General features: G+C 56.4%; 51 protein-coding genes and 1 tRNA gene (2 of these 52 cut by a window edge). 19 read left to right on the forward strand and 33 right to left on the reverse strand.

From position 1 onward, the window contains the following. A protein-coding gene (locus tag FE795_RS16745) for a TolC family outer membrane protein (protein WP_080584989.1) crosses the window boundary here: on the reverse strand, positions 1-1,480 show its 5' portion. Its footprint begins 62 nt before the window's first position; the window shows 1,480 of its 1,542 coding nt (coding positions 1-1,480); it begins with the start codon at positions 1,478-1,480; its stop codon lies off the left edge, out of view. A gap of 825 nt (positions 1,481-2,305) precedes the next feature. Here FE795_RS16745 and FE795_RS16750 point away from each other — a divergent pair. From FE795_RS16750 to cysG, 12 genes are all read left to right on the forward strand, one after another. Further along, positions 2,306-3,733 carry an NAD-dependent succinate-semialdehyde dehydrogenase gene (locus FE795_RS16750; protein WP_059318604.1) on the forward strand — a complete coding sequence of 476 codons (1,428 nt, stop codon included), beginning with the start codon at positions 2,306-2,308 and terminating at the stop codon, positions 3,731-3,733. Between the two features lie 106 nt (positions 3,734-3,839). Then, positions 3,840-4,493, forward strand: a complete 654-nt coding sequence (locus FE795_RS16755; RefSeq protein ID WP_003802995.1) for a TetR/AcrR family transcriptional regulator — start codon at positions 3,840-3,842, stop codon at positions 4,491-4,493. Between the two features lie 270 nt (positions 4,494-4,763). After that, positions 4,764-7,109: an acyl-CoA dehydrogenase gene (locus FE795_RS16760; protein WP_219235353.1), complete on the forward strand. Its 2,346-nt coding sequence runs from the start codon at positions 4,764-4,766 to the stop codon at positions 7,107-7,109. Beyond that, positions 7,106-8,401, forward strand: coding sequence for an acetyl-CoA C-acetyltransferase (locus FE795_RS16765; RefSeq protein WP_003802997.1), 1,296 nt, complete (start codon positions 7,106-7,108; stop codon positions 8,399-8,401). The genes FE795_RS16760 and FE795_RS16765 overlap by 4 nt, the downstream gene beginning before the upstream one ends. After that, positions 8,398-10,341, forward strand: coding sequence for a 3-hydroxyacyl-CoA dehydrogenase NAD-binding domain-containing protein (locus tag FE795_RS16770; protein WP_131071092.1), 1,944 nt, complete (start codon positions 8,398-8,400; stop codon positions 10,339-10,341). Before FE795_RS16765 ends, FE795_RS16770 begins: the two co-directional genes overlap by 4 nt. Before the next feature lie 125 nt (positions 10,342-10,466). Continuing rightward, entirely contained in the window at positions 10,467-11,792 is a 1,326-nt protein-coding gene (locus FE795_RS16775; RefSeq protein WP_003802999.1) for an OmpP1/FadL family transporter, read from the forward strand. A gap of 9 nt (positions 11,793-11,801) precedes the next feature. Further along, positions 11,802-12,320: a DUF4442 domain-containing protein gene (locus FE795_RS16780; RefSeq protein WP_003803000.1), complete on the forward strand. Its 519-nt coding sequence runs from the start codon at positions 11,802-11,804 to the stop codon at positions 12,318-12,320. 19 nt (positions 12,321-12,339) lie between these two features. Continuing rightward, positions 12,340-12,912: a chalcone isomerase family protein gene (locus FE795_RS16785; RefSeq protein WP_003803002.1), complete on the forward strand. Its 573-nt coding sequence runs from the start codon at positions 12,340-12,342 to the stop codon at positions 12,910-12,912. Positions 12,913-12,935: 23 nt separating this feature from the next. Then, positions 12,936-14,600, forward strand: coding sequence for an AMP-binding protein (locus tag FE795_RS16790; RefSeq protein WP_003803003.1), 1,665 nt, complete (start codon positions 12,936-12,938; stop codon positions 14,598-14,600). 154 nt (positions 14,601-14,754) lie between these two features. Then, on the forward strand, positions 14,755-16,587 hold the full coding sequence (locus FE795_RS16795; RefSeq protein ID WP_219235355.1) for an assimilatory sulfite reductase (NADPH) flavoprotein subunit: 1,833 nt from the start codon (positions 14,755-14,757) through the stop codon (positions 16,585-16,587). An 11-nt stretch (positions 16,588-16,598) separates the two neighbouring features. Continuing rightward, on the forward strand, positions 16,599-18,308 hold the full coding sequence (gene cysI / locus FE795_RS16800) for an assimilatory sulfite reductase (NADPH) hemoprotein subunit (protein ID WP_003803008.1): 1,710 nt from the start codon (positions 16,599-16,601) through the stop codon (positions 18,306-18,308). A 1-nt stretch (position 18,309) separates the two neighbouring features. Then, positions 18,310-19,764, forward strand: a complete 1,455-nt coding sequence (cysG, locus tag FE795_RS16805) for a siroheme synthase CysG (RefSeq protein ID WP_131071094.1) — start codon at positions 18,310-18,312, stop codon at positions 19,762-19,764. A gap of 375 nt (positions 19,765-20,139) precedes the next feature. Here the strand turns inward: cysG and FE795_RS16810 are convergent, their stop codons facing one another. From FE795_RS16810 to FE795_RS16830, 5 genes are all read right to left on the reverse strand, one after another. Next, the gene (locus tag FE795_RS16810; RefSeq protein WP_219235356.1) at positions 20,140-20,889 is read right to left on the reverse strand and encodes an ABC transporter permease; all 750 of its coding nucleotides are present in this window, start codon (positions 20,887-20,889) and stop codon (positions 20,140-20,142) included. A gap of 77 nt (positions 20,890-20,966) precedes the next feature. Beyond that, the gene (locus FE795_RS16815) at positions 20,967-22,163 is read right to left on the reverse strand and encodes an ABC transporter substrate-binding protein (protein ID WP_131071095.1); all 1,197 of its coding nucleotides are present in this window, start codon (positions 22,161-22,163) and stop codon (positions 20,967-20,969) included. A 10-nt stretch (positions 22,164-22,173) separates the two neighbouring features. Next, a complete protein-coding gene (locus FE795_RS16820) occupies positions 22,174-22,983 on the reverse strand; it encodes an ABC transporter ATP-binding protein (RefSeq protein WP_059318601.1) in 810 nt (269 codons plus the stop codon). Beyond that, positions 22,980-24,071 (reverse strand): acyl-CoA dehydrogenase family protein, encoded by a 1,092-nt coding sequence (locus FE795_RS16825; protein WP_219235358.1) that lies wholly within the window; start codon positions 24,069-24,071, stop codon positions 22,980-22,982. Before FE795_RS16825 ends, FE795_RS16820 begins: the two co-directional genes overlap by 4 nt. Continuing rightward, on the reverse strand, positions 24,056-24,616 hold the full coding sequence (locus tag FE795_RS16830; RefSeq protein WP_003803023.1) for a carboxymuconolactone decarboxylase family protein: 561 nt from the start codon (positions 24,614-24,616) through the stop codon (positions 24,056-24,058). The genes FE795_RS16825 and FE795_RS16830 overlap by 16 nt, the downstream gene beginning before the upstream one ends. Before the next feature lie 129 nt (positions 24,617-24,745). Between FE795_RS16830 and FE795_RS16835 the strand changes: the two genes are divergently transcribed. Further along, positions 24,746-25,714 (forward strand): AraC family transcriptional regulator, encoded by a 969-nt coding sequence (locus FE795_RS16835; RefSeq protein WP_003803025.1) that lies wholly within the window; start codon positions 24,746-24,748, stop codon positions 25,712-25,714. 329 nt (positions 25,715-26,043) lie between these two features. Here FE795_RS16835 and rpsQ read toward each other — a convergent pair whose 3' ends face one another. The 17 genes from rpsQ to rpsL all read right to left on the reverse strand — a co-directional run bounded on the left by rpsQ (position 26,044) and on the right by rpsL (position 38,879). Continuing rightward, complete coding sequence (gene rpsQ, locus FE795_RS16840) at positions 26,044-26,319, reverse strand: 30S ribosomal protein S17 (protein ID WP_003803027.1); 276 nt, start codon at positions 26,317-26,319, stop codon at positions 26,044-26,046. Position 26,320: 1 nt separating this feature from the next. Then, positions 26,321-26,512, reverse strand: a complete 192-nt coding sequence (rpmC, locus tag FE795_RS16845; RefSeq protein ID WP_003803032.1) for a 50S ribosomal protein L29 — start codon at positions 26,510-26,512, stop codon at positions 26,321-26,323. 9 nt (positions 26,513-26,521) lie between these two features. After that, positions 26,522-26,938 carry a 50S ribosomal protein L16 gene (gene rplP, locus FE795_RS16850; protein WP_003803033.1) on the reverse strand — a complete coding sequence of 139 codons (417 nt, stop codon included), beginning with the start codon at positions 26,936-26,938 and terminating at the stop codon, positions 26,522-26,524. A gap of 2 nt (positions 26,939-26,940) precedes the next feature. Beyond that, positions 26,941-27,714, reverse strand: coding sequence for a 30S ribosomal protein S3 (rpsC, locus tag FE795_RS16855; protein WP_003803035.1), 774 nt, complete (start codon positions 27,712-27,714; stop codon positions 26,941-26,943). A 9-nt stretch (positions 27,715-27,723) separates the two neighbouring features. Then, entirely contained in the window at positions 27,724-28,053 is a 330-nt protein-coding gene (gene rplV, locus FE795_RS16860; protein WP_003803038.1) for a 50S ribosomal protein L22, read from the reverse strand. Positions 28,054-28,056: 3 nt separating this feature from the next. Then, entirely contained in the window at positions 28,057-28,332 is a 276-nt protein-coding gene (gene rpsS / locus FE795_RS16865; RefSeq protein WP_003803039.1) for a 30S ribosomal protein S19, read from the reverse strand. Positions 28,333-28,344: 12 nt separating this feature from the next. Further along, complete coding sequence (gene rplB, locus FE795_RS16870; RefSeq protein ID WP_003803041.1) at positions 28,345-29,172, reverse strand: 50S ribosomal protein L2; 828 nt, start codon at positions 29,170-29,172, stop codon at positions 28,345-28,347. Position 29,173: 1 nt separating this feature from the next. Further along, positions 29,174-29,470 (reverse strand): 50S ribosomal protein L23, encoded by a 297-nt coding sequence (rplW, locus tag FE795_RS16875; RefSeq protein WP_003803043.1) that lies wholly within the window; start codon positions 29,468-29,470, stop codon positions 29,174-29,176. Continuing rightward, positions 29,467-30,087 (reverse strand): 50S ribosomal protein L4, encoded by a 621-nt coding sequence (gene rplD / locus FE795_RS16880; RefSeq protein ID WP_059318600.1) that lies wholly within the window; start codon positions 30,085-30,087, stop codon positions 29,467-29,469. The genes rplW and rplD overlap by 4 nt, the downstream gene beginning before the upstream one ends. A gap of 3 nt (positions 30,088-30,090) precedes the next feature. After that, positions 30,091-30,765 (reverse strand): 50S ribosomal protein L3, encoded by a 675-nt coding sequence (gene rplC, locus FE795_RS16885; protein ID WP_003803046.1) that lies wholly within the window; start codon positions 30,763-30,765, stop codon positions 30,091-30,093. A gap of 240 nt (positions 30,766-31,005) precedes the next feature. Beyond that, positions 31,006-31,848 (reverse strand): quaternary amine ABC transporter ATP-binding protein, encoded by an 843-nt coding sequence (locus tag FE795_RS16890; protein ID WP_003803048.1) that lies wholly within the window; start codon positions 31,846-31,848, stop codon positions 31,006-31,008. Continuing rightward, a complete protein-coding gene (locus tag FE795_RS17460; RefSeq protein WP_219235360.1) occupies positions 31,845-33,779 on the reverse strand; it encodes a glycine betaine ABC transporter substrate-binding protein in 1,935 nt (644 codons plus the stop codon). The genes FE795_RS16890 and FE795_RS17460 overlap by 4 nt, the downstream gene beginning before the upstream one ends. A gap of 272 nt (positions 33,780-34,051) precedes the next feature. After that, positions 34,052-34,363, reverse strand: a complete 312-nt coding sequence (gene rpsJ, locus FE795_RS16900; protein WP_003803053.1) for a 30S ribosomal protein S10 — start codon at positions 34,361-34,363, stop codon at positions 34,052-34,054. A gap of 146 nt (positions 34,364-34,509) precedes the next feature. After that, positions 34,510-35,700: an elongation factor Tu gene (tuf, locus tag FE795_RS16905; RefSeq protein WP_059318443.1), complete on the reverse strand. Its 1,191-nt coding sequence runs from the start codon at positions 35,698-35,700 to the stop codon at positions 34,510-34,512. Between the two features lie 77 nt (positions 35,701-35,777). Next, positions 35,778-37,880: an elongation factor G gene (gene fusA, locus FE795_RS16910; protein ID WP_003800876.1), complete on the reverse strand. Its 2,103-nt coding sequence runs from the start codon at positions 37,878-37,880 to the stop codon at positions 35,778-35,780. A gap of 17 nt (positions 37,881-37,897) precedes the next feature. Next, on the reverse strand, positions 37,898-38,368 hold the full coding sequence (gene rpsG / locus FE795_RS16915; protein WP_003800875.1) for a 30S ribosomal protein S7: 471 nt from the start codon (positions 38,366-38,368) through the stop codon (positions 37,898-37,900). A 139-nt stretch (positions 38,369-38,507) separates the two neighbouring features. Next, positions 38,508-38,879, reverse strand: a complete 372-nt coding sequence (gene rpsL / locus FE795_RS16920; RefSeq protein ID WP_003800872.1) for a 30S ribosomal protein S12 — start codon at positions 38,877-38,879, stop codon at positions 38,508-38,510. Between the two features lie 420 nt (positions 38,880-39,299). Here rpsL and FE795_RS16925 point away from each other — a divergent pair, with 420 nt between their 5' ends. The 6 genes from FE795_RS16925 to azu all read left to right on the forward strand — a co-directional run bounded on the left by FE795_RS16925 (position 39,300) and on the right by azu (position 45,322). Continuing rightward, positions 39,300-40,004 (forward strand): response regulator transcription factor, encoded by a 705-nt coding sequence (locus FE795_RS16925; protein WP_131071099.1) that lies wholly within the window; start codon positions 39,300-39,302, stop codon positions 40,002-40,004. Between the two features lie 10 nt (positions 40,005-40,014). Continuing rightward, the gene (locus FE795_RS16930) at positions 40,015-41,106 is read left to right on the forward strand and encodes a FecR family protein (RefSeq protein WP_219235362.1); all 1,092 of its coding nucleotides are present in this window, start codon (positions 40,015-40,017) and stop codon (positions 41,104-41,106) included. A gap of 19 nt (positions 41,107-41,125) precedes the next feature. Beyond that, positions 41,126-43,093 (forward strand): CHASE2 domain-containing protein, encoded by a 1,968-nt coding sequence (locus tag FE795_RS16935; RefSeq protein ID WP_219235364.1) that lies wholly within the window; start codon positions 41,126-41,128, stop codon positions 43,091-43,093. Then, the gene (locus FE795_RS16940) at positions 43,083-43,877 is read left to right on the forward strand and encodes a helix-turn-helix transcriptional regulator (RefSeq protein ID WP_003800862.1); all 795 of its coding nucleotides are present in this window, start codon (positions 43,083-43,085) and stop codon (positions 43,875-43,877) included. Before FE795_RS16935 ends, FE795_RS16940 begins: the two co-directional genes overlap by 11 nt. 103 nt (positions 43,878-43,980) lie before the next feature. After that, complete coding sequence (locus FE795_RS16945) at positions 43,981-44,619, forward strand: LysE family translocator (protein WP_003800860.1); 639 nt, start codon at positions 43,981-43,983, stop codon at positions 44,617-44,619. A 256-nt stretch (positions 44,620-44,875) separates the two neighbouring features. Further along, the gene (gene azu / locus FE795_RS16950; RefSeq protein ID WP_003800857.1) at positions 44,876-45,322 is read left to right on the forward strand and encodes an azurin; all 447 of its coding nucleotides are present in this window, start codon (positions 44,876-44,878) and stop codon (positions 45,320-45,322) included. A gap of 149 nt (positions 45,323-45,471) precedes the next feature. On the opposite strand, the gene rpoC is transcribed toward azu, so the two are convergent. From rpoC to tuf (FE795_RS17000), 10 genes are all read right to left on the reverse strand, one after another. Then, positions 45,472-49,734 carry a DNA-directed RNA polymerase subunit beta' gene (gene rpoC / locus FE795_RS16955; protein ID WP_003800854.1) on the reverse strand — a complete coding sequence of 1,421 codons (4,263 nt, stop codon included), beginning with the start codon at positions 49,732-49,734 and terminating at the stop codon, positions 45,472-45,474. Next, a complete protein-coding gene (rpoB, locus tag FE795_RS16960; protein ID WP_003800853.1) occupies positions 49,734-53,846 on the reverse strand; it encodes a DNA-directed RNA polymerase subunit beta in 4,113 nt (1,370 codons plus the stop codon). The genes rpoC and rpoB overlap by 1 nt, the downstream gene beginning before the upstream one ends. A 162-nt stretch (positions 53,847-54,008) precedes the next feature. After that, entirely contained in the window at positions 54,009-54,386 is a 378-nt protein-coding gene (rplL, locus tag FE795_RS16965; protein WP_003800851.1) for a 50S ribosomal protein L7/L12, read from the reverse strand. A gap of 79 nt (positions 54,387-54,465) precedes the next feature. Then, the gene (rplJ, locus tag FE795_RS16970) at positions 54,466-54,990 is read right to left on the reverse strand and encodes a 50S ribosomal protein L10 (protein ID WP_003800845.1); all 525 of its coding nucleotides are present in this window, start codon (positions 54,988-54,990) and stop codon (positions 54,466-54,468) included. A 230-nt stretch (positions 54,991-55,220) separates the two neighbouring features. Further along, positions 55,221-55,916 (reverse strand): 50S ribosomal protein L1, encoded by a 696-nt coding sequence (gene rplA / locus FE795_RS16975; protein WP_003800844.1) that lies wholly within the window; start codon positions 55,914-55,916, stop codon positions 55,221-55,223. A 3-nt stretch (positions 55,917-55,919) separates the two neighbouring features. After that, on the reverse strand, positions 55,920-56,354 hold the full coding sequence (gene rplK, locus FE795_RS16980) for a 50S ribosomal protein L11 (RefSeq protein ID WP_003800842.1): 435 nt from the start codon (positions 56,352-56,354) through the stop codon (positions 55,920-55,922). Between the two features lie 67 nt (positions 56,355-56,421). Beyond that, positions 56,422-56,955: a transcription termination/antitermination protein NusG gene (gene nusG, locus FE795_RS16985; protein WP_003800839.1), complete on the reverse strand. Its 534-nt coding sequence runs from the start codon at positions 56,953-56,955 to the stop codon at positions 56,422-56,424. A gap of 9 nt (positions 56,956-56,964) precedes the next feature. Further along, on the reverse strand, positions 56,965-57,345 hold the full coding sequence (gene secE / locus FE795_RS16990) for a preprotein translocase subunit SecE (RefSeq protein WP_003800836.1): 381 nt from the start codon (positions 57,343-57,345) through the stop codon (positions 56,965-56,967). 45 nt (positions 57,346-57,390) lie between these two features. Continuing rightward, positions 57,391-57,466, reverse strand: a tRNA-Trp gene (locus tag FE795_RS16995). 95 nt (positions 57,467-57,561) lie between these two features. Further along, positions 57,562-57,671: the final stretch of an elongation factor Tu gene (gene tuf, locus FE795_RS17000; RefSeq protein ID WP_059318443.1), read on the reverse strand. 1,081 nt of this gene lie beyond the right edge of the window; only the last 110 of its 1,191 coding nucleotides appear in the window; the start codon falls outside the window, past its right edge; the stop codon is at positions 57,562-57,564.

Consider the following 57,671-nt stretch of genomic DNA (forward strand, 5'->3'; position numbering starts at 1 on the left):
AGACTGGCGTCAGGTTAGACGTATCTGGAACCGGTGTCATACATGCCTTGAACGCTTCTTCAGGAAAATCGAGCTTGGCCGCTTCTTCAGGTTGTTCCGAGTAGGGCTGGGACAGGCCTACGGACGACACCAGGCGGTGCGACAAAGTCAACCAACGGTATTCAGCTTGCTGGAGATCGTAAGTGGCATTGGCCAGCGCGCGACGGGCATCAAACAGCTCGTTTTCCGTATCCAGCAAGTCCAGCAAAGAGCGTTGACCAATCTGGAACTGCTGCATATAGGCAACTCGCACCTTGGAGGTCGCCAGTTCGTGCTGCTTCAGGAAAGGCAACTGGGCACGCAGACGCTCGATATTGTTCCAAGCCACTGCCAGATCCTGCTGTACGTTGCGGCAGGTGTAGTCGCGCACATCGCGGGCAGCATACTGTTGAGCCGTGGTTTGACGGATGCGGGCGGCATCAGCACCACCTCGGAACAGGTTGTACGACAGCATCAACTGCACATTGCTGCTTTGTGAATCACGGTAGGCAGATGCACCTGGGGGGTCAGTCTTGTCTTTACCAGTGGCAGCGCGCAACTCCAGCGTTGGCGACAGACGACCTTGGGCTACATGCTTGCCCGACTCGGCGGCCTGGTACAAAGCTTGTTTAGCCAGAATTACCGGGCTGGTACGCAAAGAAGGCAGGAAGTCCACGGTCTTGGCAGGGATGGACTCGCTCAGGCTGGGTGCGGCCTGCAATACTTCCGGCGCAGGCACGCCCACAATACGGCGGTAACGCTGCAACACGTCATTCAGATTGCCCGCTTCGGTCATCATATTGCTTTGGGCCAGGGCTTGGCGACCATAGGCCTGTTCCAGATCCACACCACGGCCTACGCCCGATTCGGAACGCTCCTGAATCTGGCTCAGAATGTTCAGGTGCATGCCATAGTTTTCACGGGCAAGCTTTTCCATTTCGCGGTAACGCAACACATCAATGTGCGCATTGGCCGCTTCCAGGGCCAGCGAATCTACCGACGCCAGCAACTCATAGTAAGTAGCCAGTTTTTCGTAGCCCAATTGACGCACTTGATTGATCGAGGAGAAACCATCAAAGATCAATTGACGCAATTGCAGGCTGTAGCCATTACGGGTCCAGTTGACCGATGGCGCACTCGATGTACCACCCCGCCATTCTTTACCGACCCAGCCCTGAGCATTGATTTCGGGCATCAAGGCACCCCGGCCCACATTCTGGCCTTCCAGCGCCGACTGGAAATCCTGAAAGCGAGCGCCAAGTTCAGGGTTGGACATAATTGCCCGCTCAATACTGTCCTTGAAGCTCAAGCTGTTTTCCTGCTGGGCAAGCGCTGGCTGCGCCAGTAGTAACGCTGTCAGCAGCGAACTTACCGTTAGAGTTTTCTTACCACGCACGTCGGCCTCCGTAAGATCCTGAGCCGCGTCCGCAACAGACGTCCTCGCGTCAGCGTTGCAACGCATGGCCGGATCATATTTAAGTACAAAAATGAAAGAAGAGTGGGATCGGTGTGCCACTTAAGATAAGCGAAAGGAACACCACCCGAGGGCCCAACACCTATGTATTGCACATAGGATTTACATCTAAGGCTGGCAAACCTGACGCCAGCCGCAGCAGTATGTTCATAATGGACCGGGGCAAGACAAGGCGGAGCTACAGGCTTCTGACCTGTATTCTTGGAGCATAACCTTGTGTCTATTTGTGACTTTTCGTGTAGAGAAAGGTGAAACTCTCTACGTCGATCACAGGACAAATTGTATCTTAAATTACAAAGCTCTTCGTCGATCACAATGTTAAAAATGATAAATAGCCTGTGACAAAATCAGCAATAACGCCATGAAATTAAACGACTCCAAGATATTAGGCGCTTAACGACAAACCATTGTGTCATAAGTCACGCTCAGCACCGTTGGTAATAATCTACAAAAAACTTTCACCTTAATAAGCATTTGGGTTACATCGTCTGCCGATCTAAATCTCATCTGTCGGTAAAAGGAATTTACGGGGCCAACATATAACTTTCTTTATTGTCGACAATAACTCACTTGTAACCGTTTCCCATTGCAGTTTGGTTTCTTTTTACTTCCTTGTACAAGGAATTGAAAAAAATACTTGTAATCAAAAACTTATAGCAATCGCGCGTTCCCCCCTGTGCCAGGCCCCTTTGGTCGCTTCTTAGAACCATCGCTTACCAGTTGTCCACTCCCTGGCGCTTGTCCCACCTCTGCCTGCCCGATACCATCGGAAGATACGTATTCAGTGAGCAACACTCAACTTGGAGGCCGCACATGTATCAACACCTGGCCCTGTATATCAATGGTCAATTTCTGGATGGACAAGGTCGCCAGACCCAGGCCGTCATCAACCCGGCCAACGGCAGCACGCTAGGCCAACTGCCGCTGGCGTCACAGGCCGATCTGGATGCCGCACTGAGCGCCGCCCAAGCCGCATTCAAAAGCTGGCGTCACAGTTCCCCGATGGACCGCAGTGCCATCTTGCGCAAGGTGGCGGAACTGTCCCGTGAACGCGCGCAGGAGATTGGCCGCAATTTGACGCTGGATCAAGGCAAGCCTTTGGCCGAGGCCGTCGGCGAGATCATGTCCTGCGCCGACCATGCGGATTGGCACGCCGAAGAGTGCCGCCGGATTTATGGTCGCGTCATCCCTGCCCGCAATCCAAAAGTGCAGCAACTGGTGCTGCGCGAGCCTATCGGTGTCTGCGCTGCGTTCACACCCTGGAACTTCCCCTATAACCAGGCCATTCGGAAAATCTGCGCCGCCATCGGAGCGGGCTGCACCATTATTCTGAAAGGCCCGGAGGACTCCCCCAGCGCAGTCATGGCCATTGCCCAGGCCTTTCACGATGCGGGCTTGCCACCGGGCGTATTGAATATTGTCTGGGGCATTCCACAAGAGGTCTCGGATTATCTGATCCGCTCCCCCATCGTGCGTAAAGTCTCGTTTACCGGCTCAGTCCCCGTTGGCAAGCAGTTGGCAGCGCTGGCCGGCGCTCATATGAAACGCATCACCATGGAACTGGGAGGGCACTCGCCCGTTCTGGTCCTGCCCGATGCCGATGTCGCCCGCGCTGCTCGTCAGCTCGCCCGGTTCAAAATACGCAATGCCGGGCAGGTGTGCATTTCACCCACACGCTTTTATATTCACGACGACATCTATACCCAGTTCGTGGACCGCTTTACCGAAGAATTGGCGAATGTGAAGGTGGGAGACGGCCTGGACCCGGATACACAGATGGGCCCCTTGGCCCACGAACGCCGTATTCCCATGATGCAAAAGTTTGTCGACAACGCCCGTTCGCTGGGCGGCAAAGTCGTGCTGGGAGGCGAGCAGATCAAACGCGACGGTTTCTTTTTCTCGCCTACGGTACTGACCGACTTACCTGACGATGCACTGGTCATGACCGAAGAGCCCTTCGGCCCCATCGCCCCCCTGACCCGCTATCATGATCTGGACGATGCCATCGCCCGCGCCAACAGCCTGCCTTACGGTTTATCGGCCTACGCCTTTACGCAATCCTTACAGGCTGCGCATCGCTTGGGCACAGAACTGGAATCGGGTATGGTCAACATCAATCACTTTGGCAGCTCTTTGCCAGAAACCCCCTTCGGAGGAGTCAAAGACAGTGGCATTGGCAGTGAAGGCGGGACTGAAACCTTTGACGGATACTTAGTCACCAAATTTGTGACTCAGATCTAAGAATGGCTCCTGGCCCCGCTTTACGGGGCTAGGGTGAACCCCTACTGTACTAATTGTGTATTCCCGTTAAATTATTCAAACACTCGTTTGAAATTAGGAAATAACGGTGAAACGCTCTGATCGGACACAGTCCGCCATTCTCGACGCAGCCGAGCATCTTTTCGCGCTGTATGGCCACGAAAACACCTCCATGCGCCAGATTACAGCGCAGGCCAAGGTGAACCTGTCGGCTGTCAATTATCACTTCGGCAGTAAAGACGGACTGACACAGGCTGTATTTCAACGCCGCCTGAACAGCATCAATCAAGAGCGGCTGGAAAAGCTGGCTTTTTATCGCCAGCAAGCCGGTGATGGACCGTTGAAAGCATCTCAGGTGGTCGATGCCTTTTTTGGCCCGCTGATACGTCTAGCCGGTTCAGGCAAGGGCGCTCCACGCTCGTTCATTCCTTTGCCCGGACAGGATCGTCCAGCGCCACAAGACTTTATTCAGTCCATCTGCTGGGACGAACAAGTCGCCATCTTTCTTCCTTTCAAGCAGGCTTTGCACGAGGCGCTGCCCACCGTACCGGAAGAAGAAATCATCTGGCGATTCCATTTCATGCTGGGCGCTACTTCGTATGCCCTGATGGGCACCCAATCATTGCGTCGGGCCTTGCAATTGCCCCTTAACGACTCTCCTGAAAGTGAGCAGCAATTGCAACAGCGTCTGATGAGTTTTCTGCTGGGTGGATTACGGGCCCCTTTGCCGGCCAGCAGCTGATCTGCGAGGTCCTGGCAGTCGGGCTGCACCGAGGCGAACCGTACTGTTAGGGAACGACAAGCCTCAGGTAAGCATGAAGGTGTTTTTACCGCTGAGCCGTCCCGAGGGACAAAACGCCCCCCAAGGGGGCAACAAGCCAGCGGCGCAGCATGGGGGTAATTTTCCTACCGCCAAGCCGTCCCACGGTACAAAGCGCCCCCTCAGGGGGCAGCACGCTGAAGGGGCTGCATGGGGGCATTCTTTTTCTTTTTGAGCTAGTCCGGAGTTGCTATGTTTCTGACCTTGCTATTGATACTGCTGGTGCTTGGCTGCATCTACGTTCTCAAAAACCGGAATCTACGCACTAAGTGGCTCAGTCGCCCAATTTACCGTGCCTTTTCCAGTGTTTTGCCCGCCATGTCCCAAACTGAGCGCGATGCGCTGGAGGCAGGGACAGTCTGGTGGGAAAGTGAGCTGTTTCGTGGAAAACCCAACTGGAATACCTTGAGCGCTTACCCCGCCTATCGGCTCACCGAGGAAGAGCGTCAGTTTCTGGACAATGAAGTCAATGTGGCCTGCGCCATGATTGATGACTGGCAAGTCAGCCAGGAAGACTTCGACATGCCCGTCGAAGTCTGGAACTACCTGAAAGAAAACCGCTTTTTCAGTCTGATTATTCCCAAGGAATACGGTGGTCGCGGTTTCTCGGCACAGGCGCACTCGGCCGTGGTGGCCAAGCTCTCGACACGCAACTCGGCCCTGTCCGTGTCGGTCATGGTGCCCAACTCACTAGGCCCGGCCGAGCTGCTACTGCATTACGGCACCGATGAGCAAAAGCAACACTATCTGCCCCGTCTGGCTGATGGCCGTGACATCCCCGCTTTCGCCCTGACCAGCCCATGGGCCGGTTCCGATGCGGCGGCCATTCCCGATGTAGGGATTGTCTGCAAAGGCGAATGGGAAGGTCAGGAAGTACTGGGCATGCGCGTCACCTGGGACAAGCGCTACATCACTCTGGCCCCGGTATGCACCTTGCTGGGACTGGCCTTTCGCCTCTATGACCCGGACGGCTTGCTCGGGGGAGAGAAAGACATTGGCATCACCTGCGCCCTGGTCCCCAGCGATCACCCAGGGGTAGAGACCGGTCGTCGTCACTTCCCTTTGAACGCCATGTTCATGAATGGCCCGACCCGCGGTAACGATGTCTTCATGCCACTGGAATTCATTATTGGTGGCCCTGCCATGGCCGGGCAAGGCTGGCGCATGCTGATGGAGTGTCTGGCGGCAGGGCGCTCCATCTCCTTGCCCTCCTCGTTTACCGGCATGGCCAAGTTAACCAGCCGCGCGGTAGGCGGGTATTCCGCCGTACGCACCCAGTTTCGCAGCGCCATCAGCAAGTTTGAAGGTGTGGAAGAAGCGCTGGCTCGCATTGCTGGCCACACCTATGCCATGGATGCCGCCCGCACCATGACAGCCGCGGCGGTGGACCTGGGCGAAAAGCCATCCGTCGTCTCAGCCATCGTCAAATACCATGTGACCGAGCGGGGCCGCATGGTGGTTAACGACGGGATGGATGTGATCGGCGGCAAAGGCATTTGCCTGGGCCCCTCCAATTTCCTGGGTCGCGCCTACCAACAAATACCAGTCGGCATCACGGTAGAAGGCGCCAATATTCTGACGCGCAGCCTGATTATTTTTGGTCAGGGCGCGATCCGTTGCCATCCTTTCATTCTGGAAGAAATGACTGCTGCGCTGGACCCGGATCGTGAAGCTGGACTGCGCAAGTTTGACCAAGCCTTCTGGGCTCACGTTCGTTACACTCTGGCCAACACGGGCCGTTCTTTCTGGCTAGGCCTGGGTGGCTGGCGTTTGCTAAGTGGCCCCACGGGCACAGCCAAGTCCATGCATCCCTACTACGGTCAGGCCAGCCGTTACAGCGCAGCCTTTTCCTTGTTGGCCGATGCTTCCATGCTGGTGCTGGGCGGCTCTCTGAAAATGCGCGAGCGCCTCTCCTCTCGTCTGGGAGATGCACTGTCCGAACTCTATATGCTCAGCGCGGTCCTCAAGCGTTACCAGGACGAAGGCCGTCAACAAGAAGATGCGCCTTTAGCTCACTGGGCGGCCCAGGATGCCTTGATGCGCACACAGCATGCCCTGGACAAGGTGCTGGAAAACTTTCCGAACCGACCTTTGGCTGGCCTGCTGCGCCTGCTGGTCTTTCCGCTAGGCCTGCGCCGCCTGGGGCCCAATGACAAGCTGGATCATGCCGTCGCCAAACTGTTGACCCGACCCGGCCCCACTCGTGACCGCCTGACCTACGACACCTATCTGCCCAACGATGACAAGGAGCCCGTGGGCGCTATCGAAGCGGCATTGCTGGCGGCTCTGAATACTCGCGATATTGACGCGAAAATCCGTCAGTTCGAAAAGAGCGGTCAGTTGCAGGACAACCCCAAGGCCAACGTACGTGATATAGCCGAAGCGGTCTTCCAGGCAGGCGGAATCAGCGCTCAAGAGTTCGAGCAAATTCAGGCGCGCGATGTCCTGCGCGACCGAGTGATCGCCGTGGACGATTTCCCTTTCGATCTGCGCCGGGAACGCGCCGCCACTGAAACCACCAGTGGGAGCCAAGCATGAGTTTTCAACCGGTCTATATTATTGACGGCGCACGCAGCCCGTTTCTGAAAGCGCGTAACGCGCCCGGCCCGTTCTCAGCGGGAGACCTGGCGGTACAAACCGGCCGCGAGCTTTTGCTACGCCAACCCTTTGAGGCGTCGCAGCTCAGCGAAGTCATTCTGGGTTGCGCGGCTCCGTCGCCCGATGAAACCAATATTGGCCGGGTGCTGGGTCTGCGTCTGGGCACCGGCCACAAAGTGCCGGGCTGGACCGTGATGCGCAACTGCGCTTCGGGCATGCAAGCGCTCGATTCAGGTGTGCAGGCCATCCAAACCGGTCGCTCGCAACTGGTACTGGCCGGCGGCGTAGATGCCCTGTCTCACGCCCCCATCCTGTTCAGCGACGATATGGTTCGCTGGCTGGCAGGCTGGGGCAAAGCTCGCAGCATGGGCGCACGTCTGAAAGCACTGGGCAGCCTGCGGCTGTCTTACCTGAAACCCGTCATCGGATTGCTCAAGGGGCTGACAGACCCCGTAGTCGGCTTATCCATGGGGCAGACCGCAGAAATTCTGGCCCATCAATTTGGCATCAGCCGTCAGGACATGGACGAATTTGCCGCTCGCAGCCATCGTCTGGCTCTGCGTGCGCAACACGAACACGCGTTTGAAGAAATCGTGCCGCTCAGCGATACGCGCGGCAACAGCTACCCGAACGATGATGGCGTACGTGCGGACTCCACACCTGACAAGCTGGCCAAGCTGCGTCCGGTCTTTGACCCGCCCTGGGGCAACATCACAGCGGGCAACAGCTCACAGGTCACCGATGGCGCTGCGTTGTTGATTCTGGCCAGCGAGACAGCCGTCAAAGAGCACCAGCTCAAACCGATAGGCCGAATTGTGGATGCCCAGTGGGCGGGACTGGACCCGGCCACCATGGGTTTGGGGCCGGTATTTGCGGCCACACCGATTCTGGAACGCAATCGTTTGGCCTTGAATGGCCCGGACTTGTGGGAAATCAACGAAGCCTTTGCGGCGCAAGTGCTGGCATGTCGCGCTGCATGGGACGATCAGCAATGGTGCCAGACGCATCTGGGACGTGATGCCCTGGGCTTGCTGGACATGGACAAGCTCAACGTGGACGGTGGCGCAATTGCGATCGGCCACCCGGTGGGCGCCTCTGGCGCCCGAATCGTACTGCATTGCCTGCATGCCCTGCGTCGTCGCAACTTGCGTCTGGGCATGGCCGCCATTTGTATTGGCGGTGGCCAGGGCGGCGCCATGTTGATCGAATCGCTGCAAGGAACTGAATCATGATGCCTGTCGCTACCTTGGATTTGCAAAACTTCACCCTGCATACGGACGATCAGCACATTGCCTGGCTGAAAATCGACTGTGTGGGCAGTTCGGTCAATCGACTCTCTGCACTCGTGTTGCAAGAACTGAATCAGGCCCTGGATTACCTGAGCGGCCATCCCCCAAAAGCGTTGATCATTTACTCAGGCAAAGCCGCCGGATTTATCGCGGGGGCTGATATCGACGAGTTTTCCGAACACGGCAACAATCCTGAAAAGGGTCTGGCATTGGTCACGCGCGGCTGGACGGTGTTCAACAAACTGGCCAAGCAAACCTATCCGACCCTGGCACTGGTACAAGGCCACTGCCTGGGCGGGGGACTGGAGCTGGCCCTGGCGTGTCGCTATTGCCTGGCCGTGGATCAGGACGACACGCGCCTGGCTCTGCCCGAAGTCATGCTGGGTATCTTCCCAGGCTGGGGAGGAATGTTGCGCCTGCCTGAATACATCGGCCCGGCTGCCGCCATGGACCTGATGCTCAGTGGCAAAAGCGTCGATGCGCGCAAGGCAGCCCGTATGGGCATCGTCGATGCCTGCGTCCCGGTGCGTCTGGCCCGGCAAGCGGCCGTCAAGCAGGTTCTCAGCGGTAAAAAACCTCGTCGTGCCCAGGGCTTGCCCCGTCTGATGAACAGCAAGCTGCTACGTCCCCTGGTGGCTCGCCAGGTACGCCAGCAACTGGAAAAACGTGATCCGTATCAACACTATCAAGCCCCTCGCGCCATTTTGGAAATTTGGGAGAAACACAATGGCAACGCGCTGAAAGCACCCGAGCTGATTGAACAGATCACCCGCTCTGACACCGCAGCCAACCTGCTGCGTGTCTTTCACCTGCAGGAGCGGCTAAAGAGCATCGGAAAACACGCCTCATCACAAGTGCTCAGTCATATTCATGTCGTAGGTGCGGGCGTCATGGGCGGCGATATTGCTGCAGTATGTGCTCTCAAAGGCCTGCGAGTGACCTTGCAGGATCAGGACCGAGAGCGGATCGCACAGGCTCAGGGGCGGGCCGCCAAGTTGTTCCAGCGCCGTCTGAAAGACCGCAGGCTGGTGCAGGCGGCGCTGGATCGTTTGATCCCGGACCCGAACGGTCATGGCATCGCTTCAGCGGATCTGGTGCTCGAGGCAATCTTCGAGAACGCCGACGCCAAGCGCAGCCTGTACACCACGATAGAGCCGTTGTTGAAGCCGGGGGCCATTCTGGCGACCAATACCTCCAGTTTGCCTTTGTCCGAGCTCAGCCTGAATCTGATCAATCCGCAGCGACTGGTGGGCATTCACTTCTTTAACCCGGTCTCTCGCATGCCGTTGGTTGAGGTCGTGGAAAGCGAATTGCTCGCACCTGACGTACGCAGCACCGCCTACGCCTTTGTGAACCAGATCGGCAAGTTGCCTTTGCCCGTCAAAGACAGCCCGGGGTTTTTAGTCAATGCCGTCTTGGCGCCCTACATGCTCGAGGCCATGCGCTGTGTGGACGAAGGACTGGAGCCGGCCACCGTGGACAAAGCCATGGTCCAGTTCGGCATGCCGATGGGACCACTTGAACTGGCCGACACGGTAGGTCTGGACATTGCCCGGGATGCCGGTGCGCAACTTAGCCAGCAGGCCGTCATGCCCGCCTGCCTGAAAAGCCATTTGGATCGCCAGGAGCTGGGTCGTAAAACGGGCCAGGGTTTCTATACCTGGAAAGATGGCAAAGCCCAGAAGCCACCCGCAGGAACGATACCCAGCGGTCTGGCAGATCGCCTGATCAAGCCCCTGATCGAACAGACGGAGCACCAGGTGCGCATCGGGGTGGTGCAAAACGAAGATCTGGCCGATGCAGGCGTCATTTTCGGTACAGGCTTTGCCCCCTTCCGGGGAGGGCCGCTGCATTACAAAGCAACACAAAAACAACGCAATTAGCTCGAATTGGCACAAATACCTATACGCCGATTGGCCTAGGTCATGCACCATAGAAAACAAACAGGTGTTTTAAAACTTGTCATAAGCCTCTGTCAGACGTCGCACCTATACCTTGGAGAAGAGACATGAAAAAGACGGTTGTAGCTTTGCGTACCATTCCTGCCTTGCTCATTCCTCTGGGAATGAGCGTGGGCATGGGCCAGGCCCATGCGGCTGGTTTCAACTTGCTCGAACAAAATGCGAGCGGCCTGGGCAATGCCTACGCAGGCTCGGCTGCCATTGGTGAAAATGCCAGCACGATCTACTTCAACCCGGCTGGCATGACCCTGCTGCCCGACAACAACTTCTCGGCCGGCTTGAATGTCATCAAACCCACGTTCAAATTCTCCGATAAAGGCAGTACCGATCCCCTGGCCCTGACTGGTGGCGCCAGCCGTCCGGCAACCGGCGGCTCGGGCGGCGATGCAGGTAAAGTAGCGGCAGTTCCCAATATTTATCTGTCTCACCAGCTCTCGCCCAAATGGTGGGTGGGTCTGGGGATTGGTGTACCGTTTGGTCTGACTACCGAATACGATGAAGGCTGGATTGGTCGTTATCACTCCGAAAAATTCGCCATTGAAACCGTCAACGTCAACCCTTCGGTGGCCTACAAGGTCAACGACCAATTGTCGTTCGGTGTGGGGGTGAACTGGCTGCACATTGACGCGGACTACCGCCTGGCCACGCCGGTCGGCTACCATCCTGCACTGGGCCCCCTGGATATGGACACCCGCGTCAAGATGAAGGGCGACGCATGGGGTTGGAACGCCGGCTTACTCTATCAACTGACCCCCAGCACACGTTTGGGCGTGTCCTACCGCTCCCAGATTAAGATCACGGCTGATGGTGACACCAAGCTGCGCAATCGCAATGTCCCCGCCGGCATTCCTGCACCCAATATCAACTGGGATGCCGAAGCCACCATCAAGCTGCCTGACACTGCCATTGTCAGTCTGGTACACGACCTGAACTCGCGCTGGCAATTGTTGGCCGACGTATCCTGGACCGGCTGGAGCAGCATTCCGCGCCTGACTATCGAAAACAGCGGCCCCGGCGCCCGGGATTCCGGTCTGGAACTGAAATTCAAGGACGCCTGGCGCGTCGCCCTGGGCGCCAATTACCATTACAACGAGCAATGGACCCTCAAAGGGGGGGTGGCCTGGGACCAATCGCCAGTACGTGATGAAAACTACCGCCCCACTGCGTTGCCTGACAGCGATCGTTACTGGGTGTCTCTGGGTGCGCAATACCGCCCCAGCAAAAACGCCACCTGGGATATCGGCTACACCCACTTGTTCCTGAAAAATACAGATATGAACAACAACACCGATGTCGTCAATCGCGGCCTGACTCGCGGTACCTATAAAAACAGTGGCGACATTCTGGGCGTGCAGTTCACCTACCGCTTCTAAGGATGCACCATGGCCCGCAGTCGCCGCATGGAGCTGCTCGCACGCCTGCCTCCCACCTGGCGTGCCCGCTTTTTGCAGCTGGGCTTTAACTGGCACCCCGCCTTCCGGGCAACCGGGGGGCGGGTCCATAAAGTTTCCCCAAACCTGCAGCACATCGTCGTACGCCTGCCATTGCGTCGACGCACCCGCAATATCAATGGCTCCTTATTTGGCGGTTCCCTGTTTGCCATCACGGACGGCGTACACGCCACCATGCTGCTGGCCGGCCTGCAACGCCCTGTGATCGTGTGGGACAAAAATGCAGAGATCCAGTATCGCCGTCCCGGTTATCAGACTCTGTATGCCGATTTTCAAATCCGTCCGGAAGAACTGGACGCAATACGAGGACAGCTAGACCAGTATCACGAGGCTGAAGCCACCTTCACCGTACACATCCAGGACCCGCAAGGACAGGTCTACACCACGGTGGAACGCACCATCTACATTGCCGACGCCCACTTTTACAAGCAGAAATCACAATCACGCTAATTTGCAGGAGGACCGCTTCATGTTTACCCCCCGCTGTGCCGCCCTGATTTTAAGTCTGTCCCTTGGGCTACCCGCCGTTCAGGCGGCCACCGTCGCGCAGGTCTCCGTGCCTGATGCCGTCATGGTGGACCAACAAAGCCTGACACTCAATGGGGCAGGCCTGCGCAAGAAAGTTGTTTTTGATGTGTACGTCGCCGCCTTGTATACCGCCTCCCCGTCGCAGGATGCCCAAGCCATCATCCAGTCCCCCGGGCCGCATCAGGTTCGCTTGGTTCTCAAACGCGATCTGGATGCCCAAACCCTGATCGATGCACTGAAAGAAGGCATTCACAACAACCTAACCGATCCTGAAAAACAGGACCTGGACCCGGTCCTTAAACAGTTTGAGGATCTGATGCGCCAGGTGGGGCAAGCCAAAGAGGGCGATATCGTGATTCTGGACATGAACTCCCCCCAGGTCAGAATCCTGTTTAACGACAAAATGCTGGGCGAGCTCTCTCACCCGGGGCTGACCCCTGCCTTGTTGAAAATCTGGTTAGGCAAGAAACCTGCCCAAGAATCGCTCAAAAAGGCCCTGCTGGGATTGTCTTGAACCTACACGCCTCGGAGCGCTTCATGGATAAAGTCTGGCTGCAGAGCTACCCCGCCGGTATTCCTGCCACGATCGAAGATCAGGCCCAGCAGTACTCATCCCTGCTGGATGTATTTGAACAAAGCTGCACCGAGTTCGCGCAGCGCACGGCCTATATCAGCATGGGCAAGCGCATGAGCTTTCGTGAACTGTCTGAAAATGCCCTGGCGCTGGCCAGTTGGCTGCAAAGCCAGGGTGTGAAAAAAGGCGACCGAGTCGCCCTGATGATGCCCAATATGCTGCAGTACCCCATCAGCCTGTATGGCGTATTGCGCAGCGGGGCCACCATTATCAATACCAATCCACTGTATACCGCCCGGGAGCTGCGTCACCAACTGCAGGACAGCGGCGCAGAGACCATCATCATTGCTGAAAACTTTGCGCACGTACTGCAAGAAATCCTGCACGAGACTCCCATCAAGCGAATTATTGTGACCAGTGTGGGAGACTGCCTGGGCAGCGTTAAAGGGTGGCTGGTCAACCAAGTGGTGCGCCATATCAAGAAGGGAGTGCCTGCCTGGTCCTTGCCCGGTTCCCTGTCCTTTAAATCGGTGCTGGCAAAGGGCCGTACCCGCCCCCCTGCCCCGGTCACCCTGACCCACGACGACATTGCATGTCTGCAGTACACCGGTGGCACCACGGGCGTAGCCAAAGGCGCCATTCTGACGCACGGTAATCTGGTCTCGAACCTGAGCCAGGCCCTGGCCTGGATTCGCCCCTACCTCAAAGAAGGCCAGATCGACTGCGTGGTGACCGCCCTGCCGCTCTACCATATCTTCGCCTTCACCGCGAACCTGCTAGTGTTTCTTCGCCTGGGGGCGGAGAACCTGCTGATCATCAATGCACGCGATATTCCGTCCATGATCAAGGACATGGCCAAGCTGCGCTTTACCGCCATTACCGGCGTAAATACCTTGTTCAACGCCATGCTGAACAATGCCGAGTTCCGCAAACTGGATTTTTCCTCGCTTCGCTTTACGCTGGGCGGCGGTATGGCAGTACAGGAAGTCGTCGCCAAGCGTTGGCTGGAAGCAACCGGTAAACCCCTGGCACAGGCGTATGGCCTGACAGAAACTTCGCCAGCCGCCACCATCAACCCCCTGGATAAGCTGGAATTTACCGGATCAATTGGTCTGCCCGTACCCTCGACCGACATCCGCATCCGTGATGAAAACCAGAACGACCTGCCTTTGGGAGAAACAGGCGAACTGTGCATTCGCGGCCCGCAAGTGACCCCTGGCTATTGGCAGCGCCCCGATGAGACCGCCAAGGTCTTTGACCGGGACGGCTTTTTGCGCACGGGTGACATCGGCTATATGGATGAGCACGGATACGTGTTTTTGCTTGACCGTAAAAAAGACATGATTTTGGTTTCGGGCTTTAATGTCTATCCCAATGAAGTCGAAGCGGTTGCCGCGCAGCACCCGGATATTGTCGAGGCTGCCGCCGTTGGGGTTCCCGACGAGAAAGCCGGTGAAGTGGTCAAGCTCTATGTCATCAGCCGTAATCCCGCGCTGACTGAAAAAGAGGTCATTGCCTTTTGCCGCAAGAACCTGACCGGGTACAAGGCGCCACGCTATGTTGAATTCCGCGACGACTTGCCACGCACCAACGTTGGCAAAATCCTGCGACGGGAACTGCGTCCCTAGCACGTATTTGGCGCAGGCTTAGACGAAGATGAAAGGGGCTTATGCCCCTTTTTCATTAACCGGCGTATTCATAAACAAATAAGAATCAGATCGTTCGTCACCCTGATACCGCTCTTTAGAATGGGACAAACTATTCATATAAGCGAGTGTCAGAATGCACGCCCTGTCCCGCCTCTCGGAAACGAATCGCACCGCGATTGCCCAAATCACCGAAGAGCTCGATCCGCTGTCCCTGAACTGGCTGTCCGGTTATCTCGCAGGGGTCGCACAAATACGCCATAACGGGCTTCCCGTTCAGGTGCCGGCCGCTCCTGAACTGTCTTTGGTACCGGCCGCCGCTGCCCCCGCCCAACGTCCTGCCACCATTGTGTTTGGCAGTCAAACGGGCAATGCTCAACGCGTCGCCGAAGCTTTTGCTCAACGGTGTGAGGCGGCCGGTATTGCCGTGCGCCTGCTGCGCGCCGACCGCTACCCCACGCGCGAGCTGAAAGAAGAGCGTTTGCTGTATGTCATTATCAGCACGCAGGGCGAAGGCGACCCACCCGACGACTCCATCGGATTTTTCGAATTCCTCTCCGGTGCCCGCGCTCCCAAACTGCCCGGATTGAAGTTTGGCGTGCTGGGTCTGGGCGACTCGAGCTACCCCTTGTTCTGTGGGATCGCGGAAAAAATCGATCAACGTCTGGTCGCTCTGGGGGCAGAGCGCATCCTGGATACTGGCCTGGCCGATCTGGATATTGATACGGTAGCCGCCCCCTGGCAGGACAAGGCTTTTGCTTTTCTGGAAACGGATCACCAGGCCCACGCTGCAGCAGACTCGCCTGCTGCGCAATCGAGTAACGTCACCGTACTGGAAACCCCAGCGCGTAGCAGCTATACCCGTGATAATCCCTTCCAGGCCACCATCCTGCAAAGTCAAAGCATCACGGGCCGTGACAGCACCCGCACTATCTATCACTATGAGCTGTCATTGGAAGGCAGTGGCCTGCAGTACCAACCCGGTGATGCACTGGGTGTCTGGCCTACACAAAATGCCAAGCTGGTTGAAGCCGTCATTCAAACCTTGAAACTGGACCCGACCGAAACCGTCACCATTCAGGGCACCTCGCACACGCTGCAAGCATGGCTCAGCCACTACCGCGAACTCACCCAACTGACCAAACCTTTCCTGGTGGAACTGGCCAAACGCAACAGCGATACCGTGCTGCAAACAGCCGTAGGGCCAGACGGTTTGAACACCTTGCAAGCGTTGCTAAAGACCCATCAAGTACTGGACGTACTGGAACGCTTCCCGGCCACCTGGAGCGCCGCCGAGCTGGTACAAGCCTTGCGCCCTCTGGCACCGCGCATGTACTCCATCGCATCAAGCCAGTCCGAAGTGGACGAGGAAGTACATCTGACCGTCGCCAATGTGCACTACCAGTTCAACGGACAGGATCGGTGGGGCGTCGCCTCGGACTATCTGGCCAGCCGCAGCGAAGGCGATACCGTGCCGGTCTTTATCGATCCCAATACGCGTTTTCGCCTGCCTGAGGACAACGACCGGGACGTCATCATGATTGGCCCCGGCACTGGGGTTGCTCCCTTCCGGGCTTTTGTACAGGAACGCGGTATCCAGGGCGGTAAAGGCCGCAACTGGCTCTTTTTTGGCAATCCGCACTTTCACTCTGATTTCCTCTATCAGACCGAATGGCAGCGCGCCTTGCAGGATGGGCAGTTGCAGCACCTGGATCTGGCTTTCTCGCGGGATCAGGAAAACAAGATATACGTTCAACATCGCCTGCTGGAAAAAGCGGCCGAAGTCTATGCCTGGATTCAGGGCGGTGCCCATATTTATGTATGCGGCGATGCCACACAAATGGCTAAAGACGTTCACCAGACCCTGCAAAAAATAGCGCAGCAGGAAGGCGGACTGGATGCAGACCAGGCTCGCAGCTGGTTGGAAGAACTCTCGGCGCAGGGCCGCTACGCCCGCGACGTTTACTGAGAAGCAAGGACATGACAACAAAGAAAATCGCCGCTATCGAACAGGTCAAGATTGATAGCCACTATCTGCGCGGTAGCATTACCGAGGGTTTGGCCGATCCCATTACCGGCGCCATCAGCGAAGACGACAACAAACTGCTGAAATTTCACGGCAGCTATCAGCAAGACGATCGCGACCAGCGCGAAGAACGCCGCAAGCAAAAGCTGGAGCCGGCCTTTAGCTTCATGATTCGCGCCCGCTTGCCCGGTGGCGTGGTGACGCCTGCCCAGTGGCTGGCATTTGACAAGATCGCCTGTGACTGGGCCCAGTTCGGCCTGCGCATTACCACCCGTCAGACCTTTCAATGGCACGGCGTACGCAAGCCATTTTTAAAACCCACCCTGCGCGCCATTAACGACGCCTTGTCCACCACCCTGGCAACCTGCGGCGATGTGAACCGCCAGGTTGTCAGCGCAACCAACCCCCTGCTGTCCGAGCAGCACGGCCTGGTACAAGAGTGGGCTGACAAGATTTCTGAAACCTTCCTGCCCAAAACCCGCGCGTACGCCGAAATCTGGCTGGATGGCAAAAAAGTCGAAGACGCCATTGACGGCGAGGATTTCGAGCCGCTTTACGGCAAAACCTACCTGCCTCGCAAGTTCAAGATTGGTATTGCCGTGCCGCCTTTGAATGATGTGGACGTATTTGCGCAGGACATCGGCCTGATCGCCATTATCGACAACAATCAATTGCAGGGCTTTAACGTGGCGATCGGCGGCGGTATGGGCGCCACCCACGGAGATGAAACCACGTATCCGCGCCTGGGCAGCGTGATCGGCTTTGCGCGCCCCGAACAGATATTGGCGGTATGCGAGGCCATCATCACCACCCAACGGGACCACGGTAATCGAGATGAACGTCGTCATGCCCGTCTCAAGTACACCGTGGACAAGCTGGGGGCAGACTGGTTTCTGGAAGAGGTACAAAACCGCAGTGGTCATACTCTGGAGCCTTCAAGGCCCTATCACTTTGACCACAATGGCGACCGTTTTGGCTGGATTCAAGGCAACAATGGCCGCTGGCACCTGACCCTGCGGGTGGATTCGGGACGCCTCATGGATACCGAAACAGGTCCCTGGCTAAGCGGCATGCGTGAAATCGCCAAGATTCATCAAGGCCATTTCCGGCTGACCTGCAACCAGAACCTGATTATTGCCGACGTTCCCGAGGCGGATAAAACCGCTATCGACAAACTGGTGGCCGACCACAAGCTGGACGTATATCAAACGCAAAGTGGCATACGCAGCAGCACAATTGCCTGCGTCTCTTTGCCCACCTGCGGTCTGGCCATGGCCGAAAGCGAACGCTACGCCCCCATCCTGTTGCCCAAGCTGGAAACCCTGCTGGACAAATACCAGCTGCGTAATGAGCGCATTGTGCTGCGCATTTCCGGTTGCCCCAACGGCTGCGCCCGCCCTTACCTGGGTGAAATTGCACTGGTTGGACGCGCACTGGGCCGCTATGACTTGCGCCTGGGAGCCAACTTCAGCGGCGAACGTCTGAACGTGATCTATCGTCAGAATATTGCCGAACCGGAAATCCTGAGCATTCTGGACGAGCTGTTTGGCCGTTTCGCAGCCGAGCGTCTGCCAGATGAGCACTTCGGAGATTTCCTAGTGCGCGTCGGCGTCATTGCCGAACCCACGAGCCGTCTGATTCCCCTGGTTTTACAGCCGGCCTGACATGAACCTCTTTCCTTTATTCGCCAACTTGAAACAACGTGCAGTACTGGTGATCGGCGGTGGCGAAATTGCCGAGCGCAAAGTACGTCTGGTCCTGGCTGCCGGAGCTCAGGTCACGCTAGTCGCCCCTTATGTGGTGGACAGCCTGGAAGCTCTGGCTCGTCAGGGACGCATTACCCTGATCCGGGAACGCTACCAGGCCCTGCACCTGCAGGGGGCTTGGTTGATCATTGCCGCAACCGACAAGCGGGAAGTAAACCAGGTGATCGCCCAGGACGCCCAGGAAGCGCGCATTCTGGTCAATGTGGTGGACGACCCCGAGCTGTCCAGCTTTCAAGTGCCTGCTATCGTGGATCGTTCCCCCCTGATTATTGCCATTTCCTCGGCCGGTTCGGCCCCCATGCTGGCACGACGAGTCAGGGAGCAATTGGAAACCATGTTGGACCACAGTCTGGGGGCGATCAGCCGTCTGGCGCAAGAGTACCGCAGCGCCATTCGACGCGCCCGCCCCGAGCTGGGTGCGCGCCGCCGGTTTTACGACTGGTTGCTGGATGGCCCGGTGGGCGCCGCCCTTCGCAGCCACCAGGATGAACAGGCACGTCTTAGCCTGGAAAACGCGCTGCAAGAGCCTGAAGCCCCCCGTGTCTCTCAAGGTCGTGTCATTCTGGTGGGCGCCGGCCCAGGCGACCCCGGACTGTTGACCCTGCACGCCTTGCGCGCGCTGAACCGTGCCGACGTGATTCTGTACGATCGCCTGGTATCCGATCAGGTGATGGAACTGGCCCGCCGTGACGCCCATCGTATTTTTGTGGGCAAACAGTTGGGCGAGGACCATCATCAAACCCAGCACCGCATTCATCAGCTGATGATTGACTACGCCCGCGCTGGCCAGACCGTCGTGCGCCTGAAAGGCGGCGATGGCTTTATTTTTGGCCGGGGCGGCGAAGAACTGGAGCATCTGGCCGAGCATGGCATCGCGTTTGAGGTGGTGCCCGGCATCACGGCTGCCATCGCATGTGCCGCCTACAGCGGCATCCCGCTGACGCACCGTGAGCACGCACAGTCCGTGCAGTTCGTAACGGCACATCGCAAAAGCGGGCACGGAATCGAGGATTGGAATCCCTTGCTCGATACTAGCCAAACAGTCGCTGTCTACATGGGCTTGCAGCAAATCCTGGGCTTTAGCCACGAGCTGGTACAGCGTGGCCGCAGTGCCTCCACACCCTGCGCCCTGATTGAAAACGGCTCACGCCCGGAGCAGCGCACCTTGTTGTCCACCCTGGACACCATTGCCCAAGATGCCCAGCAACATCAGTTTGCCAGTCCGTGCATTTTGGTAATTGGTCAGGTCGTGACCCTGGGCAGTACCTTGTCCTGGTATGGCGAGTTGATTGATCAATTAAGTCCCCGTGCCGTCATTGAACCAACGTTGGACAAGGCGCTTGCCGCAGCCTGATTGCCAGCCCAGACACGGGCCTCGATCTCAAAGCAGGTTTTCTCGCCGCGCCGGGCCGTTATGGCGAGCAATTCAGACACAAGGTTACGTCTCTGAACAGGGAATCACCAGCAAGACAGGCAGAAGGACGACAAACTCAACCGGCGGCGCTCGCGGCTGACGAGGTCACTGACCGGCATGGTTTGAGAAAAAAATCGCCAAAGCCCTCAACATTCAAAAACGTTGAGGGCTTTTTTCTTAAGGCTCTTGGCTTGAGAGATGCTGACAGTCTGGAAACACTCATCACTGAGCAATTCCTCATGCTTCTGCACACACCAAAGGCGGGAGCACGCGGATAGACTCAAGCCCTTGGCCAGCCTTGAAGGGCCTGATCATTCAGCGCTGCGCAACAGCCGAAAACAGGGCACGCAAGGCGCTATCGAGCAAATAGCCAATCAGGCCAATCAGAACGATCACCGCCATCAGTTCGGAATAAGCCATACGATCACGCGTATCCAGAATCAGGTAACCCAAACCAGCGGACACACCCAGCATTTCGCACGGCACCAGCACAATCCATAACACACCAATAGCCAGTCGGCTGCCTGTCAGCACAGACCCGACAATACCCGGCAAAATCAGATACAACAGCGTCTCCAGCCTGGTCGCGGCCAAACTACGGCCCAACATCAACCAGCGCGGATTCAAATGCCGTACACCCGAAGCGGTATTGAGCAGGACCGGCCAAACACCGGCCACCCCCAGCAGAAAATAAATCGGTGCGTCCCCAATCCCGAAAGCCATCACGGCAATCGGCATCCAGGACAGGGGCGAGATCATGCGCAGGAACTGAAATAAGGGCGTCAAGGCGGCATGGGCACGGGCAGACAAACCCAGCAGCAGACCCGCGGGCACACCCACGCCCAGGGAGATAGCCAGACCAACAAAGATACGCTGCAAGCTGGCACCCACATGCATCCAGGTCTCTGACCAGCCCAGTATCTCCAGCAGGCTATGAAACGCAGCCGCAGGCCCGAACTGCTGCATAAGGGGGCTGCTGGACCATGCGGTGGCCAACCACCACAGCAGGACCCCGGCGGCCAGACCGCCCAGGCCCCACAAGGTGTTGGCTACCCAGGTGTTCATTTTGGGCCTGACAGTCGCTCGCTGAGGGGGCTGCGTCAAAGACGGCACGCTGGATGGGGGGGCAGACGCAGTCAAACTCATACCACGATGCTCTCATTGCGGGTGTATTGCTCGGACAAGCCAAACTGGGTCAGCCCGCCCTGCTTTTCCAAGGCCGCACGCACAAAGCGGTCGTCCACAAGATCTTTAGCCACCTGTTGTGGCGACAAACCCTCCAGAAAACCACGCTCGCCCTGAATCAGCGTGCCCTGCAACAGGTGCACCAGGGATTCGGTATAGCTGGGGAATGGGTAAGGCTGGAAGTCAATGCGCTGGTCATCCCAGTCCGGATGACGAATGACGCCGGACTTCACATACTGGGCACGGTCGCTCGAGTCCGGAGCCAAAACTTTCAACAGATTTTCCTGGGTGTGCGGGGTATAGCGATTCCCACCCTCACGCGACAGGATACGAGCCGCGTCGGCACGGTTATCCCGAATCCAGATCTGCGCCTTGACCAAGCCATCGACGACCGCCTGCGACCACTGCGGTCGCGCCTGCAAATCCTGCTCATGCATAAAGGCCACGCAACAGGCATGATCGCGCCAGACATCGCCGGTAAAGCGCAAGATGCGGCCCATGCCCTGGGTCTCCGCCAACGCATTGAACGGTTCAGCGACAGTGAAACCCGCAATCCGTCCTGATGCCAGCGCCGGCGGCATGTCGGCCGGCGCCATCACCACCAGATTGACCTCGTTGGGAGCCAGCGCGCCCGAGTTCTTCACCACCGGCGTCAGGCCATGGGCCTTGAGCACATGCTGCAAAACCACATTATGGATGGAATACCAGAAGGGAATCGCTACCGTCTGCCCACCCAGTTGCTCAGCAGAACTGATATTTTGCGCCACGGTAATGGCCGAGCCACTCATATGATTCCAGGCGACCACTTTGGCAGGCACCTTGCTGCCATAACGTGCCCACACCGTCATGGGCGAGAGCAAATGCACCAGATTGACCTGCCCGGAGATAAAGGCTTCGATCAACTGGGCCCAGCTACGCACCATGACAGGCTTTTCAACAGCAATGCCCGCTTCTTCAAAGTACCCATTGTGATGCGCCACCAACATGGCGGTAGCATCCGTGATTGGCAAGTAGCCGATACGCAAAGGCGCATTTGACTCACTTTGCGCACGGGCAGCCCCTTGGGCCAGCAAAGGTGCAGCGCCCGCGACTGTCAGCAGGGATGCCAGTTTCAGCAAGTCACGACGGGTACGGGAGGTAGGAGATTCAATCATGAAGTGCACCTTACAAAACAGAAGCGTGAACCGCCTGGGAGAGGCTTTGCTCCAGGCTGGCCACAATTTCCAGGCGTATGGCCTGAAGCCAGTTATCCAAATGAGATCGGGGATGTGCCGGGCAGCTCCACTCACGCTGCAGTCCGGCCGGACGGCCGCCTAAGAGCAGCACACGGTCAGCCAGCAACAGCGCCTCATCGATATCGTGAGTGACCAGAACAATGGCGCAGCCGGTCTGACCGCGAATCGACAGAATCAACTCCTGCATCTGACGACGAGTTACCTCATCCAGCGCCCCAAAGGGTTCATCCATCAACAAGACCTGTGGACGTCGTGCCAGACAGCGGGCAATCGCCACACGCTGTGCCATACCGCCCGACAAGGCACCGGGACGCTGGTGGCGGCTGTCATATAAACCGACCTGACGCAGTGCTTGTTCCACTCGCAGGCGGCGCTCTGCTGCAGAGACGCAGGGCTGACGAGCAAAGCCCAAACCAAAACCCGTATTGGCCTGCACGTTGAGCCATGGCAAGAGGATGGCCTCCTGGAAGGCCATGGCCAAGGCAGGGTGAACCCCTCGCACAGCCTGCCCTAGAAATGACACCTCACCCTGCGTAGGCCTTTGCAAACCCGCCAGCACCCGCAGCAACGAGGATTTACCGACTCCGCTGGGACCGAGCAGCGCGACGATCTCGCCCGCGCCTACGTTCAGGTCCAGGTTCTGCAAGATAGTCTGGCCACCGTAGGCCAGACTGATACCCCGCGCGGACAAGAGCGCGACCCCTTCAGAATCAGACGGCAAGGGGGTGGCGGAACTCATAGGGCATCCTGTCCAAGTTCAGCTTTCAGTTGCGCTACAGTAGGCGATATCAAAGGCACCAACATGGCTTCGCGGTAACGGCGCAGCAGTTGGGGGTGCTTGCCTTGCATATAGGTCGCCCCGCCAATCGCGGAGCTTTCCAAGGCCACGGCCTGCAACGCCAGACTGCTGAGCTCGATACGAACTCTGAACAGATCAGGCGGCGTGGCCGAGTCTGGCTTGCGCACGGCATCCAGCAGCACATCCGACAATTCCTGCACGCGATCCAACAAGCGGCGGGCGGGCTGTTCCTGCACCCATTGGCAGCGTGGCGCCTTGAGTACCTGCTTTAAGGAGCGACGCGCCAGCCCCATCGCCATGCCGCACTGCAACGCCATGAATCGAGGTCGCACCGAACGCACAAACAGGCCGGCATCAGGATGCAACAAACGCTCTTGTTCCAGGCGCACGGCATTAAAGGTCAAGGCGGCGGTATTGCTGCCGCGCAAGCCGACCAAATCCAGGTCCTCCGAACGCTCCAGCCCTGAATCACCCAACTGGGCCACCCATATACCCGCCTGATCGCCGGGCATGGCGGCCACAATAGCAACCAGACAATTACCGGGACGCAGATTGGTAATCCACGGTAAACGGCCATCAAACTGCCACTGACCTTGCTCGGGCCGGGCGCGCACTTGCAGCTCTTCAATGCCACCCAGGAACTTGATGGCATTGGACAGTCCGGTCGCACCTGCAATACTGCCGTCCAGCAAACCGGGCAGGTAACGCTCTCGCATGGCAGGGTCCTGAACCTCACGCAGATATTCAATAAAGGTGCGCTGACTCCACAGGACAAAACCCGCCGTCAGCGAATGCTCAGCCACTTCCACAATAGACTGAACGGCATCACCAAAATCGGAAAAGTCCGCTTGCAGACCCAGGCTCAACAAACCGTCTTGCGCCAGGCGGGGCAACAAGGCCTGCGACTGGGAGGCCTCACTATCCAGCGACAGGGCGTGCTCTTCGAGCCACTGGGCCAGAGCAGGCGATAAAACCGAACGCTCTGAGGCCAGCACAGCCTGTTCGGCGCGTGTTAAGGCGTTTCCCATGCGTAGGCCTCCAACTGGCTATTGAGCGGCGTACGAGCCAGATTATTGGCAAAGTTGCAGATGGTCGCCAAACCAATGCCGGTAATGACCTCCAGAGCCTGCTGATCGCCATAGCCCGCAGCACGGAAGGCGGCCAGATCCTGATCCGATACCTGACCACGGGTGTCAATCACCGCGCGGCTGAACAGGGCCAGGGCCTGGAGACGTTCATCATTGATCTGATCAAAACCACGAGCACGCAAGGCGGCCAGAATCTCTGGGTCCAGCTTGGCTTTGTTCGTCGCGATGGCGGTATGACCGGCCACGCAGAAGCGGCAGCCGTGTGTGGTACCGGCAACCAGCTGCACCACCTCGCGCTCGACCAGCGACAGGCTGGCGGTGGCATTCAAGGCAGACATGTCCTGGTAGGCTTGCAAGGCAACGGGGGCGTTCGCCAAAATAGCCAGCAGGTTAGAGAGAAAGCCACTACCACGCACAGCTTTTTCCAGGGCTGGTTTGACGGCCTCAGGGGCGGAGTCCACAGTATGCAACGTTAAGCGGGTCATGATCGCGACAATTCCTTAGTTAATCCGAGAAGGTTTTATTGTCGATTGACTGGCGCCTGATCTCCATGTGCGAACATAGCGGTATTCATATTAAAAATATCCACGAAAAGAAATAAGCATATTTTCCACATGAGTGATTCTGCCTTTCCTGACGGCCATTGCGCCCTCAACTCCCACGACACAGGGCGCCCTGTGGAAGAGCTGCTCTTGTCGGGGCTGGAGATCTCGGCCAGCCTGTTTCATTTGGGCCAGTATTGCAATCAATGGGAAAGCAGCCTGCACGGGCATCAACGGGCCGGCTTTCATGTGGTCTTGCATGGACCGTGCTGGCTACACATCCCGCATCAGGACACCCTGGCCCTGCAAGCAGGCGACGCCGTGTTTTTTCTGCGTGACATTCCTCACCGGCTGAGCTCATCGCCAAAGCCCCCAAACTGGAATGCGGCGTTGCAGCGGCAAAACATGCAAGGTCTGGAGCCTCAAGTGCCCCAGAGCACCGGCCTGCTCTGCGGCTTTCTGAATTTGGGTCGGGGTTTGAGTGAATTGCTTCTGGCAACGGTGCCTGATGTTTTGCTGATTGACGGTTCGCAGGCTGATGCCGATACGGGCCGTCCTTTGCTGGACTTGATCCAGGCGGAAATGCAGCGCCACCCACAGGCCAACCCCAGCCTGTTGGAGAAACTGGTGGAGCTTTTGCTGTTCTACACTTTGCGGCGGCAAATTGGTCAAACGCCCTCCGAAGGAGCCTTGCCAGCGGGCCTGATCCATCTTGCCAGCGACCCTGCTTTTGGTGGTCTGATCGAACAACTGCTGCGGGAACCGGCCAAGGCCTGGTCAGTCGATGACATGGCGGCCTATCTGAACATGTCACGCGCCGCCTTTCACCGACGCTTTACCCTGCTATGCGGGATGGCACCGGCCCAGATACTGTTGCAACTACGCATGCAACTGGCCAAACGGCAGCTGGAACAGGGGCTCACCATGGAACAGATCGCCGAGCGCATCGGCTACAGTTCCGCGGCGGCATTCAGTGCGGCATTCAGGCGCAGTGTCGGTGTCAGCCCGGCTCAATGGCGTAAGCAAGAGCCACGCACCTGAGCGGCCACACCGCCAGCCACGAACGACAGTCCAACCCTGTCATCACGCGGCTCATCCGTGCAGACAATCAGCCCCAAGGTGATCATTGTGATGCCGCGAGCGGCCTACCACGCCGGTCAGACAAAAGGCTTGTCCCACCCGTTCAGACTCAAATACGGACTCTGGTAATCATCCTGAGCCCTGTTCGCCCCTTACCTCCCTGATTTCCCAGCCTTCTCCCGCCACAGAGGGGCAGACAGCGGGGCATAAAAAAAACCCCAATCTGTAAACAGATTGGGGTTTTTTTGACCTACCAGAGCCAGGCCAAGGCCTGACATCTGAGCAAGCGTTTAGATCACGCGGGCTGCTTCGATCAGACGCACAACAGTCCAGGACTTGCTGCGGCTGATAGGACGGCCTTCGGAAATCTCAACGGTATCGCCTTCGTTGTACTGGTTGGTCTCGTCGTGTGCTTTGTATTTATTGGAGCGCACGATGATCTTGCCATACAGAGGATGTTTAACGCGGCGTTCAACCAGAACGACGACAGTTTTGTCCATCTTGTTGCTGACAACTTGACCAATCAGGGTACGTTGACGTTTTTCGGTAGTTTGAGTTTCGCTCATCTTACTTTCCTGCGGTCTCAGCCATGACAGTGCGCACGCGAGCGATGTCGCGGCGTACTTTGCCCAATTGGCTGGTGTTGGAAAGCTGTTGAGTAGCACGCTGCATGCGCAGGTTAAATTGTGCTTTCAACAGGCTCTCGAGCTCTTTCTGGAGCTCGGCGGCATCTTTAGTACGGAGTTCGCTGGCTTTCATGACGTCTCCTTAAGCACCGATCTGACGCGTTACGAACGTCGTCGAGATAGGCAGCTTGGCAGCGGCCAGACGGAATGCCTCGCGTGCCAGCTCTTCGCTAACACCTTCCATTTCGTACAGGACCTTGCCTGGTTGAATCTCAGCGACCCAGAACTCTGGATTACCCTTACCGTTACCCATACGAACTTCGGCAGGTTTCTGCGAAATTGGCTTATCGGGGAAGATACGGATCCAGATGCGGCCACCACGTTTGATGTGACGGTTAATTGCACGACGTGCTGCTTCGATCTGGCGAGCAGTCAGACGGCCACGGTCAGTGGCTTTCAGACCAAATTCGCCAAACGAAACTTGCGCACCGCGAGTCGCCAGACCGGTATTACGGCCTTTGTGCTCTTTGCGATACTTTCTGCGAGAAGGTTGCAGCATGTTTATTCTCCTTCGGACGCAGCAGGAGCAGCGTCTTTACGAGGACCGCGACCACGACCACCTGGACGGCGGTTTTCAGGGCGGTCACCACGTGGACGACGTGGGCGGCGCTCTTCAGGGGCTACGGTGTCAACAGGCATTTCGCCGTTAGGCAGCATGTCGCCCTTGTAGACCCAGACCTTGATACCGATGATCCCGTACGTCGTGTGCGCTTCGGAAGTACCGTAATCGATGTTAGCGCGCAGGGTGTGCAGAGGCACACGGCCTTCGCGGTACCATTCGGTACGAGCGATTTCGATGCCGTTCAAGCGACCCGAGCTCATGATCTTGATGCCTTGGGCACCCAGACGCATGGCGTTTTGCATGGAACGCTTCATCGCACGACGGAACATGATGCGCTTTTCCAATTGCTGGGCAATGGAATCGGCGATCAGTTGAGCGTCGGTTTCAGGTTTGCGAATTTCTTCGATGTTAACGTGCACGGGCACGCCCAACAGGCGCTGCAGGTCAGCCTTCAGGCTTTCGATATCCTCGCCGCGCTTGCCGATCACCACACCTGGACGAGCCGAGTAAATGGTGATGCGAGCATTTTTGGCAGGACGCTCGATGACCACACGGCCAACGGACGCGCTTTTCAGCTTGCGTTTCAGGTATTCGCGCACACGGATGTCGTCAGCCAACATCGTACCGAACTCAGCACCGTCAGCGTACCAACGCGAGCTCCAGTTACGGTTAACAGCCAGGCGGAACCCAATTGGGTGGATTTTCTGTCCCATTGTGACTCCTTAAGCGCCGACTTTGACCACAATGTGGCAAGTCTGCTTCTCAATACGGTTACCGCGGCCTTTGGCTCGTGCAGAAAAACGCTTCAACGACTGAGCCTTGTCCACGTAAATGGACGTAACTTTCAGTTCGTCGATATCGGCGCCGTCATTGTGCTCAGCGTTGGCAATAGCCGATTCCAGAGCTTTCTTGATGATGCCAGCGGCTTTCTTGGGAGTGAAAGTCAGCGTATTCAGAGCGTGAGCAACGGACTTGCCGCGGATCATATCCGCAACCAGACGTGCTTTTTGCGCCGAAATATGGACTCCACGAATAATTGCTGTAGTTTCCATCACTTATCTCCGGGCCTTTTTGTCCGCAGCGTGACCCTTGAAAGTACGGGTCAAGGCGAACTCGCCGAGCTTGTGGCCAACCATGTTCTCGTTAATGTAAACGGGAATATGTTGACGACCATTGTGAACGGCAATCGTCAGCCCAATGAACTCGGGCAGGATGGTCGAGCGGCGCGACCAGGTCTTGATTGGTCGCTTGTCGTTACCCACAACGGCTGCATCAACCTTTTTGATCAGGTGAGCATCAACGAATGGGCCTTTTTTGATCGAACGTGACATAGTGTTCGCCCCTTACTTGCGCTTACGGCGCGAAACAATCATGTTGTCTGTGCGCTTGTTACGACGGGTGCGGTAGCCCTTGGCAGGCGTACCCCATGGGCTGACTGGCTCACGGCCTTCACCCGTACGACCTTCACCACCACCGTGCGGGTGATCGACTGGGTTCATCGCCACACCGCGAACGGTAGGACGAATACCACGCCAGCGAACAGCACCGGCTTTACCGATCTGACGCAGGCTGTGATCGTGGTTGCTGACTTCGCCAATCGTGGCGCGGCAGTCGATGTGAATGCGGCGAACTTCACCGGAACGCAGACGCACTTGAGCGTACGTGCCTTCACGAGCCAGCAACACAGCGGAACCACCAGCGGAACGAGCGATTTGAGCACCCTTACCAGGCAGCATCTCGATGCAGTGAATGGTTTGACCCACAGGAATGTTGCGGATAGGCAAAGTGTTGCCGGAACGGATAGGAGCTTCCGCGCCAGACACAACCGTTGCACCCACTTCCAGACCACGAGGGGCGATGATGTAACGACGCTCGCCGTCCGCGTAGCACACCAATGCGATGTGAGCGCTGCGGTTAGGGTCGTATTCCAGACGTTCTACTTTCGCAGGAATACCGTCCTTGTTGCGACGGAAGTCGACAATACGGTAATGCTGCTTGTGACCGCCGCCACGGTGACGAACCGTGATGTGGCCGTTGTTGTTACGGCCAGCACTGCTGGATTTCTTTTCCAGCAAAGCCGCGTAAGGAGCGCCTTTGTGCAGTTCAGGGTGAACCACTTTGATCATGCCACGGCGACCTGGCGACGTTGGTTTTACTTTTACCAATGCCATATTAGTTCACCTCAGAAAAGTCGAGTTCCTGACCGGGCTTGAGCGAGACATATGCCTTGCGCACACTGCGGCGGCGACCCATGAAACGGCCAAAGCGCTTTTCTTTGCCCTTCTGATTGAGCACCTGAACCGACTCAACTTCTACCTTGAACAGCAGTTCAATAGCAGCTTTGATTTCGGGCTTGGTGGCATCAGGAGCGACGCGGAAAGCGATTTGCTGATTTTTTTCGGCAACGTACGTGGCTTTTTCAGTCACGACAGGTGCCAGAATGACTTGCAATAGACGTTCGGCGTTCATCCCAACATCTCCTCAAACTGAGCGACAGCCGCTTTGGTGACCAACACTTTTTTGTAGTGGATCAGGGACAGCGGGTCGGCGTAGCGTGGCTCAACCACAGCAACGTGAGGCAGGTTACGCGTAGCCAGGTACACGTTCTCGTCCAGCGCGTCGGTGATGATCAACACGGATTCCAGGCCCAGGTCTTTCAGCTTGTTGGCTGCCAGACGGGTCTTGGGTGCTTCCAGAGTGAAGGAATCAACAACCAACAGACGCTCGTCGCGGACCAACTGAGACAGAATCGCGCTGATACCGGCGCGGTACATCTTCTTGTTGACCTTGTGTGCGTAGTTTTCTTCACCGGTGTTGGGGAATGCACGACCGCCTCCACGCCACACGGGCGAGGATGTCATACCAGCACGAGCGCGACCGGTGCCTTTTTGGCGCCATGGCTTTTTGGTGCTGTGGTTGACTTCAGCGCGTGTCAATTGCTTGCTGTTGCCGCTGCGAGCATTGGCTTGGTAAGCAACAACGATCTGGTGAACCAGAGCTTCGTTGAATTCACGACCGAAAACGTTTTCGTTGGCCTGCAATGTGGATGCAGCTTGGCCTTGTTCGTTCAGGAGCTTCAGTTCCATGGTTTAGGCTCCTTTCACAGCAGGGCGCACAACGATATTGGCGTTCTTGTGACCTGGGACAGCGCCCCGGACCAACAACAAGCCACGCTCGGCGTCGACGCGGATCACGTCAAGATTCTGAACCGTACGGGTAACGTCACCCATATGGCCCGACATTTTTTTACCTTTGAACACACGGCCTGGATCCTGGGCTTGACCAATGGAACCGGGTACGCGGTGCGAGCGCGAGTTACCGTGGCTGTTACGCTGGCCGCCAAAATTGTGGCGTTTGATGGTACCGGCAAAGCCTTTACCGATCGTGGTGCCCGTAACGTCAACCTTCTGACCCGCTTCGAAAATGCTTTCCACAGCAACTACGGAACCGGCGGAAAGCTCGGCGATAGCAGCGGGGTCGAGGCGGAATTCTTTCAGGATGCTGCCAGCTTCAACGCCAGCTTTTGCATAATGCCCTGCCTGGGGCTTGGTAACGCGTGTTGCACGACGGGTGCCAAAGGCAACCTGTACAGCAGCGTAACCGTCAACTGCGGGCGTCTTGACCTGGGTGATGCGGTTGTTGGACACGTCCAGCACGGTCACAGGGATGGACTCGCCTTCCTCTGTAAACACACGGGTCATGCCAACTTTACGCCCAACAAGGCCCAGCCGCCACGCGGCAGGCGTAGGTGTCGAGTTCGACATCGTTTTCTCCATTCCTGACTACGATTGGTCAGGGCTAACTGAGAGTACACGCAATAATTTGCGCGACGACCATAGCCAAAACTTTTTGGCTAAGCTAGTAAATATAGCACGGTGCTGTAAAGCCAAGCAAGATTTACTGCAAAAAATGGCCCGAAACTGCTTGATTGACAACAGTTTTTTCCCATTTGCCCCTGCACGCCATCAGGGCGCCATCAAGAAAACGGATTCCACCCCCGCCATTTATTGATGTGCCTTATTCACGAATCGAGCGACGTACTCATTGACCGGTTCATCCCGAATTTGCGTCGGCGTCCCGCTTTGCTCCACCCTCCCCTCACGCAACACCACAATATGCTGCCCCAGCCGCAATGCCTCATCGATATCGTGCGTAATGAAGATAATGGTTTTGTTCAGGCTGCTCTGCAAACGCAAAAGCTCATCCTGCATCTCGTAGCGAATCAAGGGGTCCAGGGCCGAGAAGGCCTCGTCCATCAGCAAAATATCGGCATCGACAGCCAACGCTCGCGCCAGGCCTACGCGTTGCTGCATCCCGCCTGACAATTCGTCAGGGTAGTTATCGGCATAATCATGCAGACCCACGCGCTCCAGCCATTGCCGAGCTTGCTCTCGGGCTTGCGAACGCTTGTCTCCACGCACCTCAAGACCGAAGGCGACATTCTCCAACACGGTCAAATGGGGCAGCAAGCCAAAGGCCTGGAAGACCATGCTGATTCCATAGCGGCGGAATTGTCGCAGGCTGGCCATGTCCAGCTGCAAGATGTCCTGCCCATCCACTAGCACCTGTCCGGCGCTGGGGTCGATCAAACGGTTGATGTGGCGCACCAGCGTGGATTTGCCCGAACCGGACAAGCCCATCACGCAGGATATCTGCTGCGCGGGAAAGCAGGCATCTACCCCCGCCAGCCCCACAATGCAGTCCGTCTGCTTTTGCACGGCCTGCTTGTCGACCCCCTGCTTTAACAAATCGACGGCTTCGGTCGCCCGATTACCAAAAACCTTATACACATCCCGCAGCTCAATCTTGCAGTCGGAGTCATGGTGAGAAGTAGGTATCGTCGTCATGCTTGCCTCCTGACCTTACGACGGTGACGCTGAGAACGACCAAAGGATTGGGTGATCCGATCAATGACAATCGCCAGGATCACAATCGCTACCCCTGCCTGCAAGCCACGACCGATATCCAGGGTCTGAATCCCCGCCAGCACGTCTTCACCCAAACCCTGAGCCCCAATCATGGAGGCCACCACCACCATGGAAAGTGCCATCATGGTGGTCTGATTGATGCCCGCCATGATACTGGGACGGGCCAGAGGCAAGGTGACCTTGGTCAACATTTGCCAGCGCGTGACCCCATACGCCTGTGCCGCTTCCATCACATGCTTGTCCACCTGTCGCAGTCCCAGACTGGTCAGGCGAATCAAGGGAGGGACAGCATAGACAACGGTGGCCAGGACGGCGGGGACTTTACCCAGGCCAAACAGCATCAGCACTGGGATCAAATAGACAAAACTGGGCATGGTTTGCATCACATCCAGCACGGGCGTCAGCACTTTTCTAAGCAGACGACTTCGGGCGCTAAGAATGCCAAGTGGGACACCGATCAGAATCGAAAAAACGGTGGCCACCAGCACCAGAGTGAAGGTTTGCATCAGCTTGTCCCACAAACCCATGGCGCCTATCAGGTACAGACCGGCCACATAGAGCAGGACCGGCAGGAAACGTCGCTGTCCCCACCAGGCCAGCAAACCGGTCAAGGCCAGGATGACCCAGGCGGGCACCTGCTGCAAGACCCGCTCCACCGGCAAGATGGCGTTCGTCAGAATCCAGGCGCTGATCTGACGAAAACCTGTGCCCCAATCCCGCACGGCTACCAGCAATTGGCGATTCACCCAATCCGCCGCCGACCACTGTGCAAAAAATGACGGCTGCGAGACAGCGACCTTCCCTGTTGACTGCGGCTCCAGGGAGGCCAGCAGCCGCTCTGCCTGTGCCGCAGGCATCCACTGGCGCCATTGCTCAGGGTTCTCTTTCAAGAATTTCTGCACCTGTGTACGGGCATTCTGTCCGCCTTCCGTCATACCCAGAATGATCTTGTTCATCTGCTCAGGCTCAAGCTGGATTTTTTCGAACAGATACACCAGATCAGGATGCGACTGTACGAAAGGCGTGGAGGCCGCCACACCAATATGGGCCAGGATGAAGTCTGTGGGGCAAACCTGGCCTTTGCCAGACACCGCCGCTTCCCAGCAGCGTTCATTGAAAGGCGCGCTGGCCAGCTTTTTGAAGGAATACTTGGCCATGAGGCCTGCTGGCTGCCAGTAATAGAACAGGATAGGCTCACGCCTGTCATAAGCAGCACTGATGGCCGCATCCAGAGCCGCACCCGTACCGGGTCGGAAATTCTGATAGTGTTCGCCCAGACCATAGAGATCGAACAGACGGCTATTGAAGGTTTCACAGACCCAACCGGAGGGACAGTTATAGAAGCGACCTTTATGGGGCTGTTCCGGGTCGCTGAAAATAGTGGCGTAGCGCCCCAAATCTTCAACTTTCTGGAGATCGGGGGCAATTGGCTTGATTCCCTTGTCAGGATCACCCTCGACCACATAGTCCGGAACGTACCACCCCTGCTCGGCCCCACCCTTCAGCGTACTGCCCAGAACCTGAACCTGTCCGGCTTCAATGGCTTTCTCGATGATCTCGGTACGCCCGGACCAGATCTCGCCGATTACCTGGATATCATTCTGTGCCAACGCACTTTCCAAGGCAGCCGAGGAGCCCGGCACCCGTTCAGTCTTGCAGCCATACGCCCTTTCCAGAATCTGTTGATACAGCTCCGTGCTGAACGCGGCACTCTCCCAGCTCAAGTCAGCCAGACGTATTGGTTTGTCCGGCTGACAAGCTTGCGCGTATGCATGACCTCCCCACAGGCAAAGCCATAGGCCCAGGCAGTACCACAGGGCCAGAAATGGCTTTCGTATCTGATTTTTCATTCTCGTCCTCCTTCACCCCGCTCATCGTCGCATTTGTTTCCGGGTGAAAGTGTGTCCGGTCGTAAAAACAAACTAAAAACAGGTTTTACTCCACGGCGGCATCAGCGTGCATCGCTCACAACAGGGTCAAGGACGAGAGACAAAACCCCTGCTCAGAAAAAATGGCGGCTAGTCACCCTATCGTCTGAGTCAGACCGCTGCTTACGGACGAAAAAAAACGCCATGCAGTTGCATGGCGTTTCTTTCGATGAAGCTCGAACTGCTAGGCAGAATTACTGCAGAGCGATTTCGACGTCAACACCGGCTGGCAAATCCAGACGCATCAGAGCGTCGACGGTCTTGTCGGTAGGATCGACAATGTCCATCAAGCGCTGGTGGGTACGCATTTCAAACTGATCGCGCGATGTCTTGTTGACGTGCGGCGAACGCAGAATGTCGTAGCGACGGATACGTGTTGGCAGTGGTACTGGACCACGAACAACAGCGCCGGTGCGCTTGGCGGTTTCTACGATCTCAGCAGCAGACTGATCGATCAACTTGTAATCGTAAGCCTTCAGACGGATGCGGATTTTCTGGTTTTTCATGGGTAATCCTAAAGAACGATATAAGTGGGGGCTTTTTGACTGGGCTTACCGATTGCTCGAAGAAACTCTGACTAAAAAGCACCCCTTTTGGGGGTAGCAAAGACGCGGCGGGAAGGTTTGCACCTTCACACCGCGATCAAGGCTTATTACTTGATGATTTTTGCCACCACGCCAGCGCCAACGGTACGGCCGCCTTCGCGAATAGCGAAGCGCAGACCTTCTTCCATGGCGATAGGAGCGATCAGGGACACTTTCATCGAAATGTTGTCGCCTGGCAGAACCATTTCCTTGTCTTCTGGCAGCTCGATCGTGCCGGTCACGTCAGTTGTACGGAAGTAGAACTGAGGACGGTAGCCCTTGAAGAAAGGCGTGTGACGACCACCTTCTTCTTTGGACAAAATGTACACCTCGGCGTCGAAGTCCGTGTGTGGCTTGATCGAACCAGGTTTGGCCAGAACTTGACCACGTTCCACGTCTTCACGCTTGGTACCACGCAGCAACAGACCGACGTTATCGCCAGCTTCGCCTTGGTCCAGCAGTTTGCGGAACATTTCAACGCCGGTACAAATGGTCTTGACCGTGTCTTTGATACCCACGATTTCGATTTCTTCGCCGACTTTGATGATGCCGCGCTCAATACGACCGGTCACAACCGTACCACGGCCGGAGATCGAGAACACGTCTTCAACAGGCATCAAGAAGGTACCGTCAACGGCACGCTCAGGCGTAGGAATGTAGGTGTCCAGCGCTTCGGCCAGAGCCAGAACAGCTTGGCTGCCCAGTGGGCCTTCGTCGCCTTCCAGAGCCAGTTTGGCCGAACCCTTGATGATCGGGGTGTCGTCGCCAGGGAAGTCGTACTTGGACAACAGCTCACGAACTTCCATTTCAACCAGTTCGATCAGCTCTTCGTCATCAACCATGTCGGCCTTGTTCAGGAACACGATGATGTAAGGAACGCCAACCTGACGGCTCAGCAGGATGTGCTCGCGAGTCTGGGGCATTGGGCCGTCAGCGGCCGAGCAAACCAAGATAGCGCCGTCCATCTGGGCAGCACCGGTAATCATGTTCTTGACGTAGTCAGCGTGGCCGGGGCAGTCAACGTGAGCGTAGTGACGGTTAGGCGTTTCGTACTCAACGTGCGACGTGCTGATGGTGATACCACGTGCTTTTTCTTCAGGGGCGTTGTCGATCTGCGAGTAATCGCGTGCTTCGCCGCCGTATGCCTTGGACAGAACCGTGCAGATTGCAGCGGTCAGAGTGGTTTTACCGTGGTCAACGTGACCGATAGTACCGACGTTGACGTGCGGTTTAGTCCGTTCAAACTTACCTTTTGCCATGATTTATCCCAATTATGTTTTACAGGAAAACAAAAAAATTGTTGAGCAGCCCGCCATGAGGCGGGCTGATATTGCTATTACTTACCGCGAGCGCTGATCACTTCTTCCGCTACGTTCTTTGGAGCTTCAGCATATTGCTTGAATTCCATCGTGTACGTAGCGCGACCTTGTGTTTGCGAACGCAGGCTGGTCGAGTAACCGAACATCTCGGCCAGAGGAACCTCGGCCTTGATGATCTTGCCACCACCAACGATATCGTCCATGCCCTGAACCATACCGCGACGGGAGGACAAGTCACCCATCACAGTACCGGCGTACTCCTCAGGAGTTTCAACCTCAACAGCCATGGTTGGTTCCAGCAGAACAGGGGCAGCCTTACGCATACCATCCTTGAAGGCCATCGAAGCGGCCATGCGGAAAGCGTTTTCGTTCGAGTCCACATCGTGGTACGAACCGAAGAACAGCGTAGCTTTGACGTCCACCACTGGGTAACCAGCGACCACACCTGCGGACAGGGTTTCGCGAATACCTTTTTCAACAGCAGGAATGTATTCGCGAGGAACCACACCGCCCTTGATGGCGTCAACGAACTCAAAGCCACCGCCTGCTTCCAGGGGCTCCAGCTTGAGGACCACGTGACCGTACTGACCACGACCACCGGACTGTTTGACGAACTTACCTTCGATTTCGTCGCAAGTCTTGCGGATGGTTTCGCGGTAAGCCACTTGGGGTTTGCCCACGTTGGCTTCCACGCCGAATTCACGGCGCATGCGGTCGACCAGAACTTCCAGGTGCAGCTCGCCCATACCGGAAATAATGGTCTGGCCGGACTCTTCGTCGCTGCTGACGCGGAAAGATGGATCTTCCTGAGCCAGACGGGACAAGGCCACGCCCATTTTTTCCTGGTCGGACTTGGTCTTTGGTTCCACAGCCTGCGAAATCACGGGCTCGGGGAACTCCATGCGTTCCAGAATGATGTGCTGGCTGGCGTCACACAGGGTTTCACCCGTGGTCACGTCTTTCAAGCCCACCACGGAGGCGATGTCACCGGCCACCAGCTCTTTCAGTTCGGCACGGTTGTTTGCGTGCATCTGCAAAATACGGCCAATACGCTCTTTCTTGCCCTTGATAGGGTTGTAGACCGTATCGCCCGAACGCAGAACGCCCGAGTAAACGCGCACGAAGGTCAATTGACCAACAAAGGGGTCAGTCATCAGCTTGAACGCCAGAGCGGACATCGGCTCTTCGTCGTTGGCTTTACGATGAATGACATTACCTTCGTCATCCGAACCTTCGACAGGAGGAATATCCACTGGCGATGGCAGGTAGTCGATCACGGCGTCCAGCATACGCTGCACACCTTTGTTCTTGAACGCGGTACCGCACAGCATTGGCTGAATTTCGCAGGCAATGGTACGTGTACGCAGACCCAGGTTGATGTCCTCTTCGGAGAGGTCACCGTTTTCCAGGTACTTGTTCATCAGGTCTTCGCTGGCTTCGGCAGCCGACTCGACCATTTTTTCACGCCATTCTTCAGCCGAAGCTTGCAGCTCAGCAGGAATGTCGGTGTATTCAAATTTCACGCCGTTGCTGGCTTGATCCCAGATGATGGCTTTCATCTTGATCAGGTCAACCACGCCTTGGAAATCTTCTTCAGCACCAATCGGGATAACGACAGGCACAGGATGGGCTTTCAGACGCAGCTTGAGCTGGTCGTAAACCTTGAAGAAGTTTGCGCCCGTGCGGTCCATCTTGTTGATGAAGGCCAGACGAGGCACACCGTACTTGTTGGCTTGACGCCATACGGTTTCCGACTGAGGCTGAACACCACCCACCGCGCAGTAAACCATGCAAGCGCCGTCCAGCACACGCATGGAACGCTCAACTTCAATGGTGAAGTCAACGTGGCCGGGGGTATCAATGATGTTGATACGGTGCTCTGGATAATTGCCCGCCATACCACGCCAGAAAGCAGTGGTAGCAGCCGAGGTAATGGTGATCCCGCGCTCTTGCTCTTGCTCCATCCAGTCCATGGTGGCCGAACCTTCGTGGGTTTCGCCCAGCTTGTGGTTCACACCGGTGTAGAACAGGATGCGCTCGGTAGTGGTCGTTTTCCCGGCGTCGATGTGAGCCGAGATACCGATGTTGCGATAGCGCTGAATAGGGGTTTTGCGGGCCATGATTATATGTCCTCAGATTACCAACGGAAATGGCTGAATGCTTTGTTAGCATCGGCCATCTTGTGCGTGTCTTCACGCTTTTTCATTGCACCGCCACGGCCTTCAGCCGCATCGGACAATTCGCCGGCCAGGCGCAAGTCCATCGATTTTTCACCGCGTTTCTTGGCGGCTTCACGCACCCAGCGCATGGCCAGAGCCAAACGACGCACGGGACGCACTTCGACAGGTACCTGGTAGTTAGCGCCACCAACACGGCGGCTCTTCACTTCAACAACAGGTTTTACATTATTGATGGCAGCATTAAACACTTCGAGCGGATCTTTGCCGGTTTTCTGCGCAATTTGTTCCAGCGCGCCATAAACAATACGTTCGGCAACAGCTTTCTTGCCGGACAGCATGACCACGTTCATGAACTTGGCCAGCTCAACGCTGCCAAATTTTGGGTCAGGTAGGATTTCACGTTTGGGTACTTCGCGACGGCGAGGCATTTTTATTTCCTTGTGACTATTCAGTTGAACCGCGTTATGCGGTCTCGGCCATTCATGACAAATGACCACTTACCTACCATGGCGCTCAGGCCACGGTTGCACGGATCCAGATCAGAGAACTGATCAATGGATACATGGATTACTTGGGACGCTTGGCGCCGTACTTGGAGCGGGCTTGCTTACGGTCCTTGACGCCTTGCAGGTCAAGAGCACCGCGAACAATGTGGTAACGCACACCTGGCAAGTCTTTAACACGACCACCGCGGACGAGAACGACCGAGTGCTCTTGCAGGTTGTGGCCTTCACCACCGATGTAAGAAATGACTTCGAAGCCGTTGGTCAGGCGCACTTTGGCGACTTTACGCAGAGCGGAGTTAGGCTTCTTGGGGGTCGTGGTGTATACACGTGTGCAAACACCGCGGCGCTGTGGGCAGTTCTCGAGCGCTGGGCTCTTGCTGCTAACGCGGCTGACTTCGCGCGGTTTACGCACGAGCTGGCTAATGGTTGGCATGACCTTTACGTATCCTATAACGTACTTTACGTACTGGTTGACGTATATGTTTTGAAAAACGCCGTCCAGTTGGCGGGTATTGAAACCCCGGACCGGAAGCGGCATTGCGCAATACCACTCCCCATAAAACACGAAAAAGAGCGGTCTTGCACATGGCTTGGGCTTGATTTCAGACACCAAAAAAGTGCCCGCAGCCCCTAAATTCAGGGCTGCCATCAAATTACTGCAAGGTGTACCGGCAAAGGATCCTTAAAGTAAGCTCTAAAATTTACCACAGTAAACCCTTATAGGTCAACGATTTGGGCGCCAATCCGGCTCTTTCCCGTTGTCAGGGCACACGCATGGAAGCACTTGGTCACTCGCTATCTACATATCGTTATACTGCAGGGCTATTGCACTTCTGCGACAAGGACAATACCCATGATCATCGCTTCCCTGGAAGACGACCTCGTCCAGGCTGAACTGATTGCCCGGATCTTGACCGAGGCTGGCTATGAGTGTCGCTCCTTTCATCAAGGAAAAGACCTGCTGGCCGCCCTGGCCAAGCCACACGATTTCGGTTTACTGCTGCTGGACTGGGAACTGCCGGATGTCAGCGGCCTAGATGTGTTGCGTTGGGTTCGCACCACACTGGGTCATGCTATGCCCGTTCTGTTTCTGACCAGCCGTACCCAGGAAGAGGATCTGGTCACCGGCTTGCAAGCCGGTGCCGACGACTATATTAATAAGCCCGTGCGCAAGGGAGAGCTGGTGGCGCGCGTCAACGCCGCTGTACGACGTCTGGATTTGAACACCACCGTCACACAGGACAGCCGCTTCTCGTTTGCCGGTTACGATATTTTCCCCGAGCAAGGTCAGATCATGCTGGCCGGTGAGACTGTTACCCTGGCCCCCAAAGAGTTCGAGTTGGCTCTTTTGCTGTTTCGCAATCCTGGCCGTTTGTTCTCGCGTGATGTTTTAAGCTCCGCCGTCTGGAATCGGGAGATTCCGGCCACCTCCCGTACGCTGGACACGCATTTGTCCAATATACGCCGCAAGCTCCAGCTGCGCCCTGAAAACGGGGTACGCCTGACCGCGTCCTACGCTCTGGGCTATCGCCTTGAACTTTTGACCGACCCTAGCTAGTCCACTTTTTATGATTAATCTGCGTATCGCCGCCCCCCTTGTCTGCGGCTTGATCTGGGGCGGTCTTGTGTCCGCCCAGCCTTCGGGCGCTCGTGGCGAAAATTTTGTCTACAAAGTTCTGGCCGGAGACACCCTGCTGGACATTTCCCAGACATACACACGCCAAGGGCGCAACTGGTCCGAGATCCAGCGCTTGAATGCGGTGGCCGATCCGTATCGCCTACCCATTGGCAAGGAGCTGCATATTCCGTTTCGCATGATCCCGGAAGTGGACGCCCCAGCCCGCATCACCCATCAGACCGGCCATATCCTGGTCAATGGTCAGACTCTGGCCGCGGGGACCACGCATTTACAGGAAGGAGATCTGATCCAGACGGGCAGCAATGGCTACCTGACACTGGAACTGCAAGATGGCAGTCAACTCAGTGTGCCTGCTCAGGCTTCACTAAATGTGACGCGTCTGCGGGCCTTTGAGGGGACGGGCCTGACCGATTCGATCATTGCCCTGGACGACGGCGATGTGGAATCGCGGGTTTCACCTGAAAAAAATGGAGTGGGCCGCTTTGAAGTGCGCACCCCAGTCAGCATTACGGGGGTACGTGGGACCGAGATGCGCGTTCGCACCCAGCGTGGCATGGCACACAGCGAAGTGCTGACGGGCCGTGCCGAGCTGGGCACGCAGCAGCGCGACACTCCCACAAGTTTGAAACAGAATCAGGGTGCTGCAGTGGGCACGGACGGCAGTATTCTGGCATTGCAGCCGTTGTTGCCTGCCCCGCAGATTTCCAAGCCTGAGCGTCGCGGTGGTCAATGGAACAGTACGATTCAAGCTGTGCCCGGTGCTCAGGCCTATCTGGTCCAGACCTCCACCGACCCGCAAGGCGCCAAGCTGCTGTGGCGCGACATTACAACAGATACGGAGATACAGTTCGGTGCCTCACGCCCCGGCACCTACTACGTCACCGTACGTGCCATTGACCGCCACGGGCTGATGGGCCCGGACACGATCGAAAGCTTTGAAGGCGCCGCCAGCCTGACCAGCTCGGATGGCCAAGCCGTGGTCAACCGTTTTGGCGACCCCATTCTCTTGACGCAGTTCTAGAACCTGAACGGCAGACGGCATGAGCAGCCCGGCCCCTGAAAACAACAAGCTCCTCTCGGACCGGATTCGGAAAGAGTGGCATCTGGTGTCGGGTTTGCTCATGTTACTGACCCTGCTGTTCAGCGTCGTGCGTGATGATGGTGCGCTGGGCAAACTTAATAACCTGATCTACGACTTCACCATGGCGGCTGCATTCACGCAGCCCGCCCCGTCAGATATTGTTATCGTCGCCATCGACGACTACAGCATTTCCCAACTGGGATTCTGGCCTTGGCGACGTATCCATCATGCGCAACTGCTCGGCCGTCTTGCACAGGCACGCGCGGTTGGCATCGATCTGGTGTTTCAGGAACCCAACCCTGTCTACCCCAGTGATGACCGTGCCTTGGCCCAAGCGATTGAGCAACACGGGCGCGTTGTACTGCCCTTGATTTATGACACCCAGCGCCAGGAAGTCAATACCGCGATTCCTATGCTGAGCCTGGCCGCAAAAGCGGCAGGCTACATCAACATCGAACCCGATTCGGATGGGGTGGTACGACGCGTCGCCCTGCAGCGACTCACCCCTTCTGACCAGATTCTGCCGCACTTCACGATCGCCATGTTGATGACGGGCGACGATGTGGATCTGGCCCTGCACGCCCTGAACGCCAGCCAATCCGACACGCCCCACATTCCTTTCCTGGGCCGCAGCGGGCACTTTCAAACCGTCCCTTACTTTAATGTCCTCAATGGCGATATCCCGCCCTCCTTTTTCAAGGACAAATATGTATTGGTTGGAGCATGGGGGAGTGGGCTGGGCGACACCTTCCCCACTCCCTTATCCAAAGCCGGCCTGAGCAGCATGTCCGGGGTGGAAATTCTAGCCAATACCTTACAGGCCGTCCGCAGCGACAACTGGATACGCACTCCCCCGGCCTGGTTCATCGCCCTGGCCAGTTGCCTGCCCGTTCTGCTGGCTTGTCAGGTGCTGTTTTATCTGTCACCGCGCGCAACCTTGCTGGGCCTGATCGGCTTGGTCATTGCCATTTTGCTGGTGAACTGGGTGGCCATGCACGCCTTTGATCTGTGGATTCCACCCTTGGCCAGTCTGATGACTGTCCTGCTGGCCTATCCCCTTTGGCACTGGCGCAGTCAGGAAGCGGCGCTCAATCAGGTGACCGAGGAACTGAACAAGCTGCAACTGGAGTACCCCGATGTCAGGACAGCGCTGAACGAGCGCCTGTCCGGTCTAAGTACGCGCAACCTTCCCCATCGACTGACCCAGCTGCACAAGTCCATTAATTTGTTGCGTCAGGCACAAACCAAGCGGGAAGAGACATTGCGCTTCATTTCACATGATATGCGGGCGCCTCAAAACTCTATTCTGGCCTTGACCAGCTTACAGCGTCAGGATCAAAGTAAACTGCCACCCGATCAATTCCTGCACAAGATGGAGGGTTATGCCGAGCAGACCCTGGAACTGGTCGACAACTTCATCAGCCTGGCGCGAGCCGAAGCCATGGAAATGGTGCTGAGCCCCTTGAGTCTGCCTGATTTGCTGGCAGACTGTCTGGATGATGCCTGGGCCAGCGCCAACAAACGCTCCATCAGTCTGAATCTGAATGATTCGGATCTGATATGGATAAAGGGCAATGCTCCCATGCTGCGCCGCGCTTTTACCAATCTGATTCAAAACGCCATCAAATACGGGCCAGACGGCAATCGGATCGACATAGACCTGATTGCCGAACCGCAAACCGTGCAGGTCCGGGTCATGGACCAAGGCTGGGGTGTACCGGCAGATAAACGGGCAAGTATTTTTGAGCCTTATCACCGGGCCCATGAAAATACAGCAGGCGCCCCTTCGGGTAGCGGACTGGGCCTGGCGTTTGTAAAAACCGTAATCAACAAACATGATGGCGATATCGTGCTCGATAGCACGCGTGAACAGGGCTGTACCTTTATTGTCTCCCTGCCCCGCCTGGATAGTAGCGATGAAGACTGAGTTCTGGCGTGACCCGGCCTTGCCTTATGTGGAAAGTCGCCGTGCCTGCGACAGCCGGGTCTGTTACCAGCAACACAGCCACCCCACCTATTCGATTGGCGCAGTCGACGCAGGTGGCAGTATTTTTAGCGGAGCACCTGGCGGCCCCGTGCCGCTTGCTCCGGGTTCAGTCGTCTTGATCCCGGCCCATCGCAGCCACGCCTGCAACCCTAGACCTGACCAGACCTGGAGCTACCAGATGCTGCACCTGGACGCGACATGGCTGGAACAGTTATGGCAAGAAAGCACAGGGTTCAGGCCCAAGACCGCAGAGCCTGTTCGTGTCAGTCACCAGCCCTCGCTTTATGCCGCCTACTGTGAGCTGAACACAGTCTTGTTCTCTGAGGCCTCCGTACTGAACAAAGAGGCGGCACTGATCGACTTTTTGCTCCATCACTGGCCAGATCAGGCTCAACTCCTGGTGCCTTCGCCTCCGCCCAGCCCCCTGTTGCAAAAAACCCTGAAACGCTGGATTGAAGGCCAGCTAGCCACTGTGCCCCTGCACGAGCTGGCTCAGGAAACAGGGCTGAGCCGCTATCAGCTCATTCGAGCCTTTCGTCGCCACACGGGTCTGACGCCGCAGCGCTGGCAACTGAATCAACGTGTCAATCTGGCTCGCCATGCCTTACGGGAAGGGGACGGGCTGGCAGACATTGCCTATCGTCTGGGTTTTGCCGATCAAAGCCATTTTCAGCGCGTTTTCAAACTCTATACCGGCGTCACCCCCGGGCAATATCGCGGCTAATTCCGCTCTCCCCGCCACCGCAACGAGGAGACAGACGCACTTTTATTCAATACGGCGCCTTTCCTGTCCGGGCACACTGCATTTTTTGTCTGGATATACCGCCGTGTCCCTGTTCTTGCTGATCGCCAGCACCCATTTTCTGGCACTTCTTTCGCCAGGCCCAGATTTTTTCCTGATTACCCACAGTACCTTGACCCATGGACGACGAGTCGCAAGCGGTGTCTGCGCCGGCGTCGCCCTGGCTAATGGGATTTATATCGCTCTGGCCCTGACCGGCTTTGCCCGACTCAGCCTCAACAGTCCGCTCTTTTTGCTGATGCAAACCACCGGTGGACTGTATCTGCTGTATTTAGGCGTGAAATTTCTGCAGGCAGCCCGTCGCCCCTCGTCGCGGCATCGGCTCCCCGCCACGGCTTCTTGCCCAGGCGGGTGGTGGCGCCATGCTCTGCTAGGTCTGCTATCAGGGCTACTGAACCCAAAGAACGCCCTGTTCTATGCCAGCCTGGCCTCCGTGCTGGCCAGTCGCCATACCGACACCCATGTGCAGATGCTACTGGGTTTGTGGATGTTTCTGACCGTGCTGATCTGGGACTTGTTCCTGACCCTACTAATCGGACATCCCCATTGGCAACACCACATTGAAAAATATCTTCCCTATGTGCAACGGCTCTGCGGCCTGCTGCTGTGCCTGATTGCAGCAGCCGCATTGCTAAATGTCATTACGCACTTGGGTGGAGCCTGAGCTTGCAAAAAGCACAAGCCAGTCCACGCCAGCCGTCAAGCACCCAGGAGGCGATAGAGCAAAGCTGTTAGAGCCACATCAAACGATGAGAAAACAAATCATTTGCGAGCTCTGACGGGGCAACATAAGCCGGTAAAATAGTCCGGGTCTACGTTTTGTTAAGCACCTTGAGTGCGCGACAGTCTATGCTGTAAGACCGGAACAACACTTGGGTGTCCCGTTCCATTTTTAAGTCTGTTTTCGAGGAGTTACTAGAATGTTTGCCAAAATCGCTTTTACAGCCGTTCTTGGATTGGCTAGCGTGCCTGCTTTTGCTGCGTGCGACGTCAGCATTGAAGGCAATGACTCCATGCAGTTCAACACCAAGAGCATCGTTGTTGACAAGACATGCAAGGAATTCACGATCAACCTGAAACACACCGGCAAGCTGCCCAAAGCAGCCATGGGCCACAACGTGGTTGTCTCGAAAAAATCCGACGAAAGCGCAGTTGCCACTGACGGGATGAAAGCCGGCCTGGACAACAACTACGTCAAAGCGGGTGACGAGCGCGTTATCGCTCACACCGACGTGATCGGTGGTGGCGAAAGCACCTCCGTCACTTTTGACGTCTCCAAGCTGAAAGAAGGCGAAGACTACGCGTTCTTCTGCTCTTTCCCCGGCCACTGGAGCATCATGACTGGCGAAATCAAGCTGGGCAGCTAATACGTTGCTTGCAGCCGCTAGACGGCCATAAAAAAACCCCACGTGGCAAAGCCATGTGGGGTTTTTTACTGGGCGATCCAGTTATATGCCGACTATCCTGCTGGTTCCCCACCCCCTGTGTAAGCCGGGTGGGAATCCTGCATGGTCGTTTATTCCTGTTCGCCTTCAGGGGCTTGAGGCTGCTGCTCAGGCTCGGTCGCACCCGACACAAAGACGGGATCGTCCGAAGGCTCAGGAGCCGACGCGAATGGGTTCTCCAGTTCACGGGCTGCTTTGCGCTCTGCCATTTCAAAGGCTTCTTTTTCCTTGCGGGCGGAATGGAAAGCCATACCGGTACCAGCAGGAATCAGACGGCCCACGATCACGTTTTCTTTCAGACCACGCAGATCGTCGGTTTTGCCCATAATGGCCGCTTCGGTCAACACGCGAGTGGTTTCCTGGAAGGAAGCCGCCGAGATGAAGGAGTCGGTCGACAGCGAAGCCTTGGTAATACCCAGCAGTACGTTTTCGTACGTAGCAGGGATACCGTTTTCAGCCAGGACGCGATCGTTCTCGTTCAGCAGTTCGGAGCGTTCAACCTGTTCACCCGTGATGAAGTTGGTATCACCGGCATCCACAATGTTCACGCGGCGCAGCATCTGACGAACAATCACTTCAATGTGCTTGTCGTTGATCTTCACACCTTGCAGACGGTAGACGTCCTGCACTTCGTTAACAATGTAGTTAGCCAGCTTCTCGATACCCTTCAAGCGCAGGATGTCGTGCGGATCGGCTGGGCCGTCCACAATCATCTCGCCCTTGTTCACCACTTGACCGTCGTGAGCCAGAACCTGTTTTTCCTTCGGAATCAGGAACTCGTGGCTGACGCCGTCCAGGTCGGTAATGACCAGACGCTGTTTGCCCTTGGTGTCTTTACCGAAGGAAACCGTACCCGTAACTTCGGCCAGCAGACCGGCGTCCTTGGGCGAACGAGCTTCGAACAGTTCGGCCACACGTGGCAGACCACCGGTAATATCCCGAGTCTTTTGCGATTCCTGAGGAATACGCGCCAGAATCTCACCCACGGACACTTGCTGACCGTCGCGAACGGTAATCAGCGCGCCCACCGGGAAGGAGATATTGACCATGTGATCGGTACCCGCGATCTTGATCTCCTGACCTTGCTCGTTCAGCAGCTTGATCTGTGGACGCATGGTGATCTTGCCACCACGTGTCTTGGGAGTGATCACAACCAGAGTCGACAGACCGGTTACTTCGTCCACCTGACGAGCCACGGTCACGCCTTCTTCGATGTTCTCGAAGCGAACGGTACCGGTGTACTCGGACACGATAGGACGGGTCAGCGGGTCCCAGCTAGCCAGGCGCTGACCAGCCTTGATCGCTTCGCCATCGCCCACCGTAATGGTGGCACCGTAAGGCACTTTGTGGCGTTCGCGCTCGCGGCGGTTGTCGTCAAAAATGACGATTTCACCGGAACGGGAGATCGCAACACGTTCGCCCTTGGCGTTGGTCACGTAGCGCAGACCGATTTCAAAGCCGACCGTACCAGCCGTCTTGGTTTCCACCGAGCTTGCCAGCGCTGCACGCGAAGCCGCACCACCAATGTGGAACGTACGCATGGTCAGCTGGGTACCCGGTTCACCGATGGACTGAGCAGCAATAACACCGATAGCTTCACCACGGTTAACCAGCATACCGCGGCCCAGATCACGACCGTAGCAGCTTGCGCACAAACCGTGACGGGTTTCGCAAGTCAGCGGAGTACGGATCTTGACTTCATCAATACCCAGATTGTCGATCAGGTCGACCAGGTCCTCGTTCAGCAAGGTGCCGGCGGGGATGACCAGTTCCTGATTGTCAGGATTGACGATATCGGTCGAAGCGACACGGCCCAGAATCAGATCGCGCAGGGGCTCGATAACCTCACCACCATCCAGGATGGCTTTCATGGTGTAGCCGCCCTTGGTGCCGCAATCGTCTTCGGTAATGACCAGATCTTGCGTCACGTCGACCAGACGACGCGTCAGGTAACCGGAGTTAGCCGTCTTCAAGGCCGTGTCGGCCAGACCCTTACGCGCACCGTGAGTCGAAATAAAGTACTGCAGTACGTTCAGACCTTCACGGAAGTTCGCGGTAATAGGCGTTTCAATAATGGAGCCATCAGGCTTGGCCATCAGACCACGCATACCGGCCAGCTGACGAATCTGTGCAGCCGAACCACGAGCACCGGAGTCCGCCATCATGTAGATGGAGTTGAAGGACTCTTGACGTACTTCTTCACCAAAACGGTTGATCACTGGCTCGGAAGCCAGCTGCTCCATCATGGCCTTGCCCACGCGGTCACCGGCTTTACCCCAGATGTCCACCACGTTGTTGTAGCGTTCCTGAGCGGTCACCAGACCCGAGGAGTACTGCTTGTCAATTTCTTTGACCTCGTTGCTCGCCTGGGCCAGGATGCTTTCCTTGACAGCAGGCACCACCATGTCGTTCATGGCGATGGAAATGCCGCCACGGGTTGCCAGACGGAAACCGGACTGCATCAACTTGTCGGCAAAAATCACAGTGGCACGCAGGCCGCAGCGACGGAAAGACTGGTTGATCAGGCGCGAAATTTCTTTCTTTTTCAACGCACGATTCAAGGCGCTGAAAGGCATGCCCTTGGGCAGAATTTCGGACAGCAAGGCACGGCCAGCCGTCGTCTCGTAACGCTTGATGGTCTTGACCCACTCACCGTCTTCGCCCTTCTCGAACTCTTCGATACGGACGGTCAGACGAGTTTGCAGCTCGACTTCCTTGTTGTCATAGGCGCGCTGAACTTCAGCCACGTCGGCCATGAACAAGCCTTCGCCCTTGCCGTTCACCAGTTCGCGGGTCGCATAGTACAGACCCAACACGATATCCTGGGAAGGAACAATGGAAGGTTCGCCGTTGGCGGGGAACAGCACGTTGTTGGAGGCCAGCATCAGGGTGCGCGCTTCCAGCTGGGCTTCCAGCGACAGCGGCACGTGAACGGCCATCTGGTCACCGTCAAAGTCAGCGTTAAAGGCGGCACACACCAGGGGGTGCAGCTGAATCGCTTTACCTTCAATCAGGACCGGTTCAAAAGCCTGAATACCCAAACGGTGCAGCGTAGGCGCACGGTTCAGCATCACGGGATGCTCGCGGATCACCTCTTCGAGGATGTCCCACACGACCGGTTCCTGGCTTTCCACCAGCTTCTTGGCTGCCTTGATGGTCGTAGCCAGACCCATCAATTCCAGACGATTGAAAATGAAAGGCTTGAACAGTTCCAGCGCCATCAGCTTGGGCAGACCGCACTGGTGCAGCTTCAACTGAGGACCCACCACAATCACGGAACGACCGGAGTAGTCCACGCGCTTGCCCAGCAGGTTCTGACGGAAACGACCGCTCTTGCCCTTGATCATGTCGGCCAGGGACTTGAGTTGACGCTTGTTGGCGCCGGTCATGGCTTTGCCGCGACGACCGTTATCCAGCAAGGAGTCCACGGACTCTTGCAGCATACGTTTTTCGTTGCGCAAGATGATGTCCGGAGCCTTCAGTTCCAGCAGACGCTTCAAACGGTTATTACGGTTGATGACGCGGCGGTACAGATCGTTCAGGTCGGAAGTCGCAAAACGGCCGCCGTCCAGTGGTACCAGCGGACGCAGGTCCGGTGGCAGCACGGGCAGCACTTCCATGATCATCCAGTCTGGCTTGATGCCGGATTTCTGGAAGCCTTCCAGCACTTTCAGACGCTTGGAGATCTTCTTGATCTTGGCATCCGAGCCAGTGGCTTTCAGTTCGGCACGCAGGCGCTCGACTTCGCGATCGATGTCGATAGTACGCAGCAGTTCGCGCACGGCTTCCGCACCCATCAGGGCGTGGAAGTCGTCACCGTATTCTTCGGTCTTGGCCAGGAAATCGTCGTCGGACATGATCTGACCGCGCTTGAGCGGGGTCATACCAGGTTCGATCACGCACCAGGCTTCAAAGTACAGCACGCGCTCGATGTCACGCAGGGTCATGTCCAGCACCATGCCCAGACGGGATGGCAGGCTCTTCAGGAACCAGATGTGAGCAACCGGGCAGGCCAGTTCAATGTGACCCATACGCTCGCGACGTACTTTGGAGACGGTGACTTCAACGCCACACTTCTCGCAAATGACGCCACGATGCTTCAGACGCTTGTACTTGCCGCACAAACATTCGTAGTCCTTGATGGGACCAAAAATCTTGGCGCAAAACAGACCATCACGCTCAGGTTTGAAAGTGCGATAGTTGATGGTCTCTGGCTTGCGGACTTCGCCGAAAGACCAGGACCGGATTTTCTCGGGCGAGGCGATGCCGATCTTGATGGCATCGAACTGCTCGTCCTGAGTGACTTGTTTAAAGAGATCGAGTAGCGCTTTCATTATTTACGCTCCAAATCCATGTCCAGGGACAAGGAACGGATTTCCTTGACCAGAACGTTAAAGGACTCCGGCATACCGGCGTCGATCACGTGGTCACCCTTGACAATATTCTCGTAGACCTTGGTACGGCCGGCGATGTCGTCGGATTTAACCGTGAGCATTTCCTGCAGGGTGTAGGCGGCGCCATAGGCTTCCAGCGCCCAGACTTCCATCTCCCCGAAGCGCTGACCACCGAACTGCGCCTTACCACCCAGCGGCTGCTGAGTAACCAGCGAGTATGGACCGGTGGAACGGGCGTGCATCTTGTCATCGACCAGGTGATGCAACTTCAGGTAGTGCATGTAGCCTACGGTGACCATGCGTTCAAAGGCTTCGCCGGTACGACCGTCAAACAGGCGGACCTGGGTGCGGTGGGGTGCCAGCTGCAGCTTCTCGGCGATATCGTCAGGATAGGCCAGACGCAACATCTGGTCGATTTCCTGTTCGGTGGCACCGTCGAACACAGGGGTTGCCAGAGGCAGACCTTTTTGCAAGTTGGTGGCCAGGTTCATCACTTCCTCGTCAGTCAACTCGTTAATACGAGTTTTCTTGCCGGTCGTGTTGTAGACCTTGTCCAGGAACGCACGCAGTTCGGAAACCTGCACGTTCTTTTCCTCTTGCATCATGTCGTTGATGCGGTGGCCAATACCCTTGGCAGCCCAACCCAGGTGCACTTCCAGAACCTGACCCACGTTCATACGCGAAGGCACGCCCAGCGGGTTCAGCACGATGTCCACGGGGGTACCGTCAGCCATGTGCGGCATGTCTTCCACGGGAACGATGCGGGAAACCACACCCTTGTTACCGTGACGACCGGCCATCTTGTCACCAGGCTGCAGACGACGCTTCACAGCCAAGTAAACCTTGACCATTTTCAGCACGCCAGGAGGCAGTTCGTCGCCTTGGGTCAGCTTCTTGCGCTTTTCTTCAAAAGCCAAGTCGAACTGGTGACGCTTCTGCTCCAAGGATTCCTTGGTGTGCTCCAGCACCAGTGCATGCTGCTCGTCAGCCAGACGGATGTCGAACCACTGCCAGCGATCCAGATCGTTCAGGTATTCAGCGGTCAGCTCAGTGCCCTTGGGCAGCTTGCGGGGACCACCGTTGACGGTTTTACCGACCAGGAACTTCAAGGCACGGTCAAAGGCGTCGTCTTCAACGATTTGCAGCTGGTCGTTCAGGTCCTGACGGTAGCGACGCAGTTCATCATCAATGATGGACTGGGCGCGCTTGTCACGCTCGATACCTTCACGGGTAAAGACTTGGACGTCGATCACCGTACCGACCATACCCGAAGGCACGCGCAGGGAGGTGTCTTTAACGTCGGAGGCTTTTTCACCAAAAATGGCGCGCAGCAGCTTTTCTTCTGGGGTCAGCTGAGTTTCACCCTTGGGTGTCACTTTACCGACCAGCACGTCGTCGGCACGCACTTCGGCGCCGATGTACACAATGCCGGAATCGTCCAGACGGTTCAGCTGAATTTCGGACAGGTTGCTGATATCGCGAGTGATATCCTCAGGTCCCAGCTTCGTGTCACGGGCAACCACCGTCAGTTCTTCAATGTGAACCGACGTGTAGCGATCGTCAGCCACGACCTTCTCGGAGATCAGAATCGAGTCCTCGAAGTTGTAGCCGTTCCAGGGCATAAAGGCGATCAGCATGTTCTGACCCAGCGCCAATTCGCCCAGGTCAGTCGATGCGCCGTCAGCCAGCACGTCACCACGCGCCACGATATCGCCACGTTTGACGATAGGACGCTGGTTGATGTTGGTGTTCTGGTTGGAACGGGTGTATTTGGTCATGTTGTAGATATCTACACCGACCTCACCTGCCACGTTCTCGTCATCGTGCACACGAATAACCACGCGTTGTGCATCAACGTCCACCACCACACCGCCACGACGGGCTTGTACGGTCGTACCCGAGTCAACCGCTACCGTACGTTCGATACCGGTACCGACCAGAGGCTTCTCAGGGCGCAGGCAAGGAACTGCCTGACGCTGCATGTTGGCGCCCATCAGTGCTCGGTTGGCGTCATCGTGCTCCAGGAACGGAATCAGCGACGCAGCCACAGACACGATCTGCGACGGAGCCACGTCCATGTAATGGATGTTCTCTGGCGCCGTCATCATGGTTTCACCCGCCTCACGGCAGGCAACCAGATCATCTGCAAAAGCACCGTCTTCGGTCAACTCGGCGTTAGCCTGAGCGATGACGTAATTGCTTTCTTCAATGGCCGACAGGTAATCGATCTGCTCGCTGACCTTACCGTCAACAATCTTGCGGTACGGTGTTTCCAGAAAGCCGTACTCGTTCAGACGAGCGTACAGCGCCATGGAGTTGATCAGACCAATGTTTGGACCTTCAGGCGTTTCAATCGGGCACACGCGACCGTAGTGGGTGGGGTGCACGTCGCGCACCTCAAAGCCCGCACGTTCACGCGTCAGACCACCAGGGCCCAGAGCCGAAACACGACGCTTGTGCGTGATTTCGGACAGCGGGTTGGTTTGGTCCATAAATTGCGACAGCTGGCTGGAACCGAAGAACTCCTTGACGGCCGCAGAGATAGGCTTGGAGTTGATCAGATCGTGCGGCATCAGGTTTTCGGTCTCGGCCTGGCCCAGACGTTCCTTAACAGCACGCTCCACACGCACCAGTCCGGCGCGGAACTGGTTCTCGGCCAATTCGCCCACGCAACGAACACGACGGTTACCCAGGTGATCGATATCGTCGATCTGACCGCGGCCGTTACGCAGATTCACCAGCACCTGAATGGTGTCCAGAATATCTTCGTCGGTCAGGGTCATGGGCCCTTCAATGCTGTCACCACGACCCAGACGGCTGTTGACCTTCATGCGACCCACACGCGACAAGTCGTAGGACTCTTCGCTGTAGAACAGACGGTTGAACAGGGCCTCAACCGCTTCTTCGGTTGGTGGCTCGCCGGGACGCATCATGCGATAGATCGCGATACGGGCTGCATTGGAATCCGCCGTCTCGTCAGTGCGCAGGGTCAGGGAGATAAAGCCGCCCTGATCCAGTTCATTGATGTACAGGGTCTCGAAGTCACGCACATTGGCTGCGCGCATTTCGGCCAGAATGGATTCGGTGATTTCGTCGTTGGCGTTGGCAATCACCTCGCCGGTTTCGGCGTTGATGATGTTCTTGGCCAGCACACGACCCAGAAGGAAATCTTCCGGGATGGAAATGTATTCGATCTTGGCTGCTTGCAGGTCGCGCAAATGCTTGGCATTGATGCGCTTGTCCTTTTCAACCAGTACGCGACCATCACGATCGGTAATGTCGAAACGGGCAACCTCGCCCTTCCAGTGTTCTGGAACGAATTGCAGCTTGCCGCCTTCCTGATGCAGTTCGATGTGATCGAACTCGAAGAAGTGCGCCAGGATCTGTTCTGGCGTCAGGCCAATGGCCTTTAGCAAAATGGTCACAGGCATTTTGCGACGACGGTCGATACGGAAGAACAGAATGTCCTTAGGATCGAACTCGAAGTCCAGCCAGGAACCACGGTAAGGAATCACGCGAGCCGAGAACAGCAACTTGCCCGAGCTGTGCGTTTTACCGCGGTCGTGTTCAAAGAACACACCGGGAGAACGGTGCAGCTGGGAAACGATGACTCGTTCGGTACCGTTGATCACAAAAGAGCCGTTATCGGTCATCAGGGGCATTTCGCCCATGTAGACCTCTTGCTCTTTTACTTCCTTGACGGTAGGCTTGCTCACCTCGCGGTCCATCAGGACCAGACGAACCTTCGCCCGCAAGGGGGAGGCATAGGTCAAACCACGAAGTTGACACTCTTTGACGTCGAACACCGGTTCGCCGAGCGTATAGCTCACGAACTCTAGCCGCGCCATTTGGTTATGGCTTACTATTGGAAATATGGAACTGAAAGCTTCCTGCAGGCCTTCAACCTTACGCTGCGAAGGCGGCGTGTCCTTCTGCAAGAAGGTTCTGAAAGAATGCAGCTGGGTAGCCAACAGGTAAGGAACCTGCTGTACGTCTTCACGTTTGGCGAAGCTCTTGCGTATGCGCTTTTTTTCGGTGTACGAATAAGGCATGAGCACTCCGACTCAAGGGTTACACGGACCGTCAACCACGGCCCTGGTTTACGACTCTAAAAAACCCGACTTTCTACAATACTAATTAAAAATCGTGGGTTTTCTGGAAACGCAAAAGCCCGGGAAGGCTTGAAACGCATTCCCGGGCATCTATCGATACTCTTACTTGAGCTCGATCTTGGCGCCAGCTTCTTCCAGCTTCTTCTGAGCGTCTTCAGCATCAGCTTTGGACAGGCCTTCTTTAACAGCCTTAGGAGCACCGTCAACCAGATCTTTGGCTTCTTTCAGGCCCAGACCGGTGATTTCGCGCACGACTTTAATGACGCTAACTTTGTTTGCGCCAACGTCAGCCAGGAACACGGTGAATTCGGTTTGCTCTTCAGCGGCAGCAGCAGCGCCACCAGCAGCAGGAGCTGCAACAGCAACAGCGGCGGCAGCAGCCGACACACCGAATTTTTCTTCCATTTCTTTGATCAGCTCGGACAGTTCGAGCACGGACATTGCGCCGATGGCGTCAAGGATTTCAGCTTTAGTAGCCATTTTTAAGAACTCCAGATATTAGGTAAATGCCAGGTTTGGTTGTCGTTCGCAACGACGAAGTTTCCTGAAAGAAAACAGCTTACGCAGCTTCTTTCTGATCGCGCACAGCCGCCAGGCCGCGAACAAACTTGGTGGGAACTTCGTTAAGCGTACGCACAAAAGTAGCGATAGGTGCTTGCATGGTGCCCAGCAGTTTCGCCAGCAATTCGTCACGCGAGGGCATTGTGGCCAGAGCCTTAACACCATCAGCACTCAGAACGCTATTGGGCAGCGCACCGCCCATGATGACCAATTTGTCATTGGTCTTGGCAAAATCTGCAACGACTTTCGCCGCAGCCACAGGATCTTCACTGATGGCGTACATCAGAGGACCCACGAGCTGGCTGGAGATACCGTCAAACGAGGTACCTGTCAGCGAACGACGAACCAGCGTGTTTTTCAACACACGCAGGTACACGCCAGACTCACGCGCTTTTTTGCGCAATACGGTAGCAGAAGCGACGTCCAGACCACGGTACTCGGCGATAATGATCGATTGGGCCTTTGCCAGTTCGGCAGTGACTTCTTCGATGACTACCGCTTTCTCTTCACGATTGAGACTCACGGTTGAACACTCCTTCAAACGATGTCGGGAAGGCTTCCCAACATCAACCGAATGCGGCGCACCTGGACGAGTTCTATAACGAATTCTTCCACGGGCGCCGTCTACGCTGGATAGGACATTTGCCCTGATTAAGTAGCCAGCTATGTCAGCCTGACTGCTCCAACGGTCTTTGACAGCAATGACCCTGTAAACAGGGTCACAGCCCAAAGTTCTTTTTTTCTAACTGTGGATTAAGCAGTCAGAGATGCAATTTCAACACGTGCACCGCCACCCATGGTGGAGGACACGGCAACCTTGCGCAGGTAAACACCCTTGGCAGCGGCTGGACGAGCCTTGTTCAAGGCATCAACCAGAGCAACCAGGTTGGTCTGCAGCTGTTCAACATTGAACGAGGCACGACCGATGGTGCTGTGAATGATACCGGCCTTGTCAGTACGGTACTGAACCTGACCAGCCTTGGCATTTTTGACAGCGGTAGCAACGTCAGGCGTTACCGTACCCACTTTGGGGTTTGGCATCAGGCCGCGAGGACCCAGAACCTGACCCAGGGTACCCACAACACGCATCGTGTCGGGCGAGGCGATCACAACATCAAAGTCCATTTGACCGGCTTTGATCTGTTCGGCCAGGTCGTCCAGACCGACGATGTCGGCGCCAGCTTCACGAGCGGCGTCAGCTTTTTCACCTTGGGCGAAAACGGCAACACGAACGGTCTTGCCGGTACCAGCAGGCAGAACCACCGAGCCACGAACCAGTTGGTCGGACTTACGGGGATCGATGCCCAGCTGAACAGCGATATCGATGGACTCGTCAAACTTGGCAGTGGCCGTTTCTTTTACCAGGGCCAGAGCTTCGGCCACAGGGTAGAACTTGTTGCGGTCGATCTTGGCAGCAATAGCGGCTGCGCGTTTGCTTACTTTAGCCATGATTTACACCACCCCTTCAACGTTGATGCCCATGCTGCGAGCGCTGCCAGCGATGGTACGCACAGCGGCGTCCAGATCGGCGGCGGTCAGGTCGGGTTGTTTGGTCTTGGCGATTTCTTCAGCCTGAGCGCGAGTCAGCGTACCGACTTTGTCCGCGTTAGGACGTGCAGAACCGGATTTGATGCCAGCAGCCTTTTTGATCAGGATGGTTGCTGGAGGAGTCTTCATGATGAACGTGAAGCTCTTGTCAGCAAAAGCGGTGATCACCACAGGAATAGGCAGACCGGGTTCCAGACCCTGTGTCTGGGCGTTGAACGCCTTGCAGAATTCCATGATGTTCAGACCGCGCTGACCCAGCGCTGGACCGATTGGAGGGGATGGGTTTGCCTTACCAGCTGGGACTTGCAGCTTGATAAAGCCGACGATTTTCTTCGCCATGCTTAGCTCCTTGCGGGTGATGACGCCTGACGCAGGCTGCGACAGGCTTCCCGGGGGTTGTAGTTAATCAGGTCTTTTCGACTTGATCGAAATCGAGTTCGACAGGGGTAGCGCGGCCGAAAATGGTAACGGTGACACGAACCTTGTTTTTCTCGTAGTTAACTTCTTCGACGTTACCGTTGAAATCTGCAAACGGACCGTCCTTGACGCGTACCAGTTCGCCAACCTCAAACAGCACTTTGTGCCGTGGCTTCTCAACGCCCTCTTCCATTTGCGACAGGATTTTTTCCACTTCGCGCTCGGAGATAGGAGCGGGACGGTTACCGGAACCGCCCAAAAAGCCGGTGACTCGCGGCGTACTTTTTACCAAATGCCAGGTTTCGTCGGTCAAGGCCATCTCGACCAGGACGTAACCAGGGTAAATACGTCGCTCTGTAATTGATTTCTTGCCGTTCTTTACTTCAACGACTTCTTCCGATGGAACCAGAATGCGACCAAACGCTTCTTGGAGTTCAGCGCGTTCAATGCGCTCCACCAGAGCTTTGTGCACGCTTTTTTCCATGCCGGAATAAACGTGAACCACATACCAGCGTTTGCTCATGTGTGCCCTTTATTTCCAGCCCAGCAACAGGCCATAAATGATCCAGCCGAGCCCTTTGTCAATCAGCCACAACAAAATGGCCATAACGGAAACAAACACAAAGACGATGCCCGTCATTTGCGTTGCTTCTTTACGAGATGGCCAGTGGACGCGTCGCACTTCCGTGTAGGCATCACGAGAAAAAGCGACCAGACGACGGCCTGTATCGCTAAACCAGATGATCAATGCGGCAACGATTAAGCTGGCTACAAATACCCCAGCGCGAACCAGTGAATTTTGGCCATCCAGAACGGAATAGCCAACAATACCGGCGGCGACGACTAGGACCGCTAGGCCCAGCTTGATGCGCTCGGAACCTCGGTTAACGGTTTCTACGTTGGTATTCGACATATTCCGACGAGTGACGCCACGCGAGATGGTGGCGAGTGACTGTGGTGGCAGGGGCAGAAGGAATCGAACCCTCAACCTTCGGTTTTGGAGACCGACGCTCTGCCAATTGAGCTATACCCCTATACCGTGACAAATCATAGCGCGTTAAATTGCTATGTTTGGCTTTTAGGCAAAAGAGGATATTAACCTCTTTTGCCCAAAATTACTACTCTTTTTTTACTTGATGATTTTTGCCACCACGCCAGCGCCAACGGTACGGCCGCCTTCGCGAATAGCGAAGCGCAGACCTTCTTCCATGGCGATAGGAGCGATCAGGGACACTTTCA

Source organism: Alcaligenes ammonioxydans, assembly GCF_019343455.1.
GTDB classification, from domain to species: Bacteria; Pseudomonadota; Gammaproteobacteria; order Burkholderiales; family Burkholderiaceae_B; genus Alcaligenes; species Alcaligenes ammonioxydans.

Excerpts from the sequence above, each read along its gene's own strand:
- azu (WP_003800857.1), top strand. The coding sequence starts at position 44,876 with ATGTTTGCCAAAATCGCTTTTACAGCCGTTCTTGGATTGGCTAGCGTG.
- FE795_RS16935 (WP_219235364.1), top strand. The coding sequence starts at position 41,126 with ATGAGCAGCCCGGCCCCTGAAAACAACAAGCTCCTCTCGGACCGGATT.
- FE795_RS16765 (WP_003802997.1), top strand. The coding sequence starts at position 7,106 with ATGAGTTTTCAACCGGTCTATATTATTGACGGCGCACGCAGCCCGTTT.
- FE795_RS16825 (WP_219235358.1), bottom strand. The coding sequence starts at position 24,071 with ATGGGAAACGCCTTAACACGCGCCGAACAGGCTGTGCTGGCCTCAGAG.
- FE795_RS16770 (WP_131071092.1), top strand. The coding sequence starts at position 8,398 with ATGATGCCTGTCGCTACCTTGGATTTGCAAAACTTCACCCTGCATACG.
- rplW (WP_003803043.1), bottom strand. The coding sequence starts at position 29,470 with ATGAACGCCGAACGTCTATTGCAAGTCATTCTGGCACCTGTCGTGACT.
- rpsL (WP_003800872.1), bottom strand. The coding sequence starts at position 38,879 with ATGCCAACCATTAGCCAGCTCGTGCGTAAACCGCGCGAAGTCAGCCGC.
- rpsC (WP_003803035.1), bottom strand. The coding sequence starts at position 27,714 with ATGGGACAGAAAATCCACCCAATTGGGTTCCGCCTGGCTGTTAACCGT.
- rpoC (WP_003800854.1), bottom strand. The coding sequence starts at position 49,734 with ATGAAAGCGCTACTCGATCTCTTTAAACAAGTCACTCAGGACGAGCAG.
- FE795_RS17460 (WP_219235360.1), bottom strand. The coding sequence starts at position 33,779 with ATGAAAAATCAGATACGAAAGCCATTTCTGGCCCTGTGGTACTGCCTG.
- rpmC (WP_003803032.1), bottom strand. The coding sequence starts at position 26,512 with ATGAAAGCCAGCGAACTCCGTACTAAAGATGCCGCCGAGCTCCAGAAA.
- FE795_RS16815 (WP_131071095.1), bottom strand. The coding sequence starts at position 22,163 with ATGATTGAATCTCCTACCTCCCGTACCCGTCGTGACTTGCTGAAACTG.
- FE795_RS16760 (WP_219235353.1), top strand. The coding sequence starts at position 4,764 with ATGTTTCTGACCTTGCTATTGATACTGCTGGTGCTTGGCTGCATCTAC.
- FE795_RS16780 (WP_003803000.1), top strand. The coding sequence starts at position 11,802 with ATGGCCCGCAGTCGCCGCATGGAGCTGCTCGCACGCCTGCCTCCCACC.
- FE795_RS16785 (WP_003803002.1), top strand. The coding sequence starts at position 12,340 with ATGTTTACCCCCCGCTGTGCCGCCCTGATTTTAAGTCTGTCCCTTGGG.
- cysI (WP_003803008.1), top strand. The coding sequence starts at position 16,599 with ATGACAACAAAGAAAATCGCCGCTATCGAACAGGTCAAGATTGATAGC.
- FE795_RS16930 (WP_219235362.1), top strand. The coding sequence starts at position 40,015 with ATGATTAATCTGCGTATCGCCGCCCCCCTTGTCTGCGGCTTGATCTGG.
- secE (WP_003800836.1), bottom strand. The coding sequence starts at position 57,345 with ATGTCGAATACCAACGTAGAAACCGTTAACCGAGGTTCCGAGCGCATC.
- FE795_RS16775 (WP_003802999.1), top strand. The coding sequence starts at position 10,467 with ATGAAAAAGACGGTTGTAGCTTTGCGTACCATTCCTGCCTTGCTCATT.
- FE795_RS16835 (WP_003803025.1), top strand. The coding sequence starts at position 24,746 with ATGAGTGATTCTGCCTTTCCTGACGGCCATTGCGCCCTCAACTCCCAC.
- FE795_RS16750 (WP_059318604.1), top strand. The coding sequence starts at position 2,306 with ATGTATCAACACCTGGCCCTGTATATCAATGGTCAATTTCTGGATGGA.
- rplP (WP_003803033.1), bottom strand. The coding sequence starts at position 26,938 with ATGCTGCAACCTTCTCGCAGAAAGTATCGCAAAGAGCACAAAGGCCGT.
- rpsJ (WP_003803053.1), bottom strand. The coding sequence starts at position 34,363 with ATGAAAAACCAGAAAATCCGCATCCGTCTGAAGGCTTACGATTACAAG.
- rplL (WP_003800851.1), bottom strand. The coding sequence starts at position 54,386 with ATGGCTACTAAAGCTGAAATCCTTGACGCCATCGGCGCAATGTCCGTG.
- FE795_RS16795 (WP_219235355.1), top strand. The coding sequence starts at position 14,755 with ATGCACGCCCTGTCCCGCCTCTCGGAAACGAATCGCACCGCGATTGCC.
- nusG (WP_003800839.1), bottom strand. The coding sequence starts at position 56,955 with ATGAGCAAACGCTGGTATGTGGTTCACGTTTATTCCGGCATGGAAAAA.
- rpsG (WP_003800875.1), bottom strand. The coding sequence starts at position 38,368 with ATGCCTCGCCGTCGCGAAGTACCCAAACGTGAAATCCTACCTGACCCA.
- rpsQ (WP_003803027.1), bottom strand. The coding sequence starts at position 26,319 with ATGAGCGAAACTCAAACTACCGAAAAACGTCAACGTACCCTGATTGGT.
- tuf (WP_059318443.1), bottom strand. The coding sequence starts at position 35,700 with ATGGCAAAAGGTAAGTTTGAACGGACTAAACCGCACGTCAACGTCGGT.
- rplC (WP_003803046.1), bottom strand. The coding sequence starts at position 30,765 with ATGTCGAACTCGACACCTACGCCTGCCGCGTGGCGGCTGGGCCTTGTT.
- rplB (WP_003803041.1), bottom strand. The coding sequence starts at position 29,172 with ATGGCATTGGTAAAAGTAAAACCAACGTCGCCAGGTCGCCGTGGCATG.
- rplA (WP_003800844.1), bottom strand. The coding sequence starts at position 55,916 with ATGGCTAAAGTAAGCAAACGCGCAGCCGCTATTGCTGCCAAGATCGAC.
- FE795_RS16925 (WP_131071099.1), top strand. The coding sequence starts at position 39,300 with ATGATCATCGCTTCCCTGGAAGACGACCTCGTCCAGGCTGAACTGATT.
- rpsS (WP_003803039.1), bottom strand. The coding sequence starts at position 28,332 with ATGTCACGTTCGATCAAAAAAGGCCCATTCGTTGATGCTCACCTGATC.
- FE795_RS16790 (WP_003803003.1), top strand. The coding sequence starts at position 12,936 with ATGGATAAAGTCTGGCTGCAGAGCTACCCCGCCGGTATTCCTGCCACG.
- FE795_RS16940 (WP_003800862.1), top strand. The coding sequence starts at position 43,083 with ATGAAGACTGAGTTCTGGCGTGACCCGGCCTTGCCTTATGTGGAAAGT.
- rplV (WP_003803038.1), bottom strand. The coding sequence starts at position 28,053 with ATGGAAACTACAGCAATTATTCGTGGAGTCCATATTTCGGCGCAAAAA.
- FE795_RS16830 (WP_003803023.1), bottom strand. The coding sequence starts at position 24,616 with ATGACCCGCTTAACGTTGCATACTGTGGACTCCGCCCCTGAGGCCGTC.
- rpoB (WP_003800853.1), bottom strand. The coding sequence starts at position 53,846 with ATGCCTTATTCGTACACCGAAAAAAAGCGCATACGCAAGAGCTTCGCC.
- fusA (WP_003800876.1), bottom strand. The coding sequence starts at position 37,880 with ATGGCCCGCAAAACCCCTATTCAGCGCTATCGCAACATCGGTATCTCG.
- FE795_RS16820 (WP_059318601.1), bottom strand. The coding sequence starts at position 22,983 with ATGAGTTCCGCCACCCCCTTGCCGTCTGATTCTGAAGGGGTCGCGCTC.
- FE795_RS16810 (WP_219235356.1), bottom strand. The coding sequence starts at position 20,889 with ATGAACACCTGGGTAGCCAACACCTTGTGGGGCCTGGGCGGTCTGGCC.
- FE795_RS16890 (WP_003803048.1), bottom strand. The coding sequence starts at position 31,848 with ATGACGACGATACCTACTTCTCACCATGACTCCGACTGCAAGATTGAG.
- cysG (WP_131071094.1), top strand. The coding sequence starts at position 18,310 with ATGAACCTCTTTCCTTTATTCGCCAACTTGAAACAACGTGCAGTACTG.
- rplK (WP_003800842.1), bottom strand. The coding sequence starts at position 56,354 with ATGGCGAAGAAAATCGTCGGCTTTATCAAGCTGCAAGTCCCAGCTGGT.
- rplD (WP_059318600.1), bottom strand. The coding sequence starts at position 30,087 with ATGGAACTGAAGCTCCTGAACGAACAAGGCCAAGCTGCATCCACATTG.